This is a genomic window from Halobellus inordinatus, assembly GCF_024464655.1.
Classification (GTDB): domain Archaea; phylum Halobacteriota; class Halobacteria; order Halobacteriales; family Haloferacaceae; genus Haloquadratum; species Haloquadratum inordinatus.
The window spans coordinates 166,236-221,104 of the sequence record NZ_JANHAV010000006.1 but is presented as its reverse complement, the minus strand read 5'-3'; the positions used below and the strand labels follow the sequence as shown (position 1 = coordinate 221,104).

Genomic DNA, 54,869 nt, shown 5'->3' with positions numbered 1-54,869 from the left:
AACACCGGAGCCACCGTCTCCGTCACCGTCTCCACCACCACCGGGCAGATTTCCAGAGGCACCACCTGCAGTGCCTTTGTCGCTCCCACTATCGCCGATGTCCCCCTCTGCACGAATGAAGAGAGACTCCAAGATCTGAGAGCGAACTGCGCTCGGGTGGCGGGATCGGTCTACTGCTGCCGATGCGGAGGCGGCAGTTGGCGGCGGCGACCGTCCATTGAGAGCTGCGATCAGCAGCTTCATCACCGCACCTCCAGCGGGTCACAGCGCATACTTGCGCACCCCCCAGAACACGGTTGCCAGTGCGATGATCAGCGCAAAGGCGAGCAGAAAGCCCAGCGCTGCTTCCGAGACTGAGGCTTCTGCGCTGTCGAAGACGGTGTCGACGTAGTCTCCTGGCCCATCGATCGAGGTGAGGTCCATCCCGCGCAGGATCCACGTTCCATCGCCGAACAGCACCGCGATCAGGTCGTTCAGGAAGTCGAATCCTGCGTCGACGAGGTCGCTGAGTGCTTGCGCGACCGCGCGATAGTACGCGATGATCCCGTAGAGGACGGCCATCAGACTTGAGCCGGCGGCCGTCTTCGTCAGCAGTCCGACTTTTATGCTGGGTATGCCACCGTCTTCCTTCCCGACGCGGTCGAAGATCGACCCATCATCGCCCCAGTTCGTGAGGTAGCGGTCGCTATCGGCCACCGCGATCACCTCGCTGTCGGGGGACTGATGGTGCGATCATTAGTCTGCGTCGTCTGGACCGAAGAACGGAACACTTCCCAAGAACGGGACGTCCTGGTCGGTGAGATCCTGCCAGACGCTGTAGAGCCACGCCAGCACGAGGACGATCAGGAACGCGAAGATGAACCCCGCCGCCTCGTTGCTCAGCCACGTCTCCGTACCGGTCTGACCGGCGGAGAGAAGCCCTGAGAGGCCGCCGATGAAGTTCGTGTTGAACAGCGAATCGAGTTCTGCGAAGAACCCAGTGGCGAAATCACCAAGCCCCGCTGCAGTCGCCCGAACTGGCGCGATGATCACGTAGATGGCTGCCATAAACACGCCGCCAGAGCCGCCCGCAAGGAACTTCGTCATCGAATCAGCGTTGCGGGCTCTGTCGACCAAAGTGCTGGAGCCGGGGACATCACTGTCGCTCGAACTCATCGGCTCACACCGCCTTCCGAGCCTTCCGGAGGTAGTTGCCGATGATCGCCACGATGCCACCGACGCCACCGACGATCGCGCCCCAGATGCCGCCGTTACCACCGGCGTTGCTGAAGAAGCCGCCGCCACCGCCGGCGGGGCTCTGCTGCATCGCCGTGACGTCATCCTGGGTCAGCCGGAGCTGAGACCGGACGACGATCTCTTGACCGGGCTGGATCGTGTCGTCGAGGACGTGCGTCTCGTTTTCACCCGAGAACTGTCCCGTGACGTCCGTCCACGCCGTGTTGGAAATCTCCGAGAACTTCGTGTCGGAGGTGCCTTCGGCGACCTCCACGCTCACGTAGCGGTCGCTCGGGAGCGACTGGTTCACGCGAAGCGAGAGGCCCTGGTGGCCCAGATCGTACGCTTCAGGCACGGACAGGCGCGTGTAGATCGTCGCCTGCTTGTCGTAGGCGGGGTAGGTGTTGCCCGCGTCGGAGACTGTTGCCTGCGTGTCCGAGGCCGGCAGCGCCGAGCTCGTGTAGTGGACGGGGAAGCGCAGGTCGTGGACCGTGACGTTGTTGTCGCCCGAGAAGGTCGGCCCGAGCGAGCCCATCGAAGCGATCGAGACGTCACCGATCGGCTCGGTCACGGTCACGGTCTCCCATTCGTCGTCGGCGTTCTGGTAGTGGTGATCGCCGAACTGCCACTCGCCAGTCTTCTCGGCGTTCAGTGCGAAGATCGACGCGTCGACCGTCCCGGTTTCGGAGGTGACGCTGATCGACTCGATATCGTTGAACGTGCCGTCCGAGCCGCTGACGGAGTTCGTCGTCAACTGGCCGAACTGCTCCTGCCAGACGTACGTTCCGGTGCCGTTCGCGATGACCGCCGCGTTGCCCGTGACGTCCTGGGAGGTGTTGATCGTCGCCTGCTTGTAGTCGCCGTCGGCGTCGGTGAAGTTCACGTTCACCGTGCCGTCACTGGAAATCGAGTGGACGACCACGCCGATCTGGCCGAACTTCTTGTTCTCGTCACTCGTGACCGAGAAGTTCGAGAACGACGCGGAGTCGCCCGCGGCCGACGTCGTGATCTGGACGGCCTCGACGCCAGGCCCGGTTTCGGTGTCGGAGACCGATGCACCTGAGGTCGTCCACTCGCTCGCCGTCAGCGCCGACACGTCGCTCTTGTCGTGCGGGAAGGCTCCGTAGTCGGCAGCGTCGATCTGCGCGGGCGAGAAGGTATAGACGTTCGGTTGCGAGTCGGTTTCGTTGACGATGGCGTCGAGACTGGCCTGTGAGCCGTCATTCGCTTCGTAGGTCGTGACAGCCTGGCCGGTCGGGTGCGCTGCTTTCGTCAGCTGGTCCTCGTTGATGTACGGCGAGGGTGTCGCACCGTTCCCGAAGACGACCGTGCCCGCGGCCGCGCCCACGCTCGAGAATAGCACGAGCGTAACGAGCGCGATCGCGAGGCCACGAGCGCCGATGCTCGGGAGTCGCTCGCGGAGGCTCATCGCGACCCTCCGTCAGAAGCTGGGTGTGATCGCTGCCGATGCCACTGCCGATACTGCGTACTGGATTTCATTTGTGAACTCCGAGAAGTCGCTCTTTGAGTCGCCGTGCTTTCGTCCGTATGCGGCCCTCGTGGGCCTGTTTGCCTGCGTCGTGATGTTGGTAGGAATCCCAGGATGGCATCCTCAGAAGTGCGCCCGCGTGTCGGGCTGCGGGAGGCCCTGTCTGTACTGTCGCTTCGGCCACGTGCGTCGGAGACGGGCGATGTACTGCCGGAACTCGTCGCTTGCGGCGAGGCCGATATCGACTTGGCTGGCGTCACTCATCGGCCTCCTCGGCATCAGAGAGCGCTCGTTCCTGCCGATCGCGCTCAGTCTGCTCGACGTGTTGGCGCAACTGCTGCGTCTCGTCGAGCAGATCAGTCACGGTCGGGCCTCCGGTACTGTAGGAAGAACGTGACCGCAGCGGCCGCAGCGAACGTCACGATCGCGGCCGTTCCTTCACCGACGCCAACGAGATAGCCCGCAGCGGCGTAGGCGAATGCCATCACCGTGAGGATGATGTTGCGGTTGCCAGAGCTGAGCCCGAGGCCGTACTGGCGCATCGTCACGCGATCGCGGACGAAGCCGCCATCGGTCGCGACATCTTCGTCGGTGGCGTCGGTCGCCTCGAGCTCGTCCGCTTCGTAGACGACTGCCGTCTCCTCGGGGACGCCGACCATCGGCGGGTCGTGATCGAGGTCGACGGAGACGTTGCCGTCGAGTGAGTCTGCCTCGATAGCCGTGACTCCGCCGTTCTCTCGGACTGCGACCTCGCCAGTCACAGCGGCCTCCCGGCGTTATCGAATTCTTGCCACGTGGCAGACGGTTCGACACGCTCGCGTTGCTCGGAATCTGTTCGCCTGTCGTCTCGGCCCTCCTCGTTGTCTGAAAAGGAGGGTTTCGGGGCGGAAGCCCCGCGTTTTCCAGTCATAGTCTGGCTCCGACCGGTGATCCGGAGCGACCGGGCCGGCCGTCGCCTCGAAAAGGCCGTCTTTTACGGGTAATGGTCCGTAATTTGCCGGATCCGATCAATCTGTACAAATGACTCTTTTTGTACAGTCAGTACAGACTATACAGTATGAGCACCGAAACGGGAGCCAGCAAGAAGGGGCTCGAAGAGGACATCCAAAAACCGGTCCGAGTCGCTGGCGGAGATTCCTATCGGATCGTAATCCCAAAAGAAGCTGTTCGCCAGCTCGACATCAAGCCGAAGGAGACGCTCTTCGTCGAGGGAGAAGAAGGCGAGTCATCGCTGACTGTTCGAAAAGCCTCTGAGATTTTTCGGAGCGACTGAGCAGCGTTATCAATTTATGAGGCCGAAAGACTCTGTTTGGTCCCCGGGCTGAAAATGAGATCTATTTTGTATTATCAACGAGTCTTCCCGATTAGGAGTTATCGGAATGACATCTCCGAAGCAAGTGCTGACGAAGATATTCTGTGACGACCCAGATCAACGTCTTGAAACCCGAAACGACGATTATCCGTCTGAGAAATTGATCGTGGACGCCGTCTCTGCAACTCTGGATGACCATCCATCAGTGTGGGTCAATCAAGAAGTGAATTTATGGAGTCAGAAAGCTTCACAAAATGGTAGACTGGTTAAGCCACAAGAAGCCCTCAGAGAGTTGGGTCATCCGCTTCAGCCAGATATTGATCTCCTCTGTGGTAAGCTCACCTCTGAAGGAAGGCGCCCACCGTTTGTAGGTATTGAAGCCAAGTATTTTGGAAAGTACAAGGGAATTGATGACTACCAACTTCTTCCAAAGCGTGTTGATCCAGATGGAAACCCGATGGGTGGATACTATAGTGGACTCGGCCAAGCGCTGTCACTCGTTTCTATGGGGCTGGACTTCGTTTATCTTTGGCACGTATTCGAGATTCGCGAAGACATTTTCGCCTTCGACTCGTCAGATGGCAAGTTAGATCGAGAAATGATCGCCCATCACCGCGATATATTAACTACCTATACGGATCAAGTGATCGAGATCCTCCGAGAGTACGACTTACCAATTGGTTATTTTGCCCACGGGTTGGTTCCGAAGTACGAAAATCGCCTTCTTCGAATCGCCTCATACCCACGAGAGGATATCAAAACATCCTCAAACGATTCCGATACCCCAATCCGAAAACTGCTCTCGCAGACAATATTAGAGTAAGGAACAGGGTCGCTTAAATCGCCAGTAACTCGTCCGACTCTCCCCGTAGACCCGGACACCAGCTACCGTTTGAAGGCAGATAAATCAGGCTTCGGAAGGTCGGATTCGCGTTGTAGTTCGATTCGGGTGCGTGTTATCGTCTCTTCGTCGGTCTGTTCGAGCACCCTGTTCTGTTTTTCAAGCTCGTAGGTCCGTTTTACCGGCCTATAGATGCCGTCGGAGGTGAAAACGTAGACGTCTTTACCCTTTTTGAACGGAATCTTTCCGCCGTTGCTAAGAGACGTCCCGCCCGAGTTCGTTTCACACTCCACGAACACCTCGATTCCGTCAGTTGAAGCGTAGATGTCAGTGTTCCCTGATGCGCGATCGCTGGATACGTGATGCTCGTCTTCGATATCGTCAATTTTGAATCCTTGGCTGAGAAGCCAGTAGACAACCAACCCTTTGAGTTTGACGTGGTTCTTTGATTCGTTTCCGAGCCTTTCTCCGACGTACGGAAACGGGGGTGATATCTCAGTCATCGGTACTCAGCGACGGGTCTTCTTTGAGGTACACGTCCTTTCGATCGACGATGTTCCGCACTGTCGACCGTGCGATATCCGCGTGTCGTGCCGTCGAGCGGACGCTCTCGCCGGCTTCGATGCGCTCGATGACTGCGAGCGCCGTGTAGAAGTTCTCGTTCGGGATGAGGTAGCCCTCAGAATCAGTATCGAATCCGTACGGCGGCCGGCCAGTGTGCTTTCCGGCTGCCTGCGCCGCTGCGAGTCCGGCTATGGTTCGCTGTTTCGTCATCTTCGCTTCCAGTTCCGCAGCGATCCCAAGGAACTGCAGCACGAGGCGGTCGTCGAAGACGCCGTCGTCGTCGCCCTCGCCGATCACGAGGCCGGCGTCGATGATGTGGACCGTCACGTCGTGGTCGTCGACGAGCTGGCCGATCGTCTCGTTGAGGTCGCGCATATTCCGGGCGATCCGTGAGACTTCCCGAACGATCACGCGCTCGAACTCGTCGTCGGCTGCGCGGTCGAGGAGATCGCGGTAGCCGGATCGGTCCGTGTTGGTCCCGGTTGATTTGTCTCGGATGATCTCGATCGACGCTGGTTCGATGCCGAGCGTTTCGGTGGCATACTCCCACGCCGATTTCTGTTGTCCTTCGAGCGACTGTTCCTCGGTGGAGACCCGAGCGTAGATGGCTGTTTGAGACACAGAAAGAACCACCACCGGGCAGTTTATAAAAAGTCAGACTTTCCGCCAGTCTGTTTAGAACCCTCCGCTACTCGCCACCTCGATCTGACGAAGATTCGACAGCGTCGCCTTCGTTCCACACCTCGACGATTGCCTCGATGCAGTCGGCACAGACCATTCGGTGTGCGTCGACACCGCCGCTGAACTGAATCGTCGTCACCGGTTCGAGGTCGTGGATCTGACGCCCGCAACGATCGCACTCCGATGGGCGCATCCCGACGCTGCTCACGCCGACCACCTCCGGCCGCACGTCCGGCACTCGAAGACCTGCAGCTTTCCCCACGTGCGCTGATTCTCTCGCGATCGGATCACGAGCCGCGCATTCGACGATGTACAGCACTCAGCCATCGTACCGACCTCCGCTCGGGAGTTGGCCGTGCGAGACGAGCAGGTGCGTGCAGTCCGGGCAGTAGTCGCCGTCGTCTTCGACGTGCTCGCGACACCCGTAGCTTCGACACCACGGCATCAGCGATCGCCCCCGTCAAAGAGGTCTGCGACGAACTCAATCTTCTCCGGCACGTCGTTGAGCAATTCCTCGAGCTCGTCGCCAGAGATGCCGGCCGGTCCCTCGACTACGATCGAGACGTCGCCGCGGTCGACCGTCGCCAGCACGCGATCGCCGACCACGTCGACATCGACCACCGCGGGCGGCTTCGAGGTCGTCGTGGCGTCACTACGCGTCGCCATCGCTGACCTCCAGGTACCGCCGGCAGTACGCACACTGCTGTTCAGCGTACGGTAGCCGCCCGTTGATCGCCTCGCAGTAGTGCGAGACTCCGTCTCCCAGTCTCTCACCGCCGTCCGTGACGAGCGTTGCTTGTGGTGTAGGGTCCACGACCTCCCGGCCACGGATCACCGCTCCGAGTTCGTCGAGCGCGTCGACGAGAGCGTCCGGCACCTCACCGTAGACGGCGATCGCCATCTGGAACGACGGGTTTCGGTCCTCTCCCTCGAAGGGGATTCGGCCGGGACCGACCAAACAGAGCGCGTCAGCCGCGAGCAGATGCTCGTGGAACCAGTGTGCCGACGTGTCGGCAGGGAGCAGCACGACGACGCCGTCGACGGCGTCGCGGTTCGCCTCGTTCCGGGCCTTCCGGAGCCATCGATCTTTCGCCGATCCGTCGCCGTCAGTGGCCCACGGCGGGTTACAGAACACCCACCCGTGCCACGCCTTCGAGAGGCCATCGTCTTCTTTTGTGAACCGCATCGGCGCGATCGGCGTGGACTCCGCACCGCTCGCGGGATCCACGTCGAAGCCGTCGACGGCGCGGGCGAGCGGCCGCCAAATCTCCGGCGGCGTCGCGTACTCGTTATCGTTGGGATCCTGTTCGTGCCCGCAAAGGACGTTTGAGACGCCCCCGTCCGTGACGAGAGTCGTCTGTCGCCGCCCTTCGTCGCAGTCGCAGTCATTCCAGTTGAACACGAACTCACCACAGTCCTCGCAGACGTCGCCGTGTCCCACCTCGATGAGACTCTTCTCTTTGTCGGAGAGATGATCGACACCTCGCTTAGGTCTTGCATTCTCGTTTTCAGACATCTTCATCACCCCACGGTTTGCACTGCGCGTCGAGCGGATGGATCGAGCCGCAGTCGGTGCAGTAGATGATCTTCTTTTCCGGCGGTCGTCGCGATCGTGTCGTACTCATCAGTCTTCCCTCCAGTAATCGACCACGTGTGATGCGTTCAGCTCGTCGTGCTCCCAGCGTCGCGTCCGGCCCGGTTCCGCGAGAATCGTCGTCGACTTCTCGCACGTACAGCAGTACGCCGAGATGACGCGTCGGTCGTCGACGTCCCGATCGAACGGCGTCACGTCGTCCGCTTCGCGGAGGTCGACGTTCTCTGCCGCGCCGACCACGCGTTCAGACCGGCTCATCGTTCACCTCGCTCGGAAAGTCCGAAGTCGGCCGGCCCGTGGACGGTTTCGAGGTGCGTCGCGAGCGGGTCGTTCTGTGCTTCCCGCCAGTGCCGGTCGAACTGCGCTCCGCACGCCGGGCACTGCAGTAGTTTCAGCCGCTCGCACTCGTCGCCACCGCAGTCGATCAGCGACCCCGTCAGCGAGTGGTCTGCGACGTCGTCGGTCCACTCCGGTTCGTCGCGGTTGACGCCGCCGCCGTAGTCTGCCAGCGTCGTCATCCTTCGTACACCCCTGATCGATGCGCGGCCATCTTTCCGGCCACATACTCGTCGACGGCTTCGGCGATCGGCGCGTCCGTGTTCGCCACCGCGTCGAAGATCGCGTCGTGGACGTCGCTGTCGCCCAGGACGTCGTCGTGCGCGAGTTCTTTCTCCAGTTCGGCCGCGAGCCAGCGCAGTTCGGCGAGTCGGCAGTACGTCTCGTCGGAGAGCAGCTGCTCGTAGTCGCTGTAGCTGAACTCGTCGTCGTCGTTCCGTGCTCGGTCCTTCTCGTATGCGTAGGGCTGCAGCCCTGCGTTCGGGAGTCGGTGTTTGAACGTCATCGTGAGACCTCCTTGCCGCCGTCAGCGGCGATCAACTGCTGCTGTTCAGTCGCGATATACTGATCCGGGACGTCCTCGAAGCGATCGAGGCCCGCCTGCTCGGTGCTCTCTGGGAATGGTGGGCGGTCGAGACGCCAGTGCGGCCTCTCTCGCTCGTAGCCACCGCCGACCGATGCGAGCGTATCAGTCTCTGCCGGCCCGGCGATCTCCTCAGCGCGCTCTTTGAGCCACGCCATCTGTTCGCCGATCCCGTCGAAGTCGTGCTCACGGAACGGAAACTCTGGCACGCACGGGAGTCCCGGCCGTGATCGGCCGGCCCCGCCGCCGACGTTGCCGCGGAAGGCGTCGCGGGCTTCGAGCGGCTGGATGTATCGTTCGCCAGCCAGCACGACCAGCCGTCCGCACGGACTGTCGCGGGGGCCGTTGTCGGCTTGGAACGGCCAGTTGAGCCAGTCCGTCAGTTGCGAGCGGACGCGGTCGGCCCAGCGGTCGAGGGCATCGTCGTCGAGGTCGTCGACCGTCGTGTCGTACGGCTCGATTTCGAGTGCCGGCGGCACGATCCCGTGTTCTGCCGAGAGGATCGCCCACGCCGATGACTGGTGCTCGTCGGCCCACGCCGTCGCCGCTTCTGCGTAGCGGTTCTTCAGCACCGCGTAGTTCGACGTATAGAGTTCGCCGGCCGGCCGTGGCTCGTCGGCCTTCGCAGCGCCGCAGCCCACGAGGACGAACGTGCCGCGGCTCACGCCGTCTCACCTCCGTCAGCCACTGCTCGATCGCGGAGGTCGTCCGCGCTGAAGTCGTCCATCGACAGGAACGGGTCAGCCTCGATCTTCTCACGAACGGCTGTCGGAATCTCGTCGCGCTTCCACTCGCGCCACGCTGTCTCGAACGCGACGAGCCGCTGCTCGATGCCCTCGATTCGGCCTTCCAGGTCTGCGCGGTACTCTTCGGCTTCTGCTTCGGACTGACAGATCCAGTAGCCGACTGAGCCCGATCGGATCGGAACGCCGCGCTCGAAGAGCAGCGCCGTGATCGCTTCGCGCGTCTTCGGTGATCCATCTCGATCCCCAATCTCAACGCGGTCAGCCAACTCGGCGGCCGTGATCGCGTCGTCGCGGCCACGATCGGCCAGTTCCTGCTGCAGTTCGTCGAGGAGGCCGCCGTCGATCGCCGGCTCAGTCATCACCAGCCACCTCCTCGTAGGTAGGAATCTCGGCGTCTGGATCCTCTCCGAGTCCCCCTCCGTACGTTGCGAGACTCGGATCTGTCGCGGTCAGAACGTGCTTACAGAGCGACTTCGCGAGATTCACCGGGACAGCGTTGCCGATCTGGGACGTCCGGTCGGTCTTTGTCCCGACGATCTCGTAGTCTGCCGGGAATCCCTGGGCTCGCTTCAGTTCCCGCGGCTGCAGCATCCGGTAGCGGACGTCGAGTCCCCACGGCCACAGCTCCGGGACGACGAGCGCGAATCGGTCGCGGCTTGTGACAGTCCCGAGTGGCTGTGAGACTGCCTTCGACGGTCCTTCGTAGTCGTCGACGAATGGTTGGACGACCGGCGTCACGAGCTTCGCTCGCGGGTCCGCCGTGATCGTGTGTGCCGGCCGGTCGTCCGGCCGGTAGAGGCCATTGCTGTGAAGTCCGCGATTGCGCCCGTTCTTCGGCATCAGTAGCGTCTCGGTCGTCGCGATCGCGTGGCCGCCCCGCGTCGCGATCGTCGGAACTGCCGTGTCCTGGATGTCGATCGGGTGCGCGCCATCCTGCTGCCGCAGCAGGTGCGTCGACGCCGTTCCGAGCGCGAAGTGATTACCGTTCGCGTGGACGGTGTGGAGTGGTGCCGTGACGTCCTGTGACGGGCTGTTCTTCTTGTGCTTCAGGATCCACGGCGCGACTGTCGCTCGCGACGCGGCCGGCACCAGGAACGGCTCGTCGACGGCGTCAGCGATCGCTGCTGCGTGCCGCTGGGGGACAATACGCTCTTCGCGCAGCCGCCGAATCTCGTCGCGTCCCAGTGTTTCGAGGACGTCCGCGAACGGGCCGATCGCGCTGCCACAGTGCCGCCGGAGTCCTTCCGCGATCCGGCGCATCGTCGAGTTCTTCGGCGGCGTCATTCGGCCGTCGTCGAGGTCGCGCGTCCAGATCGATCCGCCGAGATCCGACCAGTCGATGATCTCCGCGGCCGTTCGGTAGTTTGGGAGGTCGTCAGCGGCGTCGCTGTGGGTTGGCTCGGGGAAGGTGACGCTACCAGCCTGCCGGCCGATGATGAAGAAGCGTTCGCGCGTCGTTGGATCGCCGTAGTCGGCGGCGACGAGCTGTGTCCAGTCGACCGCGTAGCCGAGTTGGTTTAGCGCGTTCACCCACGCATCGAAGATCGAGCCGTCACGGACTGGCTGCCCATCGTCATCGACCGGTCCCCAGTCCTGAATCTCCGGCACGTTCTCGATCACGAACGCATCGACGTTCAGCTTCTCCAGCCAGTCCAGGATATGCCACGGCGACATCCGCTTTTGCTCACTGACGGGCTTCCCGCCGCGAGCGCGGCTGAAGTGCGTGCACTCCGGGCCGCCGACGAGCAGGTCGACGTCCGGCGTGTCTTGCCCCGTCAGTCGGCGCACTACTTCCGGCGGGTGTAGCTGCTCGACCTTCGAGTGGTACTGGTGGGCGTCGGGATGGTTCGCCTCGTGGGTCTCGATCGCCGGTTCCCAGTGGTTGATCGCCGCCTCGTAGAGGTCGTAGCCGAGGTCCTCGCACGCCTGGCTGAGGCCCTCGCTGAAGCCGCCAGCACCGGCGAAGAGGTCGACAGCGACTATCTCTCGCGTCATCGTGCGCCACCTCCGAACGCCGCGAGCCCCGACTGGATCGGCTCGTCGCTCGTGTCGTCGTCTTCGGTACCGTCCGAGCGGAACTTGATCAGCGCGTCGCACTCCCACGCCGTGCAGCTCCCGAACGACGGCGAGAACTTCTCGGGGTCCGGCGTCGCGATCGTGCAGAGGAACTCGTCGCCGCAGGCCGGGCACTCGACTTCGACCTGCTCGTTGAACGGCATCTCGATCACGCCCTCGCAACGCTCCTCGCGTCGCCGCCGCGTCTTCACGCCGTTGTCTGTCGCCAGTTCCGCGCTCATCGGCCGCCACCTCCGGATTCGGCAGCTTCGTCGCGGTAGAGTTCGATTCGGCCGCCGTCTGCTGTCGCCAGTTCTCTGAGCGACCCGTCGTGCCGGAACGCCAGCACGAGTTCGACGCCGTCCTCACGGCTCGTCGCTACGACCACGTCCGCGTCCGTGCCGCCGTCAGCTCGGACTTCCTCAGGAATGTGGCCGCACTCGCTGCAGCTGACGGTCCCGTTCATCCCGTGGACTGCGTAGCACTCCGGGCACTGTTGGTCTCCGAACTCGGCGTCTTCCGGGATTTCTCCGCCGTGTTCGGACTCCCAGTGAATCGTCGCGTCTACTTCTGCGGCGATCGTTTCGTGCGTGCTTCCCGGGTTATACTCGCGCCCCGTCCAGTCGCACCCGCGGTACGGGCACTCTTTCTGTTCCTGACCGCCGTCGGCGCGGATCTGTTCGTCGTGCCGCGGTATCGACAGCCCCGTCTCGGCCTCGACGAACGCGATCGCCCGCTCTCGCGTCTCGAAGAACTCCACACGGCGCCGCTCGTCGTTGCCGTGCGGCGCTGCCTTCCACTCGGTCCGTTCCGGGAAGCGTCCCAGCTCGCCGGAGTAGACCGCGACCATCGTGCGGTAGGAGCCGGTCGCCTGCTCGTAGGTTAGATTCACCGTCCAGGCGTCGTCCGGCACCTCCAGCGACGTCTTCGCGTGGAACTTCGGCGTCTCCGTCGGCCCGTAGATGTATATCGATTTCAGCGCGTAGGCGTCCGCCGAGAGGTCCGGATGCCGGTCGCAGTCGCCCGCGTCCGGGATCGTGCCCCGGACGCTCCCGACGAACTTCTCGCCGTCGCGTTTCCATTCGGTCTGGACGTCGACCCACGCCGGCTCATCGGTCGTCACGTAGCCCAGCGGCTCCGGCCAGCCGGGCTCCGGGACCTTGTACTCGTAGGTCCGCCCGTCCCCGTCGACGTACTCCCGGCAGAGATCACAGCCCGCCGCCACGAGCTCGCCGCCGACGTCGCGGTCGCTCGGGACGTCGTCGAGGTGGAACTCCCAGCGCTCGCCCGGCGTCGGCCGTTCAAGGTCGAATTCCTCGCAGATCGCTTCGACGCCGTCCGGGAGCGGCTGCCCGCCGTCGGTCTCGACGTCCTTGTAGCGTGCTTTCGCCGCCGCGTAGTCGGCGTCGAGGATGTCGTTCTCCTTCGCGTAGACGCGGTTGTAGTCCGAGCAGCGCTGACAGCAGACGAACTCGACACCGACGTGCGTGAGTATCCGGTAGTCAGCGTCGTTCTCGCACTCGTAGTCGCACGTCTCGTCTGTGTCGTCGTCGAGGCGCTTCGCCGCGACCACTTCGACTTCCGGTGTCGGGAAGTCAGTCATCCGCTTCACCTCCTTCCGGCGGCTGAACGCCAGGTGACTGAACTGCGTTCCAGTAGTCGTTGATCGCTTCTCCGAGCGCGTCGTCGCCGATGCCGAGGTGATAGTCGCACTTTCGGCAGATCTTCGGTTCGCCTCGCGTCTGGCCCCACGACTGCGCTCCGCATTCGGGGCACTCTGGCGCTTCGGCGTCGACGCGGCTCGTCATCTCGTTCCAGAGTTCCTCTCGCCGGTCGGTGAGCGCCTGTTCGACGTCCGCATCCGTGATGCTGCGGTACGTCGCTTCCACGACCTCGTGCCACTCGTAGTAGAGGTCGTGGTGCGACATCTCTGCCGGGTCGCGGTCGCTGATGACGCGTAGGAGGCCTTCGTCCGCTGTCTGGCCGCCGTCGGTGACGAGTTGCTCGTCTTCGGCGATTGCGGTCCACTCGTCGTCGCGATCTTCACGCCACGCGATCGCTTCGAGTTCGACCTCTTCGCCACAGCCCTCGAAGCCGGCATTGCGAGCCGGATGCGCCGCGTAGCACGTCCCCTCGCGCGTCTTCGCCGGTTCTTCGCCGTCGATATATTCCGGTCGGACGTGCGTCGCGTCGCACTCCGAGCAGCGGTAGCGCACCGACGCGAGTCGGGTCACGCTGACTCACCTCCCGGCGTCGCCGCAGCCAGTTCGTCCAGCCGCGCTTCGGCTTCTCCGACATCGACGTCGTCGGTTTCGTCGAGCACGTCGCCAGCGTCGCGATCGTCGTCGTGCCCGCCGCCGGCTGTGACCGGGCTTCGGACGATGATGCCGACCCGGTGGATGCCTTGCTCGACGTCGATCCAGCCGGCCGCGTGCAGCTTTCGGATGACCGTGTCGCGAACCGTCGGTTTCCGCAGTTGGACGCGCTGGGCGATGATGCCCTCCGCGGCGTCGAGTGCCAGCCGTTCGCCGGGGTTGACGTGCTCGCGTAGCGCTTCGTAGCCCTCGCGAGCCGCCTTCGGCAGCCCCGTGCTGACGTCGTCGTCAGCGTCGTCTTCGCCGGCGTAGGTCGTCCGCAGCGCGTGTCGGAGCGCTTCGGCCATCGATCCGTGTTCGTCTTCGGCCGCTTCGAGCGCTTCCAGCAGATCGTCGTCTTCGATCGATGCTTTCGCGACGCGTCCGCTCATCGTGGCACCTCCGTCTCGCCGCCCTCCGCGTGCGTGCCCGCCCCCATCGCGCGCCGATTCCGATGGGCGCGCAGACACGCCGTGCGTGTGCCAATAGACCTCCGAGCGGAGGGGTGGGGGGGTTCGTACGGTTTTGCTGAGTTGGACTCTGATGGCTCAGAAGCCACGGTTTCGTTAGAATCGGTGTCGTACGACGGCGTTTGATTCCGTACGGAACAGTTGAAACACTTGAACCGTGGTGTCCTCATCGGCGAACACCTCCGTCAGCCATCGCTTCCTCAATGTGGGCGTCGGCCGCCGCGACCTCGACGTCGTCGCGCTCGAAGACCTCGATCGTCGTGCCGTCGTCGGCTTCGTCGTTGAAGACGAGCGCCTTGCGGATCGTGCAGAGGTGTGCGCACGGCTCGTCGGCGTCGCGGTACTTCCGCGCTGGGCACTGCTCGCCCGTCTCACGGACCTTGCACTCGCCGTTGAGCGCGCCGTGATCGCGGTGCAGTGAGACTTCGTGAACGTCGTCGCTGTCTGGGAGCGTAACGAGCCACGTATCCCACGAGATCCGCTCGATCAGAGCCGCTTCAGGGTCGGCTCGTGTCCAGCTGGCCGACTCGCTATCGCGTTTCGCTGCGAAGTCCAGCGGCGTCACGGCTGACACCTCCCCTCATCGCGAGCGGGGCACTGTTGTTCGTCGTCTTTGATGAAGCAGCCGCAGAAGTCGCAGACAGCGTCGACGTCTGCGAGTCTCGCGGAGACGTCTGCTCCGCGACTCATAAAGCCGCACCTCCGCTGTAATAAGTAGTTTCTCCCGTCCCCGGGTTTTCGCTTAAGAACGAGTGGGTTGGGGCAGATTTGAACTGCCGGCCTCCTCCATGTCAAGGAGGTGTCATAACCAGACTAGACCACCAACCCGCCTGGCTTTCGCGTTCTACCGCGCTCGTCTGAACGCATTACTTCGTTTCCCGGGGACATAATTGAAGGTTTCGTTTCGGGGATGCCAGACGCAGTCGTTCGGTTTCAGCGTTGACACGCCACCACGGCTCGGTTACCGTCGGAAGCGCGACTGCTGGCGGCCCATAGGCGATAGCCGTGGTCGGTGACTGACCGAGTGCTCCGACAGTCTTATACCGATGAACGAAGTTGTTCACTACAACACGATCTCGTACATCGGTGATCACGATGACACTCCAAACCTACATCGAACGCGCGACCGAGGGCGACGACCTGACACAGAACGAGGCTCGTGAGGCGGCACGGGCAGTCTTCGAAGACGCCACGGAGGCCCAGATCGGGGCGTTGCTGGCGGCGCTCAGAGCGAAAGGCGAAACAGAGACCGAGATCGCCGGCTTCGCAGAGGGGATGCGCGATGCGGCCCGGACGATCGACCCGGATCGTGGCCCACTCGTCGACACGTGCGGGACCGGCGGCGACGACTACGACACGATCAACGTCTCGACGACCAGCGCAATCGTCGCCGCGGGTGCTGGCGCGGCCGTCGCAAAGCACGGCAACTACTCCGTCTCCTCCTCGTCGGGGAGCGCAGACGTCTTAGAGGTCGCCGGTGCCGACGTCGAGGCCGAACCGCCGGCCGTCGAGTCGGCAATCGAGCGCGACGGAATCGGCTTTATGCTCGCACCGGTGTTCCACCCGGCGATGAAAGCGGTCATCGGCCCGCGCAAGGAACTCGGGATGCGGACGATATTCAACGTCCTCGGACCGCTGACGAACCCCGCCGGGGCAGACGCCCAGGTCGTCGGCGTCTACGACCCTGACCTCGTCCCCGTGCTCGCGCGGGCGCTCTCACATCTGTCGGTCGACAGGGCGCTCGTCGTCCACGGTTCCGGAATGGACGAGATCGCGCTGCACGACGAGACGGTCGTTGCGGAGGTCGACGGCGACCAGATCGAGGAGTACACGCTCACGCCCGAATCCATCGGCCTCGAATCCGCCCCGATCGAGGCCGTCGCCGGGGGCACACCCGAGGAGAACGCTGCGGACCTTCGCGGCATCGTGACTGGTGACGTCACCGGCCCGAAGCGTGACATCATCCTCGCGAACGCCGGTGCGGCGATCTACGTCGCCGGACTCGCCGACAGCATCGAAGACGGCGTTGAAGCGGCGGCGAACGCGATCGACGAGGGTGACGCGACCTCGACCTTCGAGACGCTCTGTGAGCCGATCGACGCCGCGGTGGAGCGCTGAGTAGATGGTCCGGGTGAAAATCTGCGGGATCACGAGCGAGACCGACCTCCGCGCCGTCGAGCGAGCGGGCGCGGACGCCGTCGGCGCAATCGCCGACGTGCCCGTCGAGACTCCACGAGAGGTGCCGCTCGGCGACGCCGAAGCGCTCTTCGAGGCCGCACCGCCGTTTCTCACGACGACGCTCGTCACGATGCCGGAGACCGTCGACGGCGCGATCGAGACGGCGACGCGCGTCGCTCCCGACGTACTCCAACTTCACGGCGGGTTCGACGCCGACGATCTGCGGGCGATCCGCGAGGCCATCTCGTCTGACGTGGTCGCCGTCGTCGACGCCGAGGATCCGGATCGGGCGCGGGCGGTCGCGCCGGCCGTCGACGCGGTGCTCGTCGACTCGATCGACGACGACGGCGCCGGCGGGACCGGCGAGACCCACGACTGGGTCGCGACCGCCGACGTCGCCGCGACGCTCGACGCGCCGGTGATCCTCGCGGGCGGCCTGACTCCCGAGAACGTCGCCGAGGCGGTCGAGACCGTTCAGCCGTACGCAGTCGATGTCGCAAGCGGCGTCGAGCGCGTCGGCGGGAGTAAAGACCACGACGCCGTCCGCTCGTTCGTCGCGAGCGCGACCGACGCCGCGACGCACCCCGACGACGGCGAGCGGGTGCAGGCAGAGGGGGTGTCGTCGTGAGCGACACCCGAACGGACGGCCAGTCGCGAAACGACGCGAGCGTAACGCTCTCGAAGTCCCGCGAGTCCTTCGTCACGGACGTCGCGGCCGCAACGGAACCCGAGACCGACGACGGCGAGACGCGTCCCGTCGTCGCCCACGTGACTGCCGAGATGCCGAACGTGACGCCGCTGACCGCGTACGCGACGCTCGCCGACCGAAGCGAGTACGGCTTCCTCCTAGAGAGTGCCGAGAAGACGCCGTCGAGCGATCCGGCGGGCGCGTTCGCGCCGGATCACGCCACGACGGATCGCCACGCCCGGTTCTCGTTCGTCGGCTACGACCCCGACGCCGTCATCACCGTCGACCCGGACGGGACCGAGATCGAACGGCTGGGCGGACGCGCGGCGCAGTACGTTGAGCCTGGCGGATTCGACGGCGACGGTGCCGAAGCAGAGAGCGAAGAGATGGACGTGCTCGACCGCCTTCGGGCGTCGTTCCCGGATCTGCCGCGCGTCGGCTTCCCCGACGAGGAACGCCAACAACTCCGCGGCGGCCTCGTCGGCTTTCTGGCGTACGAGGCCGTCTACGACCTCTGGCTCTCGGAGGTCGGCGTCGAGCGCCCCGAGACCGACACGCCGGACGCGCAGTTCGTCCTCACCTCGAAGACCCTCTCGTTCGATCACGCAGAGTCGTCCGTCTCGCTCGTCCTCACGCCGATCGTCGCGCCCGACGAGGACCCGGAAGCGGTCTACGACGACATCGTCGCCGAGGCGGAAGGCGTCGCGGCGACGCTCGCGGGCGCCAGCCAGCCCGAGACCGGCGGCTTCGTCCGGACTGGCGAATCCGCCGGGCCGAAAGCAGAATACGAAGCGGCCGTCCGCGAGACCAAAGAACACGTCCTCGACGGCGACATCTACCAGGGGGTCATCTCACGAACCCGCGAACTCCGCGGCGAGGTCGACCCGGTCGGCCTCTACGAGGCGCTCCGGGAGATCAACCCCTCGCCGTATATGTATCTGCTCCGTCACGACGACCGCCACATCGTCGGCGCGAGCCCCGAGACGCTGGTCTCCGTCCGCGGGGACCGGGTCGTCTCGAACCCCATCGCGGGCACGTGCCCGCGCGGAACGAGTCCCGTCGAGGATCGGCGACTCGCGGGCGAAATGCTCGCCGACGGGAAAGAGCGCTCCGAGCACACGATGCTCGTCGACCTCGCGCGCAACGACGTGCGCCGCGTCTCTGAACCCGGCAGCGTCCGCGTCGAGGAGTTTATGAACGTGCTGAAGTACAGCCACGTTCAGCACATCGAATCGACCGTGACGGGGACGCTCGCGGGGACGGACAGTCGAAACAGCGAGTACCCGAGCGGGGCCGACGCCTTCGACGCCACGCGGGCGACGTTCCCTGCGGGGACGCTGACCGGCGCGCCGAAGGTCCGCGCGATGGAGATCGTCGACGACCTCGAACTGGAACCCAGAGGCGTCTACGGCGGCGGCGTCGGCTACTACTCGTGGTCCGGCGACGCCGACTTCGCGATCGTCATTCGGACGGCGACCGTCGACCGCGAGGGCGACGAAGACGTCATCACCGTCCGCGCAGGCGCGGGTATCGTCGCCGACAGCGACCCGGAGGCCGAGTACGAGGAGACAGAACAGAAGATGAGCGGCGTCCTCTCGGCGGTCGAGCGAATCGAGACCGACTCGGCGTCGGGCTCTGCTGCCGGTGCGGCCGCCCCGGGAGAGGAGGTACGGCGATGACGCTCCGACTGCTCGTCGTCGACAACTTCGATTCGTTCACGTACAACCTCGTGGAGTACTTCTCCGAACAGCGGGTCGACGGCGAACCGGTCGACGTGATCGTCCGCAAGAACACCGCCGACATCGACGACCTCCGCGAGCTCGATCCCGACGCGATCGTCATCAGTCCCGGGCCGGGACACCCGAAGAACGAGCGCGACGTGGGCGTCACCACCGAGGTCCTGACGTCGCTCTCGCAGACGATCCCGACGCTCGGCGTCTGTCTCGGTCTCGAAGCGGCCGTCCACGCCTACGGCGGCGAGATCGGTCACGCGCCCGAGCCGATCCACGGGAAGGCCTACCCGGTCGACCACGACGGCCGCGGCGTCTTCGCGGGGCTCGCACAGGGCTTCCAGGCCGGTCGGTACCACTCGCTGGTGGCGACGACCGTCCCCGAGGAGTTCGAGGTCTCCGCGACGACAGCGCACGAGATCACGGACGGCGATACAGACGATAATGCGGACGGCGACACAGACGATGACGCGGACGGCGATACTGACGGCGAGACCACGACGGACCTCGTGATGGGCGTCCGCCACCGCGAGTACCCCATCGAGGCGGTGCAGTTCCACCCCGAATCGGTTCTCACGGGAGTCGGCCACGACGTCGTGCGGAACTTCTTAGACGAGTGCGTCTTCCCCCGGCAGGCCGACGAGGCCCCGACGGTCTGATCGGGGACCACAGACAGCGAGCGGGCGTCGCCGCAGAACTACAGGACGTTGATGCCGAAGAAAGAGAGCACCAGCAGCGCCCCCACGATCAGCGCGGCGATCGTGACGAGTCGCCACGCGATCTTCAGCGCGATGCGGCCGACAATGATCACGACTGCGATCGCGACGATGACGGCGATCGCCTGACCGAGCGGTTGCGCCAGCAGGCCACCGAGTTGGAGGGGAGCGATCGACGCGGGTGTGAACACCATACCCCATCGTATCACCAGACGGGGGAATAAGTCTGTGGGGGGTGCTCGACGGTTGAAGTTGGCGATATAGTCCGGTTCGTGGTAAATTGGTATGTGATCTGATATACCTGGCGTATAAGTACCATTTATACGAATCCCGTTCGGTTCGTGACTCACGGTAGATCGTTCACCACGTGGCAGCGCTCGTAGTGTGCAACGCCCCCTCTGTTCCGCTGGATAATCAACTGACAGCGTTCGGATCGTAGATTCTGATTTTCACTTCCACTTCGGTCTGCTAACCTTCATACCCCCTCCGCGCATACGATTCCTCGTCACGTCGAACGCGTGGCGCAGCCGGTCAGGGTGTAGGTATGGAATATGATATTTATCGCAGTAGATCCCCGATACCGAAGCCTTAACCGACCTGCCACACTCACAAGTCATCGTTACAAATGCCCAGAACTGAGTCAGTCACCCGATTCGAGATCGCCCGGTGCGACCGCACAGGGCGGGAGGTACAGTAGATGAGCGACCAGTCCGTGAACGCAGGCGAGCTCGAACTGCCCGTCAAGCGTACCGACGGCGACTCGCTCGAAGAGCGGCTCACTGCCAACGCTTACCACAACATTCTGCCGGCGCGCTACCTCCGCAAGGACGCCAACGGCGACCCTATCGAGTCCCAGGAAGATCTCTTCCCGCGCGTCGCGAAGAACGTCGCGCTCGCGGAGGCCGTCTTCGAGGCCGAGCGCCGCGACGTCGACGTCACGGTCACGCCCGACCAGCTGAAGCCCGACCACCCGCGCCGCGACGAGCTCGCCGCGGAAGTGTTCGGCAAGGGCGTCGACGCCGACTCCGACGCCGAGACGTCGCTGTCGGTCTACAACGCCAACAAGTTCGCCTACGACACCGTCGTCCCCGAACTCCCCGAGGAGATCAAAGCGGCCGTCGAGACGAAGCGCGAGGAGTTCGAAGAACTGATGGAAGATCTCTCCTTCATGCCGAACTCGCCGACGCTGATGAACGCCGGCGACGAACTCCAGCAGCTCTCGGCGTGTTTCGTCGATTCCCCTGACGACGACATCGACGACATACACCAGACAGCCAAAGAGGCCGCGCAGGTCTTCCAGAGCGGCGGCGGGATGGGCTATGCCTTCTGGCGGCTCCGCCCCTACGGCGACCCGGTCGGCTCGACCGGCGGCATCGCCTCCGGCCCGATCACGTTTATGCGAACGTACGACCAGCTCTGTGAGACGATCGCGCAGGGCGGCGCGCGACGCGGCGCGCAGATGGGCGTTATGCGGGTCAGCCACCCCGACGTCATCCAGTTCATTCACGCGAAGAACAAGGACGTCTCGCTGGCGCACACGCTGCGACTGAACGACCCCGACGACTTCACCCACAACTCCTTCGCCGACGCGCTCGACGAAGCGCGCGAACTCATCGACGAGGAGGGACGCGTCCCGAAGCACCTCCGGAACGCAGTCGAGGGCCACCTCTCGAACTTCAACATCTCCGTCGGCATCACCGACGACTTCATGGACGCGCTGTTCGAGGGCGAGGAGTTCACGTTCACCAACCCCCGGACGGGTGAACCGCACATCGCCACGGCCGAGACGAAGGAACTGTACGATATGTTCGGCCTGGGCGAGCACGTCGAGGTCGGCGAGGAGCTCTCCGTGCCCGCAGAGAAACTGTGGGACCACATCGTCGACGGCGCCCACGAGAACGGCGAGCCGGGCGTCATCTACCTCGAACGCGTGAACAAACTCCACTCGTTCGACGTCGAGGAGCACCCGGACCACCGCATCCTGGCGACGAACCCCTGCGGCGAGCAGCCGCTGGAGGAGTACGAGGCCTGTAACCTCGGCCACATCAATCTCTCGACGCTCGTCGACTTCGACGCCCCCGACTGGCGCGCCTGGTACGATGCCCACGGCGACGAGTACGACGAGTTCGAAGACGCCGTCGACGCGTTCCTCGAAACCGCCATCGACTGGGAGGAGTTCGACTACCGCATCGACCGCGGGACGCACTTCCTAGAGAACGTCGTCACGATGTCGGACTTCCCCGTTCCGGAGATCGAAGAGAAGGTCCGGGACATGCGGAAGATCGGGCTCGGCGTGATGGGGCTGGCACAGCTGTACATTCAGCTCGGCATCCAGTACGGCACCGAGGCGGGCAACGAGGTCGCCCGCCAGCTTATGACCCACATCAACCACGAGTCCAAGTGGACCAGCCACGAACTCGCGAAGGCCCGCGGCACCTTCGCCGACTGGGAGGACTCGAAGTACGCCGATCCGACCGAGTATCGCGACTGGTTCGAGCACTACGTCGGCCTCGACGCCGACGAGTGGGAAGACGGCTTCCCGATCCGGAACCACAACACGACCACGGTGGCCCCGACCGGCACCACCTCGATGGTCGGCAACACGACGGGCGGGATCGAGCCGATCTACAACGTCGCCTACTACAAGAACGTCTCCGACGACGTGCAGGGCGACGAGATGCTCGTCGAGTTCGACGACTACTTCCTCCGGACGCTGGAGGCCAACGACATCGACGTCGACGCCGTCAAGCAGGAGGCCCAGACCCAGATGGCCGAAAACGAGTTCGACGGCGTCTCCTCGCTGTCGACGGTTCCGGACGCGATTTCGGAACTGTTCGTCGTCACCGGCGACCTCTCGGGCAAGCAGCACGCTGCCGTGCAGTGTGCGACCCAGGAAGGCGTCGACTCCGCCATCTCGAAGACCTGTAACTTCCCGAACTCCGCCAGCAAAGAGGATATGGACGAGGTATACCGCTACATCTACCGCAACGGCGGGAAGGGCGTGACCGTCTACCGCGACGGCACGCGCTCGAAGCAAGTCCTCACCACGCGCGCGCAGAACACCGACTTCGCCGACGAGAGCGAGGCCGCGGAGACGCTCGTCGAGCAGATCGAAGACGTCTTCGGCGGCATCGACGGCTTCCTCGAGAACGACGAGGTCCAGGCGGCGCTCGACCGGGAGGTCGAACGGCTGCTGTCGGCCGCCGACGGCGAGACCGACCTCGGCAAGAAGCGCCCGCGCCCCGACGTCCTCCACGGCGTCACTCAGCGCATCGACACGGGCTATGGAAAGCTCTACGTCAACATCAACGAGGACGACCGGGGCAAGCCCTTCGAGCTCTTCGCGAACATCGGCAACTCCGGCGGCTTCACCGCCTCCTTCACCGAGGCGCTCGCGAAGACCGTCTCGACGGCGCTGCGTTCGGGCGTCGACCCGAGCGAGATCGCGAGCGAACTGCAGGGCATCCGCAGCCCGAAGGTCGCCTGGGACAAAGGCGAACAGATCAACTCCATCCCGGACGCGATCGGCACGGCGATGCGACGCTACCTCGACGGCGAGATCGACAAGGGCTACCCCCAGCAGCAGAACCTGACAGAGGTCTCAGAGCAGACCGAAAACGCGAGCGTCTCGCCGGGTCGTGAGACCGACGGCGGCGCGGCCGTGGACGTCGAGGACGTCGACGTCGGCGACAGCGTGGATCTCGCGGGCGGCTCCGGACCCGCTGGCGACTCCGATGCGACCGACGACCTGCTCGCGGCCGGCGAGAGCCCCGAGTGCCCCGAGTGTGGCAGTATGTCGCTGTACTACTCCGAAGGCTGCAAGACCTGCGAGGCCTGCGGCTGGTCGGAGTGCTGATACGGTCGGACATATAGTAGCGTTTACAACTGATTGCGCACCCGATCACACGCTGTCGGGCGATCAGGCGCGTGAAGACTTGCAAACGCTACTATAGCTACGAGAAGATGCTCGGCACCCCTGGGGTGCCTCACTGCTTCACGGACGTATTCGGCAGTATGAACCAGTCGGCTAATTGATTCGGTCGGCTGACCGCAGCTTCTTTCGCGCTCGGTTTCCGCGCCGGCGCGACGTGCGACAACGCGAATCTTCTTGTCGACTGCGACCCCCGACTGTGACGTGAGCGACGCGAACGAACCGACTTCGGCCAGCGGACAGAGCGACGCGTCCGTCGAGGACGCTCCCGCGGACGGCGTCGAAACGCCGCCAGGTCGCCCCTGTCCGATCTGCGAGCGACCGATGGCACATCGCCACTGCAAGTACGTCTGTCCGGAGCACGGAGTCGTCTACGACTGTAGCGATACATTCTGGTAATCTGATACCGTAATTTCGGAACCGCCGAAAACGGGTATATGAGTCTATTGGCCGTTTTTTTGCTTCGAGTTCGATTTGGTTTCAAATCGGCACGAAGCGTTATATGAAGCCAGTCCGTAATGTGAACGACAGATGCGTGGTCGGACGGCACGACGACGGGACGCCCTGAAACGTGGTACCTAACGATGGTCAAACAAGAACAGATCCGACAGAGCAAGGAAATACAGCGGCGAACCGGGAAGACCTTCCACCTCGCGACTCGGGTCCTCCCCGAGCGCGTCCGACACGAGACGTACGTGTTGTACGCGTTCTTCCGGGTCGCAGACGAAGTCGTCGACGCCGTCGACACCGCTCCGCCGGAAGAACAGCGACGGCGACTCGAAGAGTTGCGGCGGCAGGCGCTCGGAGAGGAGGACGCAGACGACCCCGTGTTGACCGCGTTCGCCGAACTCCGCGAGACACACGACATCCCCGCGTCCGACGTCGACGTCTTCATCGACGCGATGCTCTCGGACATCGACACCGACCGCTACGAGGCGTACGAGGAACTGGAGGCGTACATGGACGGCTCTGCGGCCGCCGTCGGTCGGATGATGACCCAGATTATGGAGACGCCGCAGGCCGAGCAGGCCCTCCCGCACGCCACGGCGCTCGGTGAGGCGTTCCAGTTGTCGAACTTCCTCCGCGACGTCCGCGAGGACGTCGTCGAGCGCGGCCGGATCTACCTCCCCCAGGAGACGCTCCGAAAACACGACGTCACCGAAGAACAGATACTGAACTTCGAGTTCGACGAGAACTTCCAGGCCGCGATGCGCGAAGAACTACAGCGAGCGGAAGCGCTCTACCGCGAGGGCGTCGAGGGGATCCAGTATCTCCCCGAGGACTGCCAGTTCGCCGTCCTCCTGGCCGCGGTGCTCTACGCCGACCACCACCACGAGATTCGCACTCGCGACTGCGACGTCCTCTCGACGACGCCGTCGCTTTCGACGTCCAGAAAGTTGCACTTACTGGCGAAGACGCGCCTGTACTGGGCACTCGAACGCGACCCGGTCGCGGTGTTCCGTCGCGTCAGCGTCGTGCCGTACCCCGACGAGAGCGAGACGACGCGGGATTCGGGCCATTCGGGGCCGTCGCCGGGCCGGACGACCGGTTCGGGTGCGTCAAGATGGACGGGCGGGCGAGTCTCGGGATGGCTCCGCAGTTTCACGCGGAGCGAGTAGGGCGCTTATACTGTCGGACAGCAGTTCGTGAATGATGTTGGCACCCACGAGGTGCCGATAATTTTCACATCGTTCTGTCCGACAGTATTAGTCCGTCCGATTCGTTCTCATAGGGATTATCGTACGTCCGCATAGATGTCTCGCCGGACGGTACGGCGAGAATCTCCGAACAGTTACGATAATCCCTATCAGCGCTTCGACGTCGACTCCTGTTTTTGCGTCGACTCCTGGCCCCGCGTCGACGTCTGACTCTGGATCCACGGCAGACCGCGGGTCGGCACGTCGAACCGGTCGGCCCGGAGGAGGCCGAGTCCGAACAGCGCCGCCAGCGCGACCGGGATCCAGTTCCCGAACCACGCGTTGATGCCGCCCCAGAGGATGACGAAGGAGACGAGGTCGTCGAGCAGAAATTCGCAGTCTTCCAGTCGCGCGCGCAGCGCGTGACGGTCGTACCCCCAGTCGAGCGCGACGACAGCGACTGTCGCTGAGAGGACCCACCCGGCGTAGTTCGACAGCGGGACGCCGTAGAACGCCCCGCCGTTCGGGTACACCCAGAAACCGAGCGCGACAGCGCCGGGATCGAGGACGAGATCCATCGTGAGGACGGCCGCGATCACGGCGAGGAGACGCGTCGCCGCGTGGGTGGCGCGGTCGCCCAGCAAGAGGACACAGAGGAGATACGAGTTCATCACAAGCGGGATGAAGAAGATGGGCAGGCCGAGGGGCACGCCCGCGACGACCGGCCCGAGGTCGACGCCGTAGAAGAACTCGCCGTAGGGGATGCCGGTCTGGATCCCGATGAACTCGATGGCGTAGGCGTACAGCGTCAGTGCGCCGACGCCGACGGCCGCCCGACGGTCAGTGATCGAGAGGACGCCGACGACGAGCGGCGAGCGCATCACGGCCGTGCCGATGAGGATCAACAGCCCGTTGAACGCCAGCGGCGCGGGCAGGAGTCCCTCGGCGCTCGCGAGGAGGAGCACGATCCCGTTCAGCGGGAAGAACACCGAGATCGTAAAGCGGTTCTCGCGCACGAGACGCTCCAGCCGCGACTCCCACTCCGCACGCGTCTGCGGCAGTTGCTCCGTGAGCGTCGCGAGCGACGAGCGAGCGTCAGGATCAGGCATTGACGAGCCTCCAGAGCGCCCCGAGCGTCAGCAGCGTCCCGACGGCCGTGTTGAGCATCGGATACCACCAGTACGCGCGGTCGACGTCGACGTCAGACCGGTAGACCGCGAGGATCAAGAGGGGATACGCCCCGAGCAAGAGGCCGATCCGGACGTCGACGAGGCCGAAGACGACCGCCGCGGCGAGCCAACAGCAGAGGCAGTACGCGAAGGTGCGCCGCTCGCCGAGAAACGTCGCCATCGTCCGGATCCCGGCCTCCCTGTCGGGGTCGATGTCGGGGATGGCCGAGAAGGTGTGCATCCCCATCGCCCAGAGCCACGCGCCCGCGACCGCGGCGAGCGGCGGATGTGCGCCCGCGACAGCGGCGTACGCGGCCGCACCCGGAAGGACGTACAGACCGTTCGAGACCGAATCGAGAAACGGCGTCGTCTTGAAGCGCAGCGGCGGCGCGGAGTACTGAAAGCCGAGGAGGAAGAACCCGGCGAGATACGGCCACGCCCGCGAGGACGTGAGGAGGAACGTCGCCGCCCCCAGAAGCGTCGAGAGCGCGATGACGGCTGCGACGACCGAGTCGCCGCTCCACCGGGCCTCCCGCTCGTCCTTCTTCGGATTTGCGATGTCGACGTCGACGTCGAAGACGTCGTTGACGCCGTAGAGGAAGACGTTCGCCGGGAGCAGGAAGTACGCGAAGAGGCCGACGCTCACCGCCGTGAACAGGTCGCCAGTCGTGTCGGCTCCGAACGCGACGCCGACGACGACGGGGCCGGCGAGGTAGAACCAAAAGCGCGGACGCGACAGCGTCAGCAGATACCGCAGGCGGCCAGACATCCTCAGCCCGCCCGTTCGGCCATCGCCTCGGCTGTGAGCTCGCCGCTGATCAGACACATCGGCACGCCGATTCCGGGCGTCGTGAACGATCCCGTGAAGAAGAGCCCGTCGACCGCCTCGGAGTGATGCGGCGGGCGGAACAGCGCGGTCTGCCGAAGCGTGTGAGCGAGGCCGAGGGCGGTTCCTTTCGTGCTGTTGTAGCGGTTCGTGAAGTCGTTCACACAGAAGGACTTCTCGAAGACGATCCGGTCTCGGAGGGCGACGCCGGTGTTTGCCTCGATGTCGTCCAACACGAGATCGCGGAACTCTGCGCGCATCTCGGGGGTGTCTTCGAGTCCCGCGGCGATCGGGACGAGCGCGAACAGGTTCGAGTGTCCCTCGGGCGCGACGGTGTCGTCGGTCTCGGAGGGGACACAGAGGTAGTAGGCGGGATCTTCGGGCCACGCCGGGTCGTCGAAGATGCGCTCGAAGTGCCCGTCCCAGTCGGTCGGGAGCACGAGCGTGTGGTGTTCGAGCGGGTCGACGTCGCCCTCGACGCCGAGATAGAGCAGGAACGCCGACGGAGCGTACGTCCGCGACTCCCAGTAGTCCTCGTCGTACTGCCTCTTTTCCGGCGGGAGAAGCTCCATCTCTGTGTGCCGGTAGTCGGCGTCGCTGACGACGTAGTCGGCGTAGAACTCCCGGCCGTCCTCGGTCCGAGTGACGAACGCGCCCTCGCGGCCACGGATCTCTGCGACCGGGCTGTCGGTGTGGAAGTCGACGCCGAGTTCCTCGCCGAGCGCGACGATACCGTCGACGACGCCCCCGAGTCCGTTCTCGGGGTAGTAGACGCCCATATTGAAATCGACGTGGCTCATCAGATTGTAGAGCGCCGGCGTGTTGTTCGGCGCGCCGCCGAGGAACACCAGCGTGTACTGCATAATCTGCTGGAGTTTGGGGTGCTCGAAGTACTTCTCGACGTGATCCTGCATCGAGCCGATGAGCGAGAGGCCGCGGGCATTCTTGAAGACGTTCCAGTCGATGAAGTCCCGGAGCGAGGAGCGATCCTCGTAGACGAAGTGCTCCATCCCGACCTCGTAGTTCTTCTTCGACTTCTGGAGGTACTCGTCGAAGCGGTCGCCCGCGCCGGGTTCGTAGGACTCGAACGTCTGTCGGTTCTGTTCGAGGTCCGGCACCATATCGACGCGGTCGCCGTCTTTGAAGAAGATCCGGTAGTGCGGGTCGAGCCGCGTGAGATCGTAGTAATCGGCGGGCTCGTGATCGAAGTGCTCGAAGAAGCGCTCGAACACGTCCGGCATCAGATACCACGACGGCCCCATATCGAAGCGAAAGCCGTCGACTTCCAGGCGGCTCGCGCGGCCCCCGAGTTGCCCGTTCTTCTCCAGTAGCGTCACGTCGGCACCGGCACCGGCCAGATAGCAAGCGGTCGAGAGGCCGCCAAATCCGCCCCCGACGACGACGACGTCCGCGCCGTCGAGTGAGCGGAGCTCCGAGAGGGAGTCCATAGGGTCGACTTAGAGCGTGGAAAGTATAAATCGAATGACCGTGTGACGCCGTCGTCGCGCGTTTGTCGCGGGTCGCGTGGCGAGACCGTCGCCAAGCGGCGAGTATCTTTACCTGCGATCGGCGCCACATCGAGATATGGACCTCACCGACGCGACAGTTCTCGTCACCGGTGCCAGTCGCGGCATCGGACGCGCGTTGCTCGCGGCGTTTGCCGCGGAGGGAGCGGCAGTCGTCGGGTGTGCGCGCGACGCCGACGCGCTCGACGACGCTATCGCCGACGCGAGAGAGGCGGCCAGTACGGCCAGCGAGAACGGGTCGGCTGCGGAAACAGCCACCGTCGAAGGCGTCCGTGCGGACGTTCGCGAGGAGTCCGACGTCGCGCATCTAATCGACATTGCGGACGACACCGGCGGACGAGACGGCATCGACGTCGTCGTCGCCAACGCGGGCGTCAAACACGCCGCGTCCGGTGAGGCACCGATCCACGAGGAGCCGTACGACCGCTTCGACGACACCATCCGAACGAATCTCCGCGGCGTCTTCGCCACGGCGAAGGAAGCGCTCGATCAAATGCCGAGCGAGGGGCGGTTCCTCGTCCCGTCGGGTGCCATCGCCGTCGACTACGACCCCGGAATGGGTGCGTATGCCGTCTCCAAGGGGGCAGTCGAGTCGTTAGTCCGGCAGTTGGCCGTCGACGTCGAGCAGACCGCGACGGTCGTCGACCCCCGCCTCGTCGACACCGACCTGAGCGCGCCGGGTGGCCGTGACCCCACCGAGGTCGCCCAGATGTTCGTCTGGGCCGCGACCGAGGCGACGCCGGCGGAGATCGACGGCGAGCGCGTCGATCTGAGGACCTGGATGCGGGCAACTCGCTCGCGATAGCGTCCTGCGCTCGATCGCCAGTCACCGATTCTGCGAGTCGAACCGTACACCCAGCCCCATTTTATTAAATACGTTGCCTATGTTATCAACGTGAGCGTTATTAACCAAAACGGTCGGATTCATATTATGGGACGATTCTCTCGGGTGGGGCTTCTGGCGACGCTCGTGCTCGCCGCGCTGTCTGTACTGGCTGTCGCGGGCGGCACGACGGGGAGCGGAAAGCTCGTCGGCATCTCCTGGGTCGCGTTCTTCGCGATGGCGCTTGCGGCACCGCTGGGCGTGCGGACGAAAGACGGCAGTGCGGGCGTGCTCGTGTGGGGCTACGGGCTCGCCGCGGGCGCGATGGTGACGAGCGCCGCGGTGTTCCTGGTGCCGCAGGCGATCGGACAACACCCACAGTGGGGTGGTTTCGGCGTCGCGTTCGGCCTGCTGGCCGGGTTCGGGTCGCACACGATCGGGCACCGACTGGCGCATATGGATCTCCCGATGGACCGGACCGTCGCGGAACTGACCGCCCACGCCTTCTCGGCCGGCGCGATCATCGGGATCATCTACGGGAATATGCCGGAACTCGGCCCGCTGCTCGGCCTGTCGATCGTCTCGCACAAAGGTCCTGCCGGCTACGCGGCCGCCAGGCGGCTCGTGAGCGCCGACCGCGACGCCTCGGTGTTGCTGGTTCCCGCGACGGGCGTCGGTATCGCCGGTATCGCTTCCTCGATGATCGCGCTTCCCGCCGCCGGTGCGATCCGCGGCCTCGTCTTCGGATTCGCCGCCGGCGTCTTCCTCCACGTCGCGATGGACTTCCTCCCGCGGTGTGAGATCGGCAGCGAGATCCACGACCTGCTGTCGGTCACGGGCGACGCGCACGCGCTCTTGGACCGCCTCAGAATCCACGCGGTCGCCTCCACGTCGCTCGGCGGTCTCGCCGTGCTTCTCGCGTGGCTCGTGATCGCCTGAGCGTCGCGCTTTCCTGCTGATTCGGCTCGCGCGTCGGGCCGTCCCGCCAGCCATCCGCACCGGTACTTAAAAACCGGACGCTTGCAATTGTTGTGAGCGTATGCGTACCGAGACGACGTGGGTGCCGATCGCCGCCGGGCGTCGGCAGGGCCGTTCGGGCGGCGACCCGCGACGACGTCAGTTGCGCGCAGGATCGAATCGACCCCCGCCGACGCAGCGGTGGCGACCGAACGGACGCAGACGACGAGGCAATGAGTAGTCACAAAGAGCGGTCACCCGAGGCCCAACTCGGTCTGCTCGACGCCACGATGATCGGGATGGGCGCGATGATCGGCGCAGGCATCTTCGTCCTGACCGGGCTGGCAGCCGAAATCGCGGGGCCGGCCGCACTCCTCGTCTTCATCCTCAACGGCGTCGTCACGGCATTCACGGGACTCTCGTACGCCGAACTGGCGAGTGCGATCCCGAAGAGCGGCGGCGGCTACGCGTTCGTCAAGGAGACGTTCAAATCGCTCCCGTCGTTCCTGATGGGGTGGATGCTCTGGTTCGCGTATATGATCGCGGGCGCCCTGTACGCGCTCGGGTTCGCGCCCAACTTCCTAGAACTGCTGCACGTGTACGGTATCGTCCCGCCGCCGGGCGAGGTCGGGGCACTCGCCCTCCCAGTCATCGATATGGCTCTCCCGATCGGCTTCGTGCTGGCGTTCACGGCAGTCGTCCTGTTCGTAGTGCTTAACGCCGTCTCGACGGCCGCCAGCGGGAGCGTCGAGACGATCTTCACCGCGACGAAGGTCACGATACTCGTCGTCTTCGTCGCGTTCGGCGCGACCTCGCCGATGTTTTCGGGAGCGGAGTTTCAGCCGCTCTTTCCGGAGGCTGCGGGCGCGTTCGCCATCCTGCCGGCGATGGGGCTGACGTTCATCGCCTTCGAGGGGTACGACCTCATCACGACCGTCACCGAGGAAGTCAAAAACCCCAGAGAGAACATCCCAAAAGCGATCTTCCTCAGCCTGGCCGCGACCGTGCTAGTCTATATGGCCGTGGTCGCGGTCGCGATCGGAACGCTCGGTGCGCAAGGGCTCGCTGAAGCCGGCGAGGCAGGCATCGCCGCGGCGGCGACGGAGTTTATGCCGACCGGCCTGCCGATCATCAAAAACGGCGGCGCGATCATCGTCTTCGGGGCCGTGTTCTCGACGCTGACGGCGCTGAACGCGGTCGTGATCGCCTCCTCACGAGTCGCGTTCTCGATGGGTCGCGAGGGGCAACTGCTGCCGTCCTTCGGACAGTTGCACCACCGGTACGGGACGCCGTTCGTCGCCATCGTGGCGAGTGCGGTGGTGATGCTCGCGTCCGTCGCGCTGCCGACCAAGAGCGCCGGCAATATGTCGAGTCTGTTCTTCCTACTCTCGTTCGTCGTCGTCAACGGGGCCGTGATCAAACTGCGACGTGAGCGTCCCGATATGAATCGCCCCTACGAACTCCCCTACTATCCGATCCCGCCACTGTTGGGGATCGGATTGAATCTGATCCTGACCGGGGTTCTGGTGGTGTATCTCGTCCGGACCGATCCGCTCGCGCTGCTTCTCAGCGTGGGCTGGATCGTGCTCGGCGCTATCGCGTACTACGGACTCAAGTGGTATCGAGCGCGTCAGGAGGCTGACGCCGAGCGATCGTCGATTGCGGAGCCGACTACGGAGGACGACTAACTATGACAAGCAAACGTAACATCGTCATCGCGGGCGGCGGGCGCGTCGGGTTCCAGACCGCAAAGTTGCTCGCTAACCGCGATCACGACGTATCGATCATCGAACCGGACCAGACTGTCGTCGACGCCATCGCCGACGAGTGGGTGGCGACGGTCATTCGAGGCGATGCGACCGATCCCGACATCCTCGCGCAGGCGGACCTTTCGGAGGCCGACGCCATCGCCGCACTCACCGGCGACTCGGGACTCAACCTCGCCATCTGTATGGTGGCCCAAGAGCTCGCACCAGAGGTCCGAACAGTGACGCGCATCGAGGACGCCTCGGGCGAGGCCTACCTGCAGTTCGTCGACGCCGTCGTCTTCCCCGAACACGCCGGCGCGCGGACGGCCGCCAACGAGATCATCGGGAGCGACGTGCAGACGCTCGCCGACGTGACTGGCTCGCTCGACGTGATGCAGATCCGCGTCGAGGAGGGCGCGCCGGCCGCCGGCAAGACGTTGTCCGAAGTCCGCTTCCCCGCGGGGACGCTCGTGGTCTCCGGCGACGAAGGTGAGCGCATCGCCCGCCCGGACACGACGCTTGAACCCGGCAAGCGCTACGTCGTCGCCGTCGAACCCGACGTCGTCGACGAAGTGATGAATCTCCTGCGCGGATAGCGACGGGAGTCTCTGCGGGCCGCGGTCAGGACTCGCAGATTCGGGCAAAAATTGGGTGATCGATCGGATCCCGCGTGGGATCCGACGGACTGTGTCTGTATCTGCCCGGGAACTGACTGTACACTCGGTTGCTAACCAAATTCTGTACTAATCAGATATTCGTATAATTGCCCCCGGAATTTTGAAAACGAATACAGAAGTGTTATCCGTATACCGGCCATCCGTCTATTTGCAATGGCAAACGGTACGGTTGACTTCTTCAACGACACGGGCGGTTACGGTTTCATCGAGACAGAGGACGCTGACGAGGACGTGTTCTTCCACATGGAAGACGTCGGCGGCGAGGATCTCACCGAAGGTACGGAAATCGAATTCGAGATCGAACAGGCCCCCAAGGGCCCCCGCGCGACGAACGTCGTCCGCGTCTAATCCGGTTCTAGCTGTCGCCGTCCAGCGGTAACGAGGGCGACGCACGATCCGCGATTTTCCGAAGTACTACACCCGATAGCTCCAGTGCTGGAGTGACCGACTGAAAGACGTTCGAGCCGCTGGCTCGGCAGTCGAGACCGACGCCTCACAGAAATGACGGCAAGTAGTCACGACAACCGATAGTATATTGGCGTTCTAACCAGTCGGTGCCGACGATGAGCGTAAGTGTCTCAAACACGATTCAGGGGATGGCCAACCGAGCGAACCCGGTCTTCGGGGCGGGGGCCGTCGTCGTCCCGCTCGCGGTCTTCGTCGCGGCGGTACTGTTCGGAACGACACAGCAGTTGACGTACGTTCACGTGATGGCGGGCGTGCTCTGGACGGGCATCGACCTGTTTATGGCGATGATCCTCGGTCCCGTTTTGGGGGGTCTCGACATCGACACCCGGGCGGCGGTCTTCCAGCGATTCACGCCGAAGATGACGTTCCTGATGCCGACGCTCGCGTTCACGACGATCGTCGGCGGGATGGTTCTGGCGGGCGAAATGGGACTGCTCCCCGGTCTCGCCGCGTGGGGCGGCATCTTCTCTATCGCCGCGATGGGGCCGGCGCTGTTGGCCATCGGCTCTCAGTTTGACGCCTTCACCGACTGGCGCTGGCTGGTGCTCTTCGTCGTCATCGTCGGCGGCGGCGCCGCCTCCCTGGTAGCGAACCTCGGGACGTTCGCGATGCCGAGTACGGCGATTCTGGCCGCGCTGGCCATCGTCAGCGTGCTCACGATCCTCGGGTTCGGCGTGATCCTCCCCGGTGAAGCGCGGATGTACTTAGAGATGACCTCCGAAAATCCGAACGCCGACCTCATCGGCGCCATCGGAATGCGGAACGCGAAGCTGGCCGGGATTCAGGGCGTTCTCCAACTCAGCATCGTCGCCGTGATGGTGTACATCCGCTGGGGCGGATTCGGGTTCTGATTCGGGCGGTCATAGGGACTACCGTAAGTCTCCATAGATTTCTCGCCGGACGATACGGCGAGAATCTCCGAACGGTTACGATAATCCCTATCAGTCCGCCGTGGTCGCAGGCGACCTCGTGTCCGACGTATTTTCCGACGCGTTCGCGCGAACGCGCACGTAGCGCTGTCCGACCATCCCGTCGAGCAGGCTGTCGACCGGGGCTCGGTCGTCTCTGAGCACGGGCACGTCGTCGGTCGGTTCGTCCCGCCGGTAGGAGGCGAGTTCGGGCGCGAGATCGACGCCGATGTCACGGCGCTCGTTCCGTGCCTGGAGCTCCTCGCGCGTGACGAGTGAGTCCGACTTGGTCGCCACCATCTCGATGTTCTGGACGACCGGACCGCCCGCGGTCGGGAAACTGTAGACGTGCGGGAAGACTTGCTGCATCGTCTTGTACTCAGCGCGGTAGAACTCTGAGGCCGGACCGCTGGGCGCGGAGATGAGGTTCGCGAGGAGGACGCCGTCCTCGTCGAGTCGGTCCGACGCGAGGCCCATAAACTCGACCGTCGTCAGTTGAAACGGCACCGAGTCCTTCCGGTAGGCGTCGAGGACGATCAGGTCGTAGGTGCGGTTCGTTTCTTCGAGGAACTGCCGGCCACCGCCGGTGTGGACGTTCATCCGTGGCGAGTCGGGGATGCCGAAGTACCGATCGGCGGCGTCGACGACGGCAGGATCCAGTTCGACGACATCGACGGTCACGTTCGGATACGTCTCGTGAAAGATCCGCGGGCCCGTGAACCCGCCGCCGCCGACGAACAGCACGCGGTCGACGTCGTCGGTGAGCAAAAGCGGCGCGTGGAAGTACCGGGTGTAATCGAAGACGTGTCGCGTCGGGTCGTCGAGGTCCATCGCGCTGTGGGGTTGGCCGTCGAGATAGAGCGTCCGCGTGTCGCCGCGGTCGACGACGCGGAGTTCCTGATAGGGGGTCTGGGTGCTGTAGACGGCGTCGCCGGCGACGCTCGGACCGACGCCACCGGTCGCGGCCGCTGCGACGAGTGCGAGCGCGACGACCCCGACGCGGAGGCCGGACGTTCCAGTGAGTCCGGGCGCGGCGACGACGACCGCGGCGACGACGGCCGAGAGTCCCAACACGAGGCCGATCTGCGGCACCGAGAGCAGCGGCACGAGGAGATACGTCGTCGCGAACGCGCCGACGATGCTCCCGACGGTACCGACGGCGTAGACGTGGCCCGCGGTCGCGCCGACGTCGCCGCCTGCCAGTTCCGCGGCGTAGGGGCTCACGTATCCCAAGAGATACGTCGGCGGTCCGAAGAGGAGCGTGATCGCCGGGAGCGACGCGAACTCGCTGGGAAGCGGGAGGACGCCGGTGGACCGGACGACGAGGTCGCCGAGCAAGACCACGCCAGCGACGTAGAGTGCCGTCACGAGGAAGACGGCGACCAGCCGCGAGTGAGAGGCGTTCGTCGCCGCGCGCTTCCCGCCGCGGTGGTAGCCCAGACTGAGCGCCGCGAGGAAGACGCCGATGATCCCACCCCAGGTGTAGATGCTGTTGCCGAACTCGGGTGCGAGGATCCGCCCCGCCAGAATCTCCAGCCCCATACTCGTCACGCCGGAGACGAAGACGGCCGTTTCGGGCCGCGTCGGCAGTCGCTCTGGGTATAACCGCGATTCCATCACCTCTATGAATGGACGGGGGCGCCTTCAACGCCGCGGCTGTTCCCGTCTCGGGGCTCACTCGGGCCGCCCCGAGCGCACCGGGGCAACGGCAGCCCGAACCCCACAATAGTTCCGGTTCGTGCGGAACGAGAAAGGAGGATATAGGGTGCCGCAGATGATACCTCCGATAGAGCCATATGTTCGAGCGAATCTTGCTGCCGACGGACGGGACTGAGTCGATGGACGCGGTCGTCGAGACCGCAGCCGACATCGCCGGGCGACGCGACGCCGAGGTGTACATTCTCTACGTCATCGACGACCGCGCGTTCCTGACGCTCCAAGACGATATGAAGACTGACGTGCTCGTGGAGTTAGAAGGCGAAGGCGAGGCGGCGACCGACCGCGCGGCGACCCGGCTCCACGAGGCGGGGATCGAGGTCACGACCGCGATCCGGCAGGGCGACCCCGCCGACGAGATTCTGGCGTACGCCGACGAAGTCGACGCGGATCTCATCACGATGGGCACCCGCCGCGGCGACTACACGAACAATCTGATGGGAAGCGTCTCCCAGAATGTCGTCGCGCGGTCGGCGGTCCCCGTCCTGACGACGAACCTCGCCGCCGACGAGTGATACTGTCGGACAGAACTCTGTGACGCGTATCGGCACCCCGTAGGTGCCAATATCACTCACGCACTGCTGTCCGACAGTATGGACCATCGCGCCGCGGGTTACTCCTCGGGGTCGAAATCGAGTGCGGCCGAGTTGATGCAGTAACGCTTGCCGGTCGGCTCCGGGCCGTCCTCGAAGACGTGCCCCAGGTGGCCGCCGCAGTTGCGACACAGCACCTCGACGCGACGCATCCCGTGTCGCGTGTCCGTTCGCGTCTCGATCGCACCTTCGGCGGCGTCGAAGAACGCCGGCCAGCCGGAGCCGGAGTGATACTTGGTCTCGCTATCGAAGAGGGCGGCGCCACAGCCAGCACAACGGTACGTCCCGTCGTCGTCGCGGTCGAGATACTCGCCGCTGAATTTCGGTTCGGTCCCGCGCTCGCGCAGAATCTCGTACTCTTCGTCCGTGAGACGGTCGCGCCACTCGGCGTCCGATTCCGGAAGGTCCTCGGTTGCGTCGTTCGCCATACCGACGGTTGGGACCCGAGCGTCAAGAACTTCGCCCCGCGGACACCCGGCGGCGTCCCCCGCGATCACTCCTCGTCGCGTCGGAGAAGCGAGGGGAATGTGAGCCGTTCGAGATCGCCCGCGTCGAAGCCGTCGAGCAGGGGCGGCCGATCGACCGCGTCGGGAATCTCCGCCGGGCGGTCCTCGACCGTCAGCGACTCCGGCGGCGGCGACGGCGACTCCGCGCTCTCGATGAGCGCCTCCCAGGTGTCCTCGTCGGACTCGTGGTGTGGGCGGACGTCCTGCACCTGGCGTTTTCCTTCCTCGAAGGCCAGATCGAGGACGCTCCGCTCGTAGGCGTTCGACGCGAGCGCTCGGATTCGCTCGCGCTCCTCGGCGTTCCGGTAGCCGAGTTCCGCGGCGATGCCGAGTGCGTACGTCCGACGGATGGCCCCCTCTCCCGAGAGCGTCTCCCAGTCGGTGTCGAAGGCGCGTTCGTACATCTCAAAAGTCCACTCGTTTCGTGGGGTCGACCACGATCCCCTCGTCGGTGAACCGCAGCGATCGGATGTCGCAGTCGATGTCTGTACCGCGCATCTTTACCACCTGAATTCCCCGCGTCATTCCTGTCGCTTCGAGGTAGTTGTGGAAGAAGATGACGCCGTGCGCGAGGTAGTGTTCGTCGGAGTACGCGCTCGGGTCGGTCATCTCGGAGATGAGAAGCGTCGTCGCTTCACAGTCTTTGAGTGCCGTCAGAAAGCGCGTCATCTCCTCGTCGCCGTCGGCGAAGAAGAGCTCTAAGAGCATCGTCGAGTCGATGACGAGTCGGTCGACGTCCCGGGAGTTGACGAAGGCGACGATCTTGTCCGTCAGGCTCTGGACGCTCGAAGGATTCCCGCTCTGAGAGAACTGATTGAGGAGCCGCTTGCCCTGCTTGCTCGCCATATTGACGAACCGGAACTGCTCGGAGGCCGTGAGCGTCTCGAAGCCGAACTCGAAGTTCGACATATCGTCGACGAGTTCCTCGCGAGACTCGTGCATCGTGACGTACAGACTGTTCTCCCCGTTTCTCAGCCCCTCGGCGACGAACTGGGCGGTGAACGTCGTCTTGCCACTTCCCGGTGGTCCGGAGAGGACGTACAACCGGCCCGGGAGAAACCCGCCCTGAATCAGGTGATCGAAGCCGCTGACCCCACTCGGTATCCGCATATGTTGGCCTCTATGGACTCCCGTATAACGGTTCCGGGGCGATTTTCAGAGCGTATAATCCTGGTCGTCGCAATCGCCCGTTTCCGCTGCTGTAGCCGCCTCCTACCGCCGGTCGGGCTGGGGTCACGCGTCCTCGTCGACTGAGAGTCCTCCTCTCGCCGGTCCGTCCGGCGCGAGCGGCACGCCGCCGACGTCGCGAAGATCCCACAGCGAGTCGAGTTCGTACGTCGGTTCCGTCCCGAGGACCGTCTCCGCGCGGTGTTCACGGCGAATGAACGCCGAATCGACGCCCGCCCGGTGCGCCGCTTCGACGTCGCTCTCGCTGTCGCCGATAAACAGCGCTGCCTCGGCGTCGAGGTCGTCGAGCGCGCGCTCCAGATAGTACGGCGCGGGCTTCTTGCGACGGAGGCTCTCGACCGTCGGTTCGCGGCCGTATGCCGTCTCGAACAGCGCTCCGAGGTCGTGATACTCGAGGATCGAGTCGATCGTGGCCTGCTGGTTCGTGCTCACGATCCCGCGCGGGGCGTCGATCGCCGCGAGCGCATCGACGTCGGCGTAGGTGTCTTTCTCGCCGCGCCGCATCGACTGGATCTGCGCCTCGCTCGCCGTCCGGTCACGCGCCGTCCAGAAGTCGTCGGGATCGAGATCGTAGGCCCGACACACCGTCTCTACGGTTTCCGGGGAGACGCCGTAGGAGATCGCATCTACGTGTTCGGGGTCGGGATCCTCGACGCCGACGGCCGCGAATGCGTCGCGCGCCGCCGCAGTGAGCAGATCGAGAGTGACGGGTTCGACCAAGACGCCGTCGTTGTCGAAGATGATCGCGTCGTACTCCATACGATCATCGGGGGCGGCCGCAGTCAAGTAGTTACGGACCGCTCTCGATAGCCAGTGGCCCGGGTCGGCCCGAACGGTAAAGCCCGTTCCCTCCGTGGAGCCACTGTGACTGATCGAGTGGATTCTTCGGTCGATTCGCCCACGCGACTCGGTATCGTCGGTGCGGGCGCAGCGGGCGCTGGCGCGGCGTACGCCCTCCGCGATGCCGATGTCGACGTGACCATCGTCGAGAAGAGCGGCGGCGTCTGCGGGCGGGCGGCGACCCGCCGCAAGAACGGTTGTCGGTACGACCACGGTGCGAACTACGTCACGGAAGCCGACGAACGGACCGCCGCGTTACTCCCGGAACTCGGGACAGAGGGCCTCGTCGAGATCGACGAGCCGGTCTGGACGTTCGATGCCGCGAGCGAGATTACTGCGGGCGACCGGGAGTCGACGAAGTGGACGTGGACCGAGGGGATCACGCAGTTGGCGAAGCGCCTGCTCGCGGCGACCGACGCGACCGTCCACCGGCGGACCCGGATCGCCGAGGTCGCTCGCGAGGAGGGCAAGCGCGTTGACGACGATGCCGCGAGCTGGACGCTCACCGACACCGACGGCGACCGGTACGGCCCGTTCGATGCGCTCCTCCTGACACCACCGGCCCCACAGACCGCCGACCTGCTGCGCGCGACCGACTGGGACGACGACCGGCTCGATTCGCTCGTCGATGCCGTCAGCGCCGTCCCCTATCGGACGATTCGAACGCTCGTCTTTCACTATCCGTTTCGTGACTCCTACCCGTGGTACGGGCTGGTGAACCCCGACAAGGAACACGCGATCGGCTGGCTGTCGCGCGAGGAGTGCAAGGAAGGTCACGTCCCCGACGGGGAGAGCCTGCTGATCGTCCAGATGGGGCCCGAGTGGTCGACCACCCACTACGACGATCCGCTCTCGGACGTCGAACCGGGGGTCGCAGACCGCGTCGCGACGCTGCTCGACGACGATCGCTACGCCGACCCCGACTGGGTCGACGACCAGGGATGGCGCTACGCGCTTCCGGACGCGAGTCTCGACGCCGACGCCGTCCACCTCACCGAAGACGCCGGACTCTACGTCGCTGGGGACTGGGTCGCCGGCGAGGGCCGCGTTCCACGGGCGCTCTGGAACGGCTACGACGTGGGCGAGCGAATCGGATCAGACACGCCGTAAGCGGACCCATCCGAATCACACGCTCGGCTTACTGCTCGTGTGCAGACAGGCTTTACTGCGGGGAGAGCGAACAGACTCCTGTGTCGCTCACCGTCAGAATCGACCCGCACGTCCACTCGGAAGCCTCGTACGACGGGGCTGATCCATCAGAGCTGCTGTTAGAACAGGCAGCCGAGATCGGTCTCGACGCCGTCGTCGTTACCGACCACGACGTCATCCACGAATCCGTACGCGCGGCGGAACTCGCGCCGATGTACGGGCTCGTCGGGATCCCCGGTGTCGAAGTGTCGACCGCGGACGGCCACCTGCTCGCGCTCGGCGTCGAGGAGATGCCGCCGCGCCGCGCGCCGATGGCCGAGACAGTGGCGTGGGTCCGCGAGCGAGACGGGGTCGCGATCGTCCCGCACCCCTTCCAGCGGAGTCGGCACGGCGTCCGGAAGCGGCGGCTCCGCGGCGTCGACCCCGACGCCATCGAGGTGTTCAACTCCTGGGCGTTCACCGGGTGGAAGAACCGGCGTGCACGCCGCTACGCGGACGCGTACGGTTATCCGGGCGTCGCCGGCAGCGACGCGCACAAGGTCGGGTACGTCGGCCGCGCGTACACCGAAATCGAACTCGAAGATGTCGACCGTGCGGAACTGACGACCGACGTCGTACTCGATGCGATCCGCGACGGCGCAACCGGCGTCGAGGGCCGGCGGACGCCGATGCCGACCTCCGCGCGCCACTACGCCGGGGCCGGCGTTCGAAAGAGCAGTTTCTACGCCAAGTATGGTGCCTACCGGAGCGGATCGCTCGCGAAGACGGGCATGCTCGGGGCCGCGCGGATGCTCTACCGCGTCTCGCCACTCTCGCGGTAGGCGACTGACAGTGGGCTAGTCGATCCGGGCTGCAACCTAGCCTTCTCGCTGCGCTTTTCCCCGGGCGACAGCCGCTACTCGTCGTCGGCGCTCACGAGTTCGTCGTAGCGCGCGCCGGTCTGTTTCAGCGTCTCCGTCGAGTAGAGACGCTCGTGCTCGAACGGGAGGTGCTCGCTCGCGAGTTCGTCGATCTTCGCGTCGACGACGTCGCCTTCCCGGCCGTGGATCATCGTGAAGAGGTTGTACTCCCAGTCCTGTTCGGGGCGTCGCGGGCGGTGATAACAGAGCGTGACGAACGGGAGTTCGCCGACGGCCTCGCCCCGCTCGTCGAGTTCGTCGTCGGGGACGTTCCAGACGACCATACAGTTCGAATCGAAGCCGGTGACGACGTGGTTGACGACGCAGCCGATCCGTTTGATACACCCGTCCTCCAGCAGCCGCTCGATCGCCTCGACGACCGCGTCGACGTCGGCGTCGATGGCGTCTGCGACGTCGCGGTACGGTGTCGCCGAGAGCGGAAAGCCGTCCTGAATCTCGACTAGGAGGTCCGCCTCCAGTTTCGAGAGTCCGCCGACGGCCTCCTCGGAGATTCGCGTCGCCGACGCGTCCGTCGATGCAACGCTCTCGCGGGCGAAGGCGTCGTCGTTGACGACGGGGAACTCCAGGTCGATGTAGTAGTCCGTGAGCATCGGGAGGTTCAGCACCGCACAGCCCGTCCGCTCTTCGATCTCCTCTAAGATCGCGTCGCGCTTCTCTCGGGAGGCGGCGGTGACGACGAACCACATATTCCACTCGTGCTCGCGGCGGTAGTTGTGATTCACCTGCCGGTAGCCGTTGATCACCTCGGCGACCTCGTCGAACCGGTCCTCGGGTGCGGAGACGGCTGCAAGCGTCGAACTGCCGATGACGGGGGGGTTCAGAACGGCTCCGAACCGCCGAAAGATGCCTCGCTCGCGGAGGTCTCGGACCCGATCGAGGGCCTCGGTCTCGCCGATACCGAGTGCGTCGCCGACGACGCGGAACGGCCGCTCGACGACGGGAAAGCCGCTCTGGTACTCGTCGACGAGCGCGGCGTCCACGTCGTCGAGGTCGGCGCGCCAGTCGTCTTCCAGTGCGCTCATTGGGGACGCTTCGGCCCGCACGAACGTACCAATTTCGGCCTCCGTCGGGTGGGTCGCACTGACCGCTCGCACCCGCTGCGTGAGAACCGAACGGTCCACTTTTGATGCTCGCATTCCAACGGGAACGTATGGCAAAAGCGTCGGAAACCGCCGAATTCGGGGAGTGGCCGTTGAAACGACTGATGACCGAAGTCGTCGGCACGGGCGTCAAATCCGCCGAGGATATGACGCGCGAGCAGGCGACCGAGGCGATGCAGCGGATCCTCGCCGGCGAACCCGACCACACGACGCTCGGCGCGTTCTGGCTCGCGAACCGCTGGAAGCACAACAACGCGGAGGAACTCGCCGCCTACGCGGACGTAATCGCGGAGGACGTCGTCTACGCCGAACCCGACGCCGACCCGGTCGACTGCGGCGCGAACTACGACGGCAAGGGCGACACCGCCATCCTCGGTGCCGCCGCTGGCATCGTCGCCGCCGGCGCGGGCACGCCCGTCGTCGCCCACTCGGGCGACCGGGTGCCGACGCAGAAGCAGGACGCCTACAAGCACGTCCTCGACGAACTCGGCGTCCGTACCGAACTCGTCCCCAACGAGAGCGCCGGGATGGTCGACGAGACCGGCTTCGGTTTCTACTACCAGCCCGAGTTCGCCCCGCGCGTCCACGCGCTGTGGGAGCGCCGCGACCAGATGGGCGTCCGCACGTTCGTCAACACCGTCGAGACGATCGCGAACCCCGCGAAGGCCGACGTCCACCTCGGCTCGTTCTACCACCTCGCGTTCGCGAAGAAGATCACGGACACCTTCGAGCAGATGGTGTCTCAGAGCCCCCACCGCGTCGTGATGTTCCAGGGGATGGAGGGCTACGACGACATCCGGCCGGGTTACACGAAGGTCGGCGAGTGGACCGACGGCGAGTTCCGCGACTACGAGATCGAGACGCCGGAGTACGGGATGGACTTCGAGTACGAGGACCTCGAAGTCGACCCCGACGACGTCGCCGGCGACTCCGCTCGGTTGACCGAGGAGATCATCGCGGGCGAGCGCGAGGACCACTTCGCGGACGCCGTCGCGCTCAACGCCGCGTTCCGAATCTACGCCCGCGAAGACGCCGAGACGCTCGATGAGGGCCTGGAGATGGCCCGCGAGAGCATCGACTCGGGCGCAGCGGAAGCCGTCCTCGAAGATCTCCGCGCGTTCTGAGCGCAGTTTGGGCGTCGGTTCCCTTTTCGACAGTCGGCAGTTCACTTCTCGACCGCCGACAGGTGTTTTTCTCGCACGCGCGTTGTTTCCGATATGACCGCCGAGACGACTGCCGAGGCACGCATCCGCGAGTACTACGAGGCGCTGCGGAACGGAGAGCCGCTGTACCCATTCTTCGCAGACTGCCCCGACGTCGTGAAGTTCGGGATTACCGAGCGGTTGACCGGATACGAGGAAATCGAAGCGGGACTTCGCGAGCAGACGGCGACGACCGCAGACTGGACCGCCGAGAGCCGGAACCTCCGGGTCGTCGAACGCGACGATCACGCGTGGTTCTCCGACGACGTGCGGATGGCGTGGCACGACGTCGCGGCGGACCGCGAGTACGACTTCGACAGTCGGTGGAGCGGGACGCTCGAACGGGAGGAGAACGAGTGGCTGTTCGTCGGGATGCACGTGAGCGCGGTCCCCGACGGGCCGCTCGCGGAGTGACGTCTTCCCGGATCAGACTGAGAGGACACCGTTTTGTATCAGTCGCTCCTCTCGTGGGTATGGTCGACGACTCCGAACTGGAGAACCCCGAGAACCCGGTCGTGACGCTGCACACAACGACGGGCGACATCACGCTCGAACTGTTCGAGCAGCGCGCGCCCCGTACGGTCGAGAACTTCCTCGGTCTCGCGACGGGCGAGAAGGAGTGGAGCGACCCCGAGACGGGCGAGACTCGCACGGACTCCCTCTACGAGGGAACGGTCTTCCATCGGATCATCGACGGCTTCATGATCCAGGGCGGCGACCCCGAAGGAACGGGCCGCGGCGGCCCCGGCTACACCTTCGACGACGAGTTCCACGAGGACCTGAACCACGACGGCGCGGGCGTCCTCTCGATGGCCAACCGCGGCCCGAACACGAACGGCTCGCAGTTCTTCATCACGCTCGACGCCCAGCCGCATCTCGACGGCCGCCACGCGGTCTTCGGCCACGTCGTCGAGGGAATGGACGTCGTCGAGGAGATCGGTAACGTCCCGACCGATAGCAACGACAAGCCCGTCAAAGACATCGAAATCGAATCGATCGACGTCGAGTAATCCGATCTGCTCCGGTCCGCTCCTTACGATACATTTCTTCTTTCGGCCGCGTGCGCGGTGGCCACTCCTGAGCCGGTGGTCCGTCCGAACGGGTCGTTCCCCGATTTTCCTCGTGTGCGACCGCGCTCGCGGCAGTATCTCGACCGTTTCACTTTCACCCCGCTGCCGAACCCTTCTTAACCGTTCGTTGGGTACGACAGTCCACAGAATGACCTCGTTTCAGTCGACGCTCGGCGAGGAGGAAGGAGGCGGGATCGCCGAGGAGCTGGCGGAAGGCCAGCGCGCGATCTCGATCGCCGAGTTCTTCGAGAAGAACAAACATATGCTCGGCTTCGACTCGGGCGCGAGAGGGCTCGTCACCGCCGTCAAGGAGGCGGTCGACAACGCCCTCGACGCCACCGAGGAGGCCGGCATCAAGCCCGACATCTCGATCGAAATCCGCGAATCCGGCGACTACTACACTCTGATCGTCGAGGACAACGGACCGGGTATCACGCGCGAACAGATCCCGAAAGTCTTCGGGAAACTGCTCTACGGGTCGCGCTTCCACGCCCGCGAACAGTCACGCGGGCAGCAGGGAATCGGAATCTCCGCGGCGGTGCTGTACTCACAGTTGACCTCCGGGAAGCCGGCGAAGATCACCTCTCGCACGCAGCGCTCCGAAACCGCCCAGTACTTCGAGCTCATCATCGACACCGACACCAACGAGCCCGAGATCCAGGTCGACGAGGAACGCGCGCCGGGCGAGTCCGATCTCTCGCCGACGCACGGCACGCGCATCGAGATGGAGATGGAGGCGAATATGCGGGCGCGCCAACAGCTCCACGACTACGTGAAGCACACGGCCGTCGTCAATCCCCACGCGCGGCTCGTCCTCAACGAGCCCGGACTGGACGAACCGCGGCACTACGAGCGCGTCGAGGGCGCGGATCTGCCGGCCGAGACGGAGGAGATCCGTCCGCACCCTCACGGCGTCGAACTCGGGACGCTCATCAAGATGCTCGGCGCGACTGAGTCGTACTCCGTATCGGGCTTCCTACAGGAGGAGTTCACCCGTGTCGGTGCGAAGACGGCCGAAAAAGTGCTGAACAACTTCCGGGATCGGCACTTCGGTCGCGAGATGGGCTGGGCCGCGCCGCGGGACCCCGAGACGTCGCTCGAAGACGCGATCGACGACGCCGTCGCCAACAAGGGCGCGGAGGCGACCGCGACGTTCGCCGCACGCGTCGCCGACACGCTCACCTCGCGCGAGCGGACGACGCACGCAGAGCTCACAGACATCGTCGACACCGTCGCCGACGACGTCGGTGAGGAGTTCGGGGCGACGTTCGGGAGCACAGTCCGAGAGAACGCCGTCGAGGCCGCGTGGGACGTCCTCACCTCGGACCTCGAAGCCGACCTCTACCCGCTCGTCGACGACGCCACGAGCACCCGGAAAGACGACGCGACTGTCTCCGGGCTGGCCGATCGGCTGGCCGACAAATTCGACAGTGGCGGCGACCCCCGCCACCGCGCCACGTACGCAGGACTCCGCGACTACGTCGACCGCTCGGCGGATCGGCTGGTCTCCGAGGACGTCTCGTTCGGCGACACCGCCCGCGAGAACGTCGTCGATGCTGTCTGGACCGCGATGCGTACCGTCCCCGACGAGGTTCCGAAAGTACGAGCGATCGCCGACGACCGCGACGTCGCCTCCGAGTTGTTGGAGGCGATGCGTGAGACCGACATCCTCGCACCGCCGACGAACTGCCTCTCGCCGATCACGGCCGAACTCGTCGAGGCGGGCCTGAAAAAGGAGTTCGACGCCGACTTCTACGCGGCGGCGACCCGCGATGCAGAGGTCCACGGCGGCGACCCCTTCATCGTCGAAGCCGGCATCGCCTACGGCGGCGAGCTCCAGGACGGAACGGTCGACCTGCTCCGCTTCGCGAACCGCGTCCCGCTGGTCTACCAGCGCGGGGCGTGTGCGACGACCGACGTAGTGAAGACCATCGGCTGGCGCAACTACGGACTCGACCAGCCCGGCGGCTCCGGGATGCCGAACGGCCCGGCGGTGATTATGATCCACGTCGCTTCGACGAACGTGCCGTTCACGAGTGAGTCGAAAGACGCCATCGCGAACATCCCCGAGATCGAAGACGAGATCGAACTCGCCATCAGAGAGGCCGCCCGCGACCTCAAATCCTACCTCAACAAGCGGCGCTCGATGCAGAAGCGCCGGAAGAAACAGGACGTTCTCGGACGGATCCTGCCCGAGATGGCCGACAAGCTCTCGGAGGTCACGGGCCGGCCGCGGCCGAACATCGACGGCGCGCTCGCCCGGATTATGAACAACGTGAGCGTCGAGCGCGAGGTCGACGGCGACACCGTCACGCTCGTCGTCGAGAACCACTCCGACCGGACCGAAGAACCGGAGATCACCGACATCCTTTCTGCGGAGCCGTCGGACCTCCCCGAGGACGCCAGCGTCGTCGACCTCGACGGCGAGTGGTTCGTCTCTTGGGAGCCGTCGGTGCCGGCGGGCGAGTCGGTCGAACTGACATACACGGTTTCGGGAGACGCGTCGTTCGACGTCGACGTCGACGGCGTCGAGAACGAGAAACTGACGATCAACGCCTAAGCTACTATGAGCACGAAACAGGACGACGAACTCGCACAGGAACGCCTCGTCGACCTCGCCGCGGAGTTCTACGACCAGTTCGCGGCGGGCGAGGTACCGCATATGGACATCCCCACGCGGACGAAATCGAACATCGTCTTCGACGAGGACTCGAACGTGTGGGTCTACGGCGACCGAACGTCGACCCGCACGGCCAACAGCGTCCGCGGCGCCCGAAAGTTGCTGAAGGCGTCGTATACGATCGAGTTCCTCGTCAATCAGTTAGAGGAGGATCGCTCCTCGACGCTGCGTGAGCTGTACTACCTCTCTGAGTCGTGGGACAACGAGGAGGCCCAGTTCAAGAGCCAAGACGAGTCGAACCAACTGGTCGAAGACCTCGAAATCGTCTCGGAAGTCACCCGCGAGGACTTCCACATGCGGCCCGAGGAGTCGGGGGCGACGCTTATGGGGCCGCTGGAGCTTCGAGAGCAGACCCGCCGCGGCGAGCGCGAGATCCACTGTCAGAAGGACGTCGGCGAGGGCGGCTACCAGATCCCGAACAACCCCGACACGATCGACTTCCTCGATCACGACATCGACTTCGTCCTCTGCGTGGAGACCGGTGGGATGCGCGACCGTCTGGTGGAGAACGGCTTCGACGACGAGTACAACTGCCTGGTCGTTCACCTGAAGGGCCAGCCCGCGCGAGCGACGCGTCGGATCACGAAGCGACTCCACGACGAACTCGACCTGCCGGTCGTGGTGTTCACAGACGGCGACCCGTGGTCCTACCGGATCTACGGCTCGGTCGCCTACGGCTCGATCAAGTCCGCGCACCTCTCGGAGTACCTCGCGACGCCGGAGGCGCGGTTCGTGGGAATCCAACCGGAGGACATCGTCGAGTACGACCTCCCGACCGATCCGCTGGCAGACTCCGACATCAACGCCCTCGAATCCGAACTGGAGGACCCGCGCTTCCAGAGCGACTACTGGACCGAGCAGATCGAACTGCAGCTCGACCTCGAAAAGAAGGCCGAACAGCAGGCCCTCGCCGCTCGCGGGCTCGATTTCGTCACTGAGACGTACCTTCCCGAGCGCCTCTCGTCGATGGGCGTGCTGTAAGATCGGCCCCACTCGCGTTCTCGGTCGATCGAACTCCTGCGTGACCGAGTTCGGGATCCGGGGTGTGAAATATCGAAAGCGATATTCGAGCGGTTGTCTTTTTATGGCCCGACGCGATGGAGCAACGTATGAGTACCACCAAGCGAGGCACCACGATGGCCGAACTCACGGATTCTGCGCCGGTGGTCACGTACGCCCGCGACGGTGACGAAAACTTCGTCGACGCCATCGTCTCGGCATTCGCGACGACGCCGCTCGATGTCGACCTCTCGGGACGCGATCCGCTCTACGAGTGGATCGACCTCGATGCCCTCGACGCGCTGTTCGAATCGGCCCGTGACGACGTGGCGTTGTCGACAATCATCTGGGGCCACCCGGTCGTGATCACAGTCGACGATATCGAAGTCTACGAGGCTGACGGAACCGCCGAGTAGCTATAGTAGCGTTTGCAACTGATTGCTCATCCGATCGCACGCAGTCGTGCGATCGAGTGAGTGAAGACTTGCAAACGTTACTATAGTTTTCACATCCTGCCGGACCTCCGGAACGAGCTCTGACCCCCGTGAGCGGCGTCTATCCCTGCGCCGTTATGGACGCGCTGTACCCGGCCAGCGGGAAGTCACAGAATCTTTTTATTCTATTACCATATGGTACTACCCGATAATGACACTCGGTGTAGAACGCACTCAGACCGAACTATCCCTCCAGACGTATCTCGTCACCCAGGGGGACCGGGCCGCTGGCCGGTCTACGGTCGAGGTCGTCGACGCCGCTATCGAAGGGGGCATCGACGTCGTGCAACTCCGCGAAAAGCACGCGAGCGCTCGCCAGCGCTATGAACTGGGCCAGGCGATCCGCGAGCGGACGCGCGAAGCAGACGTGCCGTTCCTCGTGAACGACCGCGTTGATCTGGCCGCTGCCCTCGACGCCGACGGAGTCCACCTCGGCGACGACGACCTCCCGGTTGCGGCCGCCCGCGACGTTCTCGGTTCGGCGGCCATCGTCGGCCGGTCCGTCTCGACGCCCGCTGCGGCGCGCGACGCGGAGCGGGCCGGTGCGGACTACCTGGGTGTCGGTGCCGTCTACGGGACCGATACGAAAGACGTCGACGACGACAGCGCAGAGATCGGAACCGAAACCGTCGCGGCGATCGCCGACGCGGTCGACGTTCCGATCGTCGGGATCGGTGGCATCACGCCCGAAAACGCCGCCCCGGTGGTCGAAGCGGGTGCTGCGGGCGTCGCGGTCGTCTCCGCGATCACGGCCGCCGCCGACCCCGAGGCGGCCACTCGGCAGTTGCGCCAGCGCGTCCGGTCGGTCGCCGAGTCCCCGGAGGTGCAGCAGCGATGAGCGAGGCCGTCGGTCCCAAGGAGGCGCTCGTCGCAGTCGAGGCGGCGACGCCGTTGGTCAACGCGATCACGAACGACGTGACCGTGAACGCGGTCGCGAACGTCGTCCTCCACTGGGGCGGCCTGCCGGTGATGTCCGACGACGTCCGGGAAGTCGAGGAGATGGTCGCCGCCTCCCAGACGTGCCTGCTCAATATGGGCACCGTCAGCGAGGCCGGCGAGGAGGCGATGGTGACTGCTGGACGCGCCGCGGCGGCGCACGGGGCCGCCCTCGTCGTCGACCCCGTCGGTGCCGGCGCGACGCCGACCCGCTCGCGCGTTGCCGAGCGCTTGACGACCGAGCTCGCAGCCGACGTGATCAAGGGGAATCGCGGCGAGATCGCCGCCCTCGCGGGCGAGCACAGCGACGTTCGCGGCGTCGAATCCACCGGCGAACACGCGGACATCGCCGAGACCGCGATAGCGTGTGCGCGCCAGACGGACGCGGTCGTCGTCGCCTCGGGAAAGACGGACGTCGTGGCCACCGAGGAGGCGGCGTTCGAGGTCGACGTCGGCCACTCGCTGATGGGCGACGTCGTCGGGACCGGCTGTCTCCTCGGCGGCACGCTCGCCGCGTTCTGCGGCGCGGTCGACGATCCACTGTCGGCGGCGCTGGCTGGCACCGTCGCGTTCGGCCTCGCCGGTGAAGCGGCGGCCGCAGGCGAGTACGGCGACTACGCGGGGCCAGCGAGTTACGAGATCGCATTCCTAGATGCCATAGCTGGACTCGATCCGACGTCACTCTCGAATGCAAAGGACCGCATCGCGCGCGTGCCCACCGCAAAGGCGTATTACGAATGACCCGAGCAGATCCGCAGCGGCCTCCCTACGCACTCACGATCGCGTCGAGCGATTCCAGCGGCGGCGCGGGCCTTCAGGCCGATTTGAAGACGCTGACGCGACTCGGCGTGTACGGCGGTTCGGTCGTCGTCGCCGTCACCGCCCAGCACACGCAGGGCGTCGGGTCGACCCACGTCCTCCCGCCCGCGGACGTCCGTGCGCAGTTCGACGCCGTCGCGGGCGACGTCGATGTCGACGCGGTGAAACTCGGGATGCTCGCGACCGCGGACGTCGTCAGAACGGTGGATCTGTGCCTCGCGGACTACGACGGCCCCGTCGTGATCGACCCCGTGATGGTCGCGACCGCCGGCGATCGACTCCTCGCTGCAGACGCCGTGGACGCCTACACCGAGTTGTTCGCTCGCGCGACCCTTGTCACGCCGAACGCCGACGAAACCGAGGCGCTCACCGGCATCTGGCCGGATGCACCCGAGTCGCGGGCGTCCGCCGCCGCGCAATTCTTCCAGTGGGGGGCCGACGCCGTGCTGTTCAAAGGCGGGCACGTGCACGAGGCGGCGGACGGACACGCCGACGAGAGCGACGAAGACGGTGATATCGTCCGCGACGTCCTCTACACGGCGGCGGATTCGGGAACGGGCGACCGCCTCCCGACGGCGACGTTCGAGCACGCGCGGGTCGAGAACGCCCAAACTCACGGATCGGGGTGCACACTCGCGAGTGCGATCACGGCGCGGTTGGCTCACGGCGATGCGCTCGTCGACGCCGTCGAACAGGGTATCGCGTTCACCCGCGCCGCCATCGAGCGGTCGGCAGCCATCGGTGGGTCGGGGAGCGTGAACCACCTCGCGCCGAGCGGAGCGCGGAGTAGTATCGAGGTCGACCGCGACGACCCTTCGCAGAAGAACTAGCGACCAGCTGAGGGCCGCCCACCGCGACGGCTGTTCGTCTGCTGTGTGACGACTGTCCGTGGGCCGCGCGACTACTGTTCGTCTACCGCGCGATTACTGCTCGTCGGCCAGTCGCTCCACGCGATCGAGGCTGTCGGCGTCGGCCGGCGACTTGTCCTCGCGGACGCCGACGAACCGTGGGAATCTGAGGGCGTAACCCGACGAGTAGGTCGGTGACTGCTGTATCTCCTCGTAGCCGACCTCGAAGACGACCGCTGGCTCGACCGAGACTGTCTGGCCGTCCTCGTGTTCGATGTGCGGCGTCAGCCGTTCGGTCAGGGATTCGAGTTCCTCGTCGGTGATCCCGGTCGCGACTTTCCCGAGTGTGACGTAGGCGTCGCCGCCGGCAGTTCCGTCGTCGGCTCGGTCGTCTGCACCGTCCGCCCGCGCCGACAGCAGAAACGTCCCCAGGAGGTTCGCCCGGCGGCCTTCGCCCCACTCCGCGCCGGTGACGACAAGATCCAGCGTCTCCACGTCGGGCTTGCGCTTCAGCCAGTTCCGGCCGCGCTTGCCCGGCGCGTACGTCGACTGGGGATCTTTCAGCATAATCCCCTCGTGGCCCGCGTCGAGGGCCGCTTCCTCGACCGCCGCGACCTCGTCGGGGTCGGCCGCGACGCTGATGTCGGAGACGGCGTCGGTGTCGACGAGCAGTTCCGCGAGTCGATCGTGGCGCTCGACCAGCGGCGCGTCGAGCAGGTCGTCGCCGTCGGCGTGCAGACAGTCGAACGCGCGCAGTTCGACGCGGACCTCCTCGCGCATCTGCTCGACGTCGTACTTCCGGCGGAAGCGACGCAGCACCTCCTGGAATGGGAGCGGTGCGCCGTCGTCGTCGACCGCGACCACTTCGCCGTCGAGGACGACCGGCACGTCGATCGCCGACTCGACGAACTCGACGACCTCCGGGAGCGGGTCGGTCACGTCGTCCATATTCCGCGAGAAGAGCGCGGTCGTCTCTCCGTCGTAGTGGACCTGGACCCGTGCGCCGTCGAATTTGGTCTCGACGACCGCCTCGCCCCACTCGTCGATCGCCTCGGCGGCGCTGCCGGCCTGCGCGAGCATCGCCTGCACCGGGCGACCGACTTCGAGGCCGACGTCGTCGAGGCCCTCGCGCCCCGACTCGCGAGCGACGCGTGCGACCATCCCGTAGTCGTTCGAGACTTGCAGGGCGTGCTCGACGGCGACGACGGGGTCGTCCGTACCGTCCCCGTCGACGCTCGCGCTGTCGGGGGTGCCGCTCTCGGCGGGAGGGCCTGCGCCATCCGGATCGTCCGGGTCCGGGTCCGCGTCTGTGTCTCCGTCGGCATCCACCTGTTCGTCCGCGTCTATATCGGCGTTTGCGTCCCCGTTTGTGTCCTCTACGTCGGTATCGAGGAACGCCTCGGCGATGGCGTCCCGGACCGTTCCCTCCCCGACGCCGATCCGCATCTCGCCGAGGACCAACCGGGCAAGGAACTTCGCCTCGGAGGCGGAGGCCCGGTTGAACAGCCCGAACAGCGTATCGAGTCGCCGGCGCTCGCTGCCCTCGCCGATCGTCGCCGCGATCTCGCGGAGTTGCTCGTCGACTTCTGCGACGGTCAACTCGTCTGGCCCGCTACCGGAGAACGCGCCAAGGCCGCGCTGGCCGCCGAACTCGTAGGTCGCCGCGACCGCGCCGATCTCACCGACGTCAGCGAGTTTCGCCTCGACGTCGTCGGCGTCGACGTTCTGCCCCGCGGCGCGAGCGATCGCTTCGTGGAGGAGTGCCGGACCGATATCGAGCGTCGTCGCGTCCCAGGCGGGGAACACCCGACCCTGGAGGAAGCGGACGACCACCGGGAGGTCCGTGCCGGCGTCGCCGAGGAGGTCACAAACGTGGTCGACTGTCGCTAGATCCCCCGGCTCGTCTTCGATTTCGGCAGCGCGTGCGGCGAACTCGGCGAACTGCATCGAGCGAGCGTAGCCGCCACGCCGACAAGAGTCCGCCGACTCGGGACGAAAATTTCGGCGCCGGTTCTCGCTGGAAGCCACGGGTTTGAAGCCGTCCGCCCGCCCAGGGTGGGCTATGACTGAGGACTTGGCGGCGTCGGTTCGGGACGCGCTCGCCGTCGACCCCGAGGAGTTCGAGGCGCAGGCGCGGACGGACGCCGAAGTGGTGAAGTCCGAACTCAGGGAGGGCACCTTCGACAACCACCAGTCGATCGTGGGCTTGGAGTACGAGTTCTACGCCGTCGCCGACGGCCGGTGGGCGGCCTCCGACGACGCCGACGTCTACGCGCTGATGCGCGTGCCGCGTCGGCTGCTCGAACTCATCGGCTTCGAGAAGGAACTCGGCCTCCACAACGCCGAGATGACGACCAGTCCGCAGCCCCTGAACCCCGACGGCCTCCGTGCGCAGGAATCGGAAGTCCGTGCGCGACTGGGCGCGGCGCTCGACTGTACCGGGGCAGAGGGAATTCGCCTCGTGAGCGACGGACTGTGGACGATCCCGCCGGCCGGCGAGACGGCCCGGGAGTACCTCACCGACAGCGTCGAGGCCGACGGCATCCGGATCGCGACGAATATGAGCGGCTCGGTCCGGTATCACGCGATGGCGAACGGCCCGGCGTCGCCCGAGCAGCTGACGATCGACGCGCCCAACGTCACGCTCTCGGCCGACACCGTGATGCCGGAGTCACTCATCACCTCGATCCAGCCGCACTACCAGGTCGCACACGCCGCCGACCTCCCGACGTACTTCAACTACGGGCTCCGGATCGCCGGACCGCTCCTCGCGCTCGGCGTCAACTCCCCGTTCTTCCCGCCGGACCTCTACGACGACGTCGGCGCGCAGAAGATCCTCGCCGACGGCTACGCCGAACACCGAATCCTCGTGTTCGAATCCGTCCTCAACACGGAGGACGTGAAGAAAGTGTGCTTCCCGGAGGACCTCGACACCGTCGAGCAGGCGGTCGACCGAGTCGCGAGCGACGCGACGATGGTCCCGATGCCCGTCCCCGAAGGGAATCGCTTCGACGACGAGTTCGCCACGCTCCGTCGCAAGCACGGCACGTACTGGCGCTGGGTCCGCCCAGTCTTCGACGGCGCGTCGCGGTCTTCGGCGAACGCGCGCATCGAGTTCCGACCGATCGCGGCACAGCCGACCGTCCGCGACACGATCGCGTTCCAGGCGACGTTCGCCGGACTGATGGAGAGTCTCCCGCGACGTCGCCACCCCGCGACAGATCAGCCGTGGTCGACCGCCAGGGAGAACTTCTATGCGGCGATGCGGGACGGGCTCGACAGCGGCCAGCGGTGGATCTGTAATGACGGCGTCGAGACGGTGGACCCCGAGACGGTCTACGACGACATCTTCGCACACGCGGTCGACGGGCTCACCGCTGCTGGCTGCTCGGAAGCGGAGGCCGAGAAGTACGTCGACCCCCTCCGTGCGCGCGTCGAACACGAGACGACGCCGGCCGACTGGAAGGTCGACCGGGTCAGAGAGTACCTCGCCGACGGCGACTCATTCGCCGACGCCGTCGCGGAGATGCAGCGCGACTACGTGCGGAAGCAGCGGGAGACACTGCTGGACGGATCGTTCGCGGACT

Annotated in this window: 63 protein-coding genes and 1 tRNA gene (2 of these 64 cut by a window edge); 28 read left to right on the top strand and 36 right to left on the bottom strand. The window is 65.1% G+C overall.

Annotation, left to right across the window (positions count from 1 at the left end):
• The 6 genes from NO347_RS12670 to NO347_RS12645 all read right to left on the bottom strand — a co-directional run.
• Positions 1 to 243, bottom strand: the start of a protein-coding gene (locus NO347_RS12670) for a hypothetical protein (protein WP_256289938.1). Its footprint begins 462 nt before the window's first position; the window shows 243 of its 705 coding nt (coding positions 1–243); it begins with the start codon at positions 241 to 243; its stop codon lies beyond the left edge, outside the window.
• Positions 244 to 261: 18 nt separating this feature from the next.
• Positions 262 to 696, bottom strand: coding sequence for a hypothetical protein (locus NO347_RS12665; RefSeq protein ID WP_256289937.1), 435 nt, complete (start codon positions 694 to 696; stop codon positions 262 to 264).
• A gap of 39 nt (positions 697 to 735) precedes the next feature.
• On the bottom strand, positions 736 to 1,086 hold the full coding sequence (locus tag NO347_RS12660; protein WP_256289936.1) for a hypothetical protein: 351 nt from the start codon (positions 1,084 to 1,086) through the stop codon (positions 736 to 738).
• A 73-nt stretch (positions 1,087 to 1,159) separates the two neighbouring features.
• Complete coding sequence (locus NO347_RS12655) at positions 1,160 to 2,644, bottom strand: hypothetical protein (RefSeq protein WP_256289935.1); 1,485 nt, start codon at positions 2,642 to 2,644, stop codon at positions 1,160 to 1,162.
• Positions 2,645 to 2,827: 183 nt separating this feature from the next.
• Positions 2,828 to 2,968, bottom strand: a complete 141-nt coding sequence (locus NO347_RS12650) for a hypothetical protein (RefSeq protein ID WP_256289934.1) — start codon at positions 2,966 to 2,968, stop codon at positions 2,828 to 2,830.
• A gap of 92 nt (positions 2,969 to 3,060) precedes the next feature.
• The gene (locus NO347_RS12645; protein WP_256289933.1) at positions 3,061 to 3,465 is read right to left on the bottom strand and encodes a hypothetical protein; all 405 of its coding nucleotides are present in this window, start codon (positions 3,463 to 3,465) and stop codon (positions 3,061 to 3,063) included.
• Positions 3,466 to 3,761: 296 nt separating this feature from the next.
• On the opposite strand from NO347_RS12645, the gene NO347_RS12640 reads away from it, so the two are divergent.
• Together NO347_RS12640 and NO347_RS12635 are read left to right on the top strand one after the other, a co-directional pair.
• Positions 3,762 to 3,977 carry an AbrB/MazE/SpoVT family DNA-binding domain-containing protein gene (locus tag NO347_RS12640; protein WP_256289932.1) on the top strand — a complete coding sequence of 72 codons (216 nt, stop codon included), beginning with the start codon at positions 3,762 to 3,764 and terminating at the stop codon, positions 3,975 to 3,977.
• A gap of 106 nt (positions 3,978 to 4,083) precedes the next feature.
• On the top strand, positions 4,084 to 4,839 hold the full coding sequence (locus NO347_RS12635; protein ID WP_256289931.1) for a hypothetical protein: 756 nt from the start codon (positions 4,084 to 4,086) through the stop codon (positions 4,837 to 4,839).
• A gap of 62 nt (positions 4,840 to 4,901) precedes the next feature.
• Here NO347_RS12635 and NO347_RS12630 read toward each other — a convergent pair whose 3' ends face one another.
• From NO347_RS12630 to NO347_RS12540, 19 genes are all read right to left on the bottom strand, one after another.
• Positions 4,902 to 5,360, bottom strand: a complete 459-nt coding sequence (locus tag NO347_RS12630; protein WP_256289930.1) for a hypothetical protein — start codon at positions 5,358 to 5,360, stop codon at positions 4,902 to 4,904.
• Positions 5,353 to 6,042 carry a recombinase family protein gene (locus NO347_RS12625; RefSeq protein WP_256289929.1) on the bottom strand — a complete coding sequence of 230 codons (690 nt, stop codon included), beginning with the start codon at positions 6,040 to 6,042 and terminating at the stop codon, positions 5,353 to 5,355. The genes NO347_RS12630 and NO347_RS12625 overlap by 8 nt, the downstream gene beginning before the upstream one ends.
• Before the next feature lie 67 nt (positions 6,043 to 6,109).
• Positions 6,110 to 6,340: a hypothetical protein gene (locus NO347_RS12620; protein ID WP_256289927.1), complete on the bottom strand. Its 231-nt coding sequence runs from the start codon at positions 6,338 to 6,340 to the stop codon at positions 6,110 to 6,112.
• Between the two features lie 81 nt (positions 6,341 to 6,421).
• Entirely contained in the window at positions 6,422 to 6,547 is a 126-nt protein-coding gene (locus NO347_RS12615) for a hypothetical protein (protein ID WP_256289926.1), read from the bottom strand.
• Entirely contained in the window at positions 6,547 to 6,768 is a 222-nt protein-coding gene (locus NO347_RS12610; RefSeq protein ID WP_256289925.1) for a hypothetical protein, read from the bottom strand. Before NO347_RS12610 ends, NO347_RS12615 begins: the two co-directional genes overlap by 1 nt.
• Positions 6,755 to 7,618 carry a phage N-6-adenine-methyltransferase gene (locus tag NO347_RS12605; RefSeq protein ID WP_256289924.1) on the bottom strand — a complete coding sequence of 288 codons (864 nt, stop codon included), beginning with the start codon at positions 7,616 to 7,618 and terminating at the stop codon, positions 6,755 to 6,757. The genes NO347_RS12610 and NO347_RS12605 overlap by 14 nt, the downstream gene beginning before the upstream one ends.
• A 108-nt stretch (positions 7,619 to 7,726) precedes the next feature.
• Complete coding sequence (locus NO347_RS12600; RefSeq protein WP_256289923.1) at positions 7,727 to 7,954, bottom strand: hypothetical protein; 228 nt, start codon at positions 7,952 to 7,954, stop codon at positions 7,727 to 7,729.
• The gene (locus tag NO347_RS12595) at positions 7,951 to 8,214 is read right to left on the bottom strand and encodes a hypothetical protein (protein WP_256289922.1); all 264 of its coding nucleotides are present in this window, start codon (positions 8,212 to 8,214) and stop codon (positions 7,951 to 7,953) included. The genes NO347_RS12600 and NO347_RS12595 overlap by 4 nt, the downstream gene beginning before the upstream one ends.
• The gene (locus NO347_RS12590; RefSeq protein WP_256289921.1) at positions 8,211 to 8,537 is read right to left on the bottom strand and encodes a hypothetical protein; all 327 of its coding nucleotides are present in this window, start codon (positions 8,535 to 8,537) and stop codon (positions 8,211 to 8,213) included. Before NO347_RS12590 ends, NO347_RS12595 begins: the two co-directional genes overlap by 4 nt.
• Positions 8,534 to 9,280, bottom strand: coding sequence for a DUF6884 domain-containing protein (locus tag NO347_RS12585; RefSeq protein WP_256289920.1), 747 nt, complete (start codon positions 9,278 to 9,280; stop codon positions 8,534 to 8,536). The genes NO347_RS12590 and NO347_RS12585 overlap by 4 nt, the downstream gene beginning before the upstream one ends.
• A complete protein-coding gene (locus tag NO347_RS12580) occupies positions 9,277 to 9,720 on the bottom strand; it encodes a hypothetical protein (RefSeq protein ID WP_256289919.1) in 444 nt (147 codons plus the stop codon). The genes NO347_RS12585 and NO347_RS12580 overlap by 4 nt, the downstream gene beginning before the upstream one ends.
• Positions 9,713 to 11,356, bottom strand: a complete 1,644-nt coding sequence (locus tag NO347_RS12575) for a DNA cytosine methyltransferase (RefSeq protein WP_256289918.1) — start codon at positions 11,354 to 11,356, stop codon at positions 9,713 to 9,715. Before NO347_RS12575 ends, NO347_RS12580 begins: the two co-directional genes overlap by 8 nt.
• Complete coding sequence (locus tag NO347_RS12570; protein WP_256289917.1) at positions 11,353 to 11,658, bottom strand: hypothetical protein; 306 nt, start codon at positions 11,656 to 11,658, stop codon at positions 11,353 to 11,355. The genes NO347_RS12575 and NO347_RS12570 overlap by 4 nt, the downstream gene beginning before the upstream one ends.
• On the bottom strand, positions 11,655 to 13,019 hold the full coding sequence (locus NO347_RS12565) for a hypothetical protein (RefSeq protein ID WP_256289916.1): 1,365 nt from the start codon (positions 13,017 to 13,019) through the stop codon (positions 11,655 to 11,657). The genes NO347_RS12570 and NO347_RS12565 overlap by 4 nt, the downstream gene beginning before the upstream one ends.
• Complete coding sequence (locus NO347_RS12560; protein WP_256289915.1) at positions 13,012 to 13,650, bottom strand: hypothetical protein; 639 nt, start codon at positions 13,648 to 13,650, stop codon at positions 13,012 to 13,014. The genes NO347_RS12565 and NO347_RS12560 overlap by 8 nt, the downstream gene beginning before the upstream one ends.
• A complete protein-coding gene (locus NO347_RS12555) occupies positions 13,647 to 14,162 on the bottom strand; it encodes a hypothetical protein (protein ID WP_256289914.1) in 516 nt (171 codons plus the stop codon). Before NO347_RS12555 ends, NO347_RS12560 begins: the two co-directional genes overlap by 4 nt.
• Positions 14,163 to 14,406: 244 nt before the next feature.
• Complete coding sequence (locus NO347_RS12550) at positions 14,407 to 14,805, bottom strand: hypothetical protein (protein WP_256289913.1); 399 nt, start codon at positions 14,803 to 14,805, stop codon at positions 14,407 to 14,409.
• Positions 14,802 to 14,930 carry a hypothetical protein gene (locus NO347_RS12545; protein WP_256289912.1) on the bottom strand — a complete coding sequence of 43 codons (129 nt, stop codon included), beginning with the start codon at positions 14,928 to 14,930 and terminating at the stop codon, positions 14,802 to 14,804. The genes NO347_RS12550 and NO347_RS12545 overlap by 4 nt, the downstream gene beginning before the upstream one ends.
• 63 nt (positions 14,931 to 14,993) lie before the next feature.
• Positions 14,994 to 15,068, bottom strand: a tRNA-Val gene (locus NO347_RS12540).
• Positions 15,069 to 15,335: 267 nt separating this feature from the next.
• On the opposite strand from NO347_RS12540, the gene trpD reads away from it, so the two are divergent.
• From trpD to NO347_RS12520, 4 genes are read left to right on the top strand one after another with little or no spacing between them, the layout of a single operon-like run.
• On the top strand, positions 15,336 to 16,358 hold the full coding sequence (gene trpD / locus NO347_RS12535; RefSeq protein ID WP_256289911.1) for an anthranilate phosphoribosyltransferase: 1,023 nt from the start codon (positions 15,336 to 15,338) through the stop codon (positions 16,356 to 16,358).
• A 4-nt stretch (positions 16,359 to 16,362) separates the two neighbouring features.
• Complete coding sequence (locus NO347_RS12530) at positions 16,363 to 17,046, top strand: phosphoribosylanthranilate isomerase (RefSeq protein WP_256289910.1); 684 nt, start codon at positions 16,363 to 16,365, stop codon at positions 17,044 to 17,046.
• A complete protein-coding gene (gene trpE / locus NO347_RS12525; protein ID WP_256289909.1) occupies positions 17,043 to 18,785 on the top strand; it encodes an anthranilate synthase component I in 1,743 nt (580 codons plus the stop codon). The genes NO347_RS12530 and trpE overlap by 4 nt, the downstream gene beginning before the upstream one ends.
• On the top strand, positions 18,782 to 19,495 hold the full coding sequence (locus NO347_RS12520) for an anthranilate synthase component II (protein WP_256289908.1): 714 nt from the start codon (positions 18,782 to 18,784) through the stop codon (positions 19,493 to 19,495). The genes trpE and NO347_RS12520 overlap by 4 nt, the downstream gene beginning before the upstream one ends.
• 38 nt (positions 19,496 to 19,533) lie before the next feature.
• Here the strand turns inward: NO347_RS12520 and NO347_RS12515 are convergent, their stop codons facing one another.
• A complete protein-coding gene (locus NO347_RS12515) occupies positions 19,534 to 19,746 on the bottom strand; it encodes a DUF8029 family protein (protein WP_256289907.1) in 213 nt (70 codons plus the stop codon).
• Between the two features lie 503 nt (positions 19,747 to 20,249).
• Here NO347_RS12515 and NO347_RS12510 point away from each other — a divergent pair.
• From NO347_RS12510 to NO347_RS12500, 3 genes are all read left to right on the top strand, one after another.
• On the top strand, positions 20,250 to 23,408 hold the full coding sequence (locus NO347_RS12510) for an adenosylcobalamin-dependent ribonucleoside-diphosphate reductase (protein ID WP_256289906.1): 3,159 nt from the start codon (positions 20,250 to 20,252) through the stop codon (positions 23,406 to 23,408).
• Positions 23,409 to 23,687: 279 nt separating this feature from the next.
• On the top strand, positions 23,688 to 23,882 hold the full coding sequence (locus NO347_RS17280) for an HVO_2523 family zinc finger protein (RefSeq protein WP_256289905.1): 195 nt from the start codon (positions 23,688 to 23,690) through the stop codon (positions 23,880 to 23,882).
• A 185-nt stretch (positions 23,883 to 24,067) separates the two neighbouring features.
• Positions 24,068 to 25,102: a phytoene/squalene synthase family protein gene (locus NO347_RS12500; RefSeq protein WP_256289904.1), complete on the top strand. Its 1,035-nt coding sequence runs from the start codon at positions 24,068 to 24,070 to the stop codon at positions 25,100 to 25,102.
• A gap of 188 nt (positions 25,103 to 25,290) precedes the next feature.
• On the opposite strand, the gene cruF is transcribed toward NO347_RS12500, so the two are convergent.
• The 3 genes from cruF to NO347_RS12485 are packed head-to-tail and all read right to left on the bottom strand — an operon-like array spanning position 25,291 to position 28,563.
• Entirely contained in the window at positions 25,291 to 26,229 is a 939-nt protein-coding gene (gene cruF / locus NO347_RS12495; RefSeq protein WP_256289903.1) for a bisanhydrobacterioruberin hydratase, read from the bottom strand.
• Positions 26,222 to 27,058 (bottom strand): prenyltransferase, encoded by an 837-nt coding sequence (locus NO347_RS12490; protein ID WP_256289902.1) that lies wholly within the window; start codon positions 27,056 to 27,058, stop codon positions 26,222 to 26,224. The genes cruF and NO347_RS12490 overlap by 8 nt, the downstream gene beginning before the upstream one ends.
• Before the next feature lie 2 nt (positions 27,059 to 27,060).
• Positions 27,061 to 28,563, bottom strand: a complete 1,503-nt coding sequence (locus NO347_RS12485) for a phytoene desaturase family protein (RefSeq protein WP_256289901.1) — start codon at positions 28,561 to 28,563, stop codon at positions 27,061 to 27,063.
• 136 nt (positions 28,564 to 28,699) lie between these two features.
• Here NO347_RS12485 and NO347_RS12480 point away from each other — a divergent pair, with 136 nt between their 5' ends.
• From NO347_RS12480 to NO347_RS12455, 6 genes are all read left to right on the top strand, one after another.
• Positions 28,700 to 29,446: an SDR family oxidoreductase gene (locus NO347_RS12480; protein ID WP_256289900.1), complete on the top strand. Its 747-nt coding sequence runs from the start codon at positions 28,700 to 28,702 to the stop codon at positions 29,444 to 29,446.
• Positions 29,447 to 29,572: 126 nt separating this feature from the next.
• On the top strand, positions 29,573 to 30,403 hold the full coding sequence (locus NO347_RS12475) for a ZIP family metal transporter (RefSeq protein WP_256289899.1): 831 nt from the start codon (positions 29,573 to 29,575) through the stop codon (positions 30,401 to 30,403).
• A gap of 251 nt (positions 30,404 to 30,654) precedes the next feature.
• Positions 30,655 to 32,109 carry an APC family permease gene (locus tag NO347_RS12470; RefSeq protein ID WP_256289898.1) on the top strand — a complete coding sequence of 485 codons (1,455 nt, stop codon included), beginning with the start codon at positions 30,655 to 30,657 and terminating at the stop codon, positions 32,107 to 32,109.
• Positions 32,110 to 32,111: 2 nt separating this feature from the next.
• On the top strand, positions 32,112 to 32,765 hold the full coding sequence (locus tag NO347_RS12465) for a potassium channel family protein (protein WP_256289897.1): 654 nt from the start codon (positions 32,112 to 32,114) through the stop codon (positions 32,763 to 32,765).
• A gap of 234 nt (positions 32,766 to 32,999) precedes the next feature.
• Positions 33,000 to 33,194 carry a cold-shock protein gene (locus NO347_RS12460; RefSeq protein WP_049987241.1) on the top strand — a complete coding sequence of 65 codons (195 nt, stop codon included), beginning with the start codon at positions 33,000 to 33,002 and terminating at the stop codon, positions 33,192 to 33,194.
• Between the two features lie 215 nt (positions 33,195 to 33,409).
• Positions 33,410 to 34,165 (top strand): hypothetical protein, encoded by a 756-nt coding sequence (locus NO347_RS12455; RefSeq protein WP_256289896.1) that lies wholly within the window; start codon positions 33,410 to 33,412, stop codon positions 34,163 to 34,165.
• Between the two features lie 90 nt (positions 34,166 to 34,255).
• Here NO347_RS12455 and NO347_RS12450 read toward each other — a convergent pair whose 3' ends face one another.
• The gene (locus NO347_RS12450) at positions 34,256 to 35,839 is read right to left on the bottom strand and encodes a spermidine synthase (RefSeq protein WP_256289895.1); all 1,584 of its coding nucleotides are present in this window, start codon (positions 35,837 to 35,839) and stop codon (positions 34,256 to 34,258) included.
• Between the two features lie 179 nt (positions 35,840 to 36,018).
• On the opposite strand from NO347_RS12450, the gene NO347_RS12445 reads away from it, so the two are divergent.
• Positions 36,019 to 36,453, top strand: a complete 435-nt coding sequence (locus tag NO347_RS12445; protein ID WP_256289894.1) for a universal stress protein — start codon at positions 36,019 to 36,021, stop codon at positions 36,451 to 36,453.
• Positions 36,454 to 36,551: 98 nt separating this feature from the next.
• Here NO347_RS12445 and msrB read toward each other — a convergent pair whose 3' ends face one another.
• The 4 genes from msrB to NO347_RS12425 all read right to left on the bottom strand — a co-directional run bounded on the left by msrB (position 36,552) and on the right by NO347_RS12425 (position 38,984).
• Positions 36,552 to 36,959, bottom strand: a complete 408-nt coding sequence (msrB, locus tag NO347_RS12440) for a peptide-methionine (R)-S-oxide reductase MsrB (RefSeq protein ID WP_256289893.1) — start codon at positions 36,957 to 36,959, stop codon at positions 36,552 to 36,554.
• A gap of 65 nt (positions 36,960 to 37,024) precedes the next feature.
• Positions 37,025 to 37,441, bottom strand: coding sequence for a DUF8057 family protein (locus NO347_RS12435; protein ID WP_256289892.1), 417 nt, complete (start codon positions 37,439 to 37,441; stop codon positions 37,025 to 37,027).
• Between the two features lies 1 nt (position 37,442).
• Complete coding sequence (locus tag NO347_RS12430; protein ID WP_121570437.1) at positions 37,443 to 38,147, bottom strand: RAD55 family ATPase; 705 nt, start codon at positions 38,145 to 38,147, stop codon at positions 37,443 to 37,445.
• Positions 38,148 to 38,270: 123 nt separating this feature from the next.
• On the bottom strand, positions 38,271 to 38,984 hold the full coding sequence (locus NO347_RS12425) for an HAD family hydrolase (RefSeq protein ID WP_256289890.1): 714 nt from the start codon (positions 38,982 to 38,984) through the stop codon (positions 38,271 to 38,273).
• Between the two features lie 105 nt (positions 38,985 to 39,089).
• On the opposite strand from NO347_RS12425, the gene NO347_RS12420 reads away from it, so the two are divergent.
• Together NO347_RS12420 and NO347_RS12415 are read left to right on the top strand one after the other, a co-directional pair.
• The gene (locus NO347_RS12420; protein WP_256289889.1) at positions 39,090 to 40,175 is read left to right on the top strand and encodes an NAD(P)/FAD-dependent oxidoreductase; all 1,086 of its coding nucleotides are present in this window, start codon (positions 39,090 to 39,092) and stop codon (positions 40,173 to 40,175) included.
• An 80-nt stretch (positions 40,176 to 40,255) separates the two neighbouring features.
• Positions 40,256 to 41,035 (top strand): CehA/McbA family metallohydrolase, encoded by a 780-nt coding sequence (locus tag NO347_RS12415; protein ID WP_256289887.1) that lies wholly within the window; start codon positions 40,256 to 40,258, stop codon positions 41,033 to 41,035.
• Positions 41,036 to 41,109: 74 nt separating this feature from the next.
• Here the strand turns inward: NO347_RS12415 and ahbB are convergent, their stop codons facing one another.
• Positions 41,110 to 42,156: a siroheme decarboxylase subunit beta gene (gene ahbB / locus NO347_RS12410; RefSeq protein WP_256289886.1), complete on the bottom strand. Its 1,047-nt coding sequence runs from the start codon at positions 42,154 to 42,156 to the stop codon at positions 41,110 to 41,112.
• A 128-nt stretch (positions 42,157 to 42,284) separates the two neighbouring features.
• On the opposite strand from ahbB, the gene NO347_RS12405 reads away from it, so the two are divergent.
• From NO347_RS12405 to thiD, 9 genes are all read left to right on the top strand, one after another.
• Positions 42,285 to 43,358 carry an anthranilate phosphoribosyltransferase gene (locus NO347_RS12405; RefSeq protein WP_256289885.1) on the top strand — a complete coding sequence of 358 codons (1,074 nt, stop codon included), beginning with the start codon at positions 42,285 to 42,287 and terminating at the stop codon, positions 43,356 to 43,358.
• Positions 43,359 to 43,451: 93 nt separating this feature from the next.
• The gene (locus NO347_RS12400) at positions 43,452 to 43,850 is read left to right on the top strand and encodes a nuclear transport factor 2 family protein (protein ID WP_256289884.1); all 399 of its coding nucleotides are present in this window, start codon (positions 43,452 to 43,454) and stop codon (positions 43,848 to 43,850) included.
• A gap of 59 nt (positions 43,851 to 43,909) precedes the next feature.
• Positions 43,910 to 44,446: a peptidylprolyl isomerase gene (locus tag NO347_RS12395; protein ID WP_256289883.1), complete on the top strand. Its 537-nt coding sequence runs from the start codon at positions 43,910 to 43,912 to the stop codon at positions 44,444 to 44,446.
• A gap of 208 nt (positions 44,447 to 44,654) precedes the next feature.
• Positions 44,655 to 47,066, top strand: a complete 2,412-nt coding sequence (locus NO347_RS12390; RefSeq protein ID WP_256289882.1) for a DNA topoisomerase VI subunit B — start codon at positions 44,655 to 44,657, stop codon at positions 47,064 to 47,066.
• A 6-nt stretch (positions 47,067 to 47,072) separates the two neighbouring features.
• On the top strand, positions 47,073 to 48,167 hold the full coding sequence (locus NO347_RS12385) for a DNA topoisomerase IV subunit A (RefSeq protein ID WP_256289881.1): 1,095 nt from the start codon (positions 47,073 to 47,075) through the stop codon (positions 48,165 to 48,167).
• Positions 48,168 to 48,295: 128 nt separating this feature from the next.
• Positions 48,296 to 48,601, top strand: coding sequence for a HalOD1 output domain-containing protein (locus NO347_RS12380; RefSeq protein ID WP_256289880.1), 306 nt, complete (start codon positions 48,296 to 48,298; stop codon positions 48,599 to 48,601).
• A 229-nt stretch (positions 48,602 to 48,830) separates the two neighbouring features.
• Entirely contained in the window at positions 48,831 to 49,517 is a 687-nt protein-coding gene (thiE, locus tag NO347_RS12375; RefSeq protein ID WP_256289878.1) for a thiamine phosphate synthase, read from the top strand.
• Positions 49,514 to 50,356: a hydroxyethylthiazole kinase gene (gene thiM / locus NO347_RS12370; protein ID WP_256289877.1), complete on the top strand. Its 843-nt coding sequence runs from the start codon at positions 49,514 to 49,516 to the stop codon at positions 50,354 to 50,356. Before thiE ends, thiM begins: the two co-directional genes overlap by 4 nt.
• Positions 50,353 to 51,264 carry a bifunctional hydroxymethylpyrimidine kinase/phosphomethylpyrimidine kinase gene (gene thiD / locus NO347_RS12365; RefSeq protein ID WP_256289876.1) on the top strand — a complete coding sequence of 304 codons (912 nt, stop codon included), beginning with the start codon at positions 50,353 to 50,355 and terminating at the stop codon, positions 51,262 to 51,264. The genes thiM and thiD overlap by 4 nt, the downstream gene beginning before the upstream one ends.
• 93 nt (positions 51,265 to 51,357) lie before the next feature.
• On the opposite strand, the gene ligA is transcribed toward thiD, so the two are convergent.
• Complete coding sequence (gene ligA, locus NO347_RS12360; protein WP_256289875.1) at positions 51,358 to 53,229, bottom strand: ATP-dependent DNA ligase LigA; 1,872 nt, start codon at positions 53,227 to 53,229, stop codon at positions 51,358 to 51,360.
• Positions 53,230 to 53,344: 115 nt separating this feature from the next.
• Between ligA and NO347_RS12355 the strand changes: the two genes are divergently transcribed.
• A protein-coding gene (locus tag NO347_RS12355) for a PAS domain-containing protein (RefSeq protein WP_256289874.1) crosses the window boundary here: on the top strand, positions 53,345 to 54,869 show its 5' portion. It continues 8 nt past the right edge of the window; the window shows 1,525 of its 1,533 coding nt (coding positions 1–1,525); it begins with the start codon at positions 53,345 to 53,347; its stop codon lies beyond the right edge, outside the window.

Coding starts and splice junctions, on each gene's coding strand:
- NO347_RS12660 (WP_256289936.1), bottom strand. CDS start 1,086: ATGACGAAGTTCCTTGCGGGCGGCTCTGGCGGCGTGTTTATGGCAGCC.
- NO347_RS12655 (WP_256289935.1), bottom strand. CDS start 2,644: ATGAGCCTCCGCGAGCGACTCCCGAGCATCGGCGCTCGTGGCCTCGCG.
- NO347_RS12650 (WP_256289934.1), bottom strand. CDS start 2,968: ATGAGTGACGCCAGCCAAGTCGATATCGGCCTCGCCGCAAGCGACGAG.
- NO347_RS12640 (WP_256289932.1), top strand. CDS start 3,762: ATGAGCACCGAAACGGGAGCCAGCAAGAAGGGGCTCGAAGAGGACATC.
- NO347_RS12635 (WP_256289931.1), top strand. CDS start 4,084: ATGACATCTCCGAAGCAAGTGCTGACGAAGATATTCTGTGACGACCCA.
- NO347_RS12630 (WP_256289930.1), bottom strand. CDS start 5,360: ATGACTGAGATATCACCCCCGTTTCCGTACGTCGGAGAAAGGCTCGGA.
- NO347_RS12615 (WP_256289926.1), bottom strand. CDS start 6,547: ATGCCGTGGTGTCGAAGCTACGGGTGTCGCGAGCACGTCGAAGACGAC.
- NO347_RS12610 (WP_256289925.1), bottom strand. CDS start 6,768: ATGGCGACGCGTAGTGACGCCACGACGACCTCGAAGCCGCCCGCGGTG.
- NO347_RS12605 (WP_256289924.1), bottom strand. CDS start 7,618: ATGTCTGAAAACGAGAATGCAAGACCTAAGCGAGGTGTCGATCATCTC.
- NO347_RS12600 (WP_256289923.1), bottom strand. CDS start 7,954: ATGAGCCGGTCTGAACGCGTGGTCGGCGCGGCAGAGAACGTCGACCTC.
- NO347_RS12595 (WP_256289922.1), bottom strand. CDS start 8,214: ATGACGACGCTGGCAGACTACGGCGGCGGCGTCAACCGCGACGAACCG.
- NO347_RS12590 (WP_256289921.1), bottom strand. CDS start 8,537: ATGACGTTCAAACACCGACTCCCGAACGCAGGGCTGCAGCCCTACGCA.
- NO347_RS12580 (WP_256289919.1), bottom strand. CDS start 9,720: ATGACTGAGCCGGCGATCGACGGCGGCCTCCTCGACGAACTGCAGCAG.
- NO347_RS12575 (WP_256289918.1), bottom strand. CDS start 11,356: ATGACGCGAGAGATAGTCGCTGTCGACCTCTTCGCCGGTGCTGGCGGC.
- NO347_RS12570 (WP_256289917.1), bottom strand. CDS start 11,658: ATGAGCGCGGAACTGGCGACAGACAACGGCGTGAAGACGCGGCGGCGA.
- NO347_RS12565 (WP_256289916.1), bottom strand. CDS start 13,019: ATGACTGACTTCCCGACACCGGAAGTCGAAGTGGTCGCGGCGAAGCGC.
- NO347_RS12555 (WP_256289914.1), bottom strand. CDS start 14,162: ATGAGCGGACGCGTCGCGAAAGCATCGATCGAAGACGACGATCTGCTG.
- NO347_RS12545 (WP_256289912.1), bottom strand. CDS start 14,930: ATGAGTCGCGGAGCAGACGTCTCCGCGAGACTCGCAGACGTCGACGCT.
- trpD (WP_256289911.1), top strand. CDS start 15,336: ATGACACTCCAAACCTACATCGAACGCGCGACCGAGGGCGACGACCTG.
- NO347_RS12530 (WP_256289910.1), top strand. CDS start 16,363: ATGGTCCGGGTGAAAATCTGCGGGATCACGAGCGAGACCGACCTCCGC.
- NO347_RS12520 (WP_256289908.1), top strand. CDS start 18,782: ATGACGCTCCGACTGCTCGTCGTCGACAACTTCGATTCGTTCACGTAC.
- NO347_RS12515 (WP_256289907.1), bottom strand. CDS start 19,746: ATGGTGTTCACACCCGCGTCGATCGCTCCCCTCCAACTCGGTGGCCTG.
- NO347_RS12510 (WP_256289906.1), top strand. CDS start 20,250: ATGAGCGACCAGTCCGTGAACGCAGGCGAGCTCGAACTGCCCGTCAAG.
- NO347_RS12500 (WP_256289904.1), top strand. CDS start 24,068: ATGGTCAAACAAGAACAGATCCGACAGAGCAAGGAAATACAGCGGCGA.
- cruF (WP_256289903.1), bottom strand. CDS start 26,229: ATGCCTGATCCTGACGCTCGCTCGTCGCTCGCGACGCTCACGGAGCAA.
- NO347_RS12490 (WP_256289902.1), bottom strand. CDS start 27,058: ATGTCTGGCCGCCTGCGGTATCTGCTGACGCTGTCGCGTCCGCGCTTT.
- NO347_RS12485 (WP_256289901.1), bottom strand. CDS start 28,563: ATGGACTCCCTCTCGGAGCTCCGCTCACTCGACGGCGCGGACGTCGTC.
- NO347_RS12480 (WP_256289900.1), top strand. CDS start 28,700: ATGGACCTCACCGACGCGACAGTTCTCGTCACCGGTGCCAGTCGCGGC.
- NO347_RS12475 (WP_256289899.1), top strand. CDS start 29,573: ATGGGACGATTCTCTCGGGTGGGGCTTCTGGCGACGCTCGTGCTCGCC.
- NO347_RS12470 (WP_256289898.1), top strand. CDS start 30,655: ATGAGTAGTCACAAAGAGCGGTCACCCGAGGCCCAACTCGGTCTGCTC.
- NO347_RS12465 (WP_256289897.1), top strand. CDS start 32,112: ATGACAAGCAAACGTAACATCGTCATCGCGGGCGGCGGGCGCGTCGGG.
- NO347_RS12460 (WP_049987241.1), top strand. CDS start 33,000: ATGGCAAACGGTACGGTTGACTTCTTCAACGACACGGGCGGTTACGGT.
- NO347_RS12455 (WP_256289896.1), top strand. CDS start 33,410: ATGAGCGTAAGTGTCTCAAACACGATTCAGGGGATGGCCAACCGAGCG.
- NO347_RS12450 (WP_256289895.1), bottom strand. CDS start 35,839: ATGGAATCGCGGTTATACCCAGAGCGACTGCCGACGCGGCCCGAAACG.
- NO347_RS12445 (WP_256289894.1), top strand. CDS start 36,019: ATGTTCGAGCGAATCTTGCTGCCGACGGACGGGACTGAGTCGATGGAC.
- msrB (WP_256289893.1), bottom strand. CDS start 36,959: ATGGCGAACGACGCAACCGAGGACCTTCCGGAATCGGACGCCGAGTGG.
- NO347_RS12435 (WP_256289892.1), bottom strand. CDS start 37,441: ATGTACGAACGCGCCTTCGACACCGACTGGGAGACGCTCTCGGGAGAG.
- NO347_RS12430 (WP_121570437.1), bottom strand. CDS start 38,147: ATGCGGATACCGAGTGGGGTCAGCGGCTTCGATCACCTGATTCAGGGC.
- NO347_RS12425 (WP_256289890.1), bottom strand. CDS start 38,984: ATGGAGTACGACGCGATCATCTTCGACAACGACGGCGTCTTGGTCGAA.
- ahbB (WP_256289886.1), bottom strand. CDS start 42,156: ATGAGCGCACTGGAAGACGACTGGCGCGCCGACCTCGACGACGTGGAC.
- NO347_RS12405 (WP_256289885.1), top strand. CDS start 42,285: ATGGCAAAAGCGTCGGAAACCGCCGAATTCGGGGAGTGGCCGTTGAAA.
- NO347_RS12400 (WP_256289884.1), top strand. CDS start 43,452: ATGACCGCCGAGACGACTGCCGAGGCACGCATCCGCGAGTACTACGAG.
- NO347_RS12395 (WP_256289883.1), top strand. CDS start 43,910: ATGGTCGACGACTCCGAACTGGAGAACCCCGAGAACCCGGTCGTGACG.
- NO347_RS12390 (WP_256289882.1), top strand. CDS start 44,655: ATGACCTCGTTTCAGTCGACGCTCGGCGAGGAGGAAGGAGGCGGGATC.
- NO347_RS12385 (WP_256289881.1), top strand. CDS start 47,073: ATGAGCACGAAACAGGACGACGAACTCGCACAGGAACGCCTCGTCGAC.
- NO347_RS12380 (WP_256289880.1), top strand. CDS start 48,296: ATGAGTACCACCAAGCGAGGCACCACGATGGCCGAACTCACGGATTCT.
- thiE (WP_256289878.1), top strand. CDS start 48,831: ATGACACTCGGTGTAGAACGCACTCAGACCGAACTATCCCTCCAGACG.
- thiM (WP_256289877.1), top strand. CDS start 49,514: ATGAGCGAGGCCGTCGGTCCCAAGGAGGCGCTCGTCGCAGTCGAGGCG.
- thiD (WP_256289876.1), top strand. CDS start 50,353: ATGACCCGAGCAGATCCGCAGCGGCCTCCCTACGCACTCACGATCGCG.
- ligA (WP_256289875.1), bottom strand. CDS start 53,229: ATGCAGTTCGCCGAGTTCGCCGCACGCGCTGCCGAAATCGAAGACGAG.